The 57,671-nt window shown below is 54.5% G+C and carries 52 protein-coding genes and 1 pseudogene (1 of these 53 running past the window's edge); 20 read left to right on the top strand and 33 right to left on the bottom strand.

From position 1 onward, the window contains the following. The 6 genes from GOW93_RS11980 to GOW93_RS11955 all read left to right on the top strand — a co-directional run. A protein-coding gene (locus GOW93_RS11980; RefSeq protein WP_170384395.1) for a peptide ABC transporter substrate-binding protein crosses the window boundary here: on the top strand, nt 1-423 show its final stretch. Its footprint begins 1,206 nt before the window's first position; 423 of the gene's 1,629 nt are visible here — the last part of the coding sequence; the start codon falls outside the window, past its left edge; the stop codon is at nt 421-423. A 65-nt stretch (nt 424-488) separates the two neighbouring features. After that, the gene (gene oppB / locus GOW93_RS11975; RefSeq protein WP_170384393.1) at nt 489-1,412 is read left to right on the top strand and encodes an oligopeptide ABC transporter permease OppB; all 924 of its coding nucleotides are present in this window, start codon (nt 489-491) and stop codon (nt 1,410-1,412) included. A 10-nt stretch (nt 1,413-1,422) separates the two neighbouring features. After that, nucleotides 1,423-2,352 (top strand): ABC transporter permease subunit, encoded by a 930-nt coding sequence (locus GOW93_RS11970; protein ID WP_170384391.1) that lies wholly within the window; start codon nt 1,423-1,425, stop codon nt 2,350-2,352. Between the two features lies 1 nt (nt 2,353). Beyond that, nucleotides 2,354-4,159, top strand: a complete 1,806-nt coding sequence (locus GOW93_RS11965) for an ABC transporter ATP-binding protein (protein ID WP_170384388.1) — start codon at nt 2,354-2,356, stop codon at nt 4,157-4,159. A gap of 304 nt (nt 4,160-4,463) precedes the next feature. After that, entirely contained in the window at nt 4,464-5,357 is an 894-nt protein-coding gene (gene galU, locus GOW93_RS11960) for a UTP--glucose-1-phosphate uridylyltransferase GalU (RefSeq protein WP_170384386.1), read from the top strand. A gap of 193 nt (nt 5,358-5,550) precedes the next feature. Beyond that, nucleotides 5,551-6,627 (top strand): DUF2793 domain-containing protein, encoded by a 1,077-nt coding sequence (locus GOW93_RS11955; RefSeq protein WP_170384384.1) that lies wholly within the window; start codon nt 5,551-5,553, stop codon nt 6,625-6,627. A 34-nt stretch (nt 6,628-6,661) separates the two neighbouring features. Here GOW93_RS11955 and fcl read toward each other — a convergent pair whose 3' ends face one another. The 3 genes from fcl to GOW93_RS11940 all read right to left on the bottom strand — a co-directional run bounded on the left by fcl (nt 6,662) and on the right by GOW93_RS11940 (nt 9,777). Further along, complete coding sequence (fcl, locus tag GOW93_RS11950) at nt 6,662-7,639, bottom strand: GDP-L-fucose synthase (RefSeq protein WP_170384382.1); 978 nt, start codon at nt 7,637-7,639, stop codon at nt 6,662-6,664. A gap of 11 nt (nt 7,640-7,650) precedes the next feature. Further along, complete coding sequence (gene gmd, locus GOW93_RS11945; RefSeq protein WP_170384380.1) at nt 7,651-8,775, bottom strand: GDP-mannose 4,6-dehydratase; 1,125 nt, start codon at nt 8,773-8,775, stop codon at nt 7,651-7,653. A gap of 129 nt (nt 8,776-8,904) precedes the next feature. Further along, entirely contained in the window at nt 8,905-9,777 is an 873-nt protein-coding gene (locus GOW93_RS11940) for a phytanoyl-CoA dioxygenase family protein (RefSeq protein WP_170384378.1), read from the bottom strand. A gap of 104 nt (nt 9,778-9,881) precedes the next feature. Here GOW93_RS11940 and GOW93_RS11935 point away from each other — a divergent pair, with 104 nt between their 5' ends. Further along, a complete protein-coding gene (locus tag GOW93_RS11935) occupies nt 9,882-10,772 on the top strand; it encodes a LysR family transcriptional regulator (RefSeq protein ID WP_170384376.1) in 891 nt (296 codons plus the stop codon). Here the strand turns inward: GOW93_RS11935 and GOW93_RS11930 are convergent. Genes GOW93_RS11930 through GOW93_RS11920 form a run of 3 tightly spaced genes read right to left on the bottom strand, consistent with a single transcriptional unit; the run spans nt 10,745 to nt 13,157 of the window. Next, complete coding sequence (locus GOW93_RS11930) at nt 10,745-11,824, bottom strand: helix-turn-helix domain-containing protein (protein ID WP_170384374.1); 1,080 nt, start codon at nt 11,822-11,824, stop codon at nt 10,745-10,747. The genes GOW93_RS11935 and GOW93_RS11930 overlap by 28 nt on opposite strands. A gap of 59 nt (nt 11,825-11,883) precedes the next feature. After that, nucleotides 11,884-12,624 carry a hypothetical protein gene (locus GOW93_RS11925; RefSeq protein WP_170384372.1) on the bottom strand — a complete coding sequence of 247 codons (741 nt, stop codon included), beginning with the start codon at nt 12,622-12,624 and terminating at the stop codon, nt 11,884-11,886. Beyond that, nucleotides 12,621-13,157, bottom strand: coding sequence for an RNA polymerase sigma factor (locus GOW93_RS11920; protein ID WP_170384370.1), 537 nt, complete (start codon nt 13,155-13,157; stop codon nt 12,621-12,623). Before GOW93_RS11920 ends, GOW93_RS11925 begins: the two co-directional genes overlap by 4 nt. Nucleotides 13,158-13,242: 85 nt before the next feature. Between GOW93_RS11920 and GOW93_RS11915 the strand changes: the two genes are divergently transcribed. The 12 genes and pseudogenes from GOW93_RS11915 (at nt 13,243) to GOW93_RS11865 (ending at nt 28,005) form a co-directional block, all read left to right on the top strand. Beyond that, nucleotides 13,243-14,181, top strand: coding sequence for a c-type cytochrome (locus GOW93_RS11915; RefSeq protein WP_170384368.1), 939 nt, complete (start codon nt 13,243-13,245; stop codon nt 14,179-14,181). Next, the gene (locus tag GOW93_RS20780; protein WP_368039671.1) at nt 14,156-14,623 is read left to right on the top strand and encodes an Ldh family oxidoreductase; all 468 of its coding nucleotides are present in this window, start codon (nt 14,156-14,158) and stop codon (nt 14,621-14,623) included. The genes GOW93_RS11915 and GOW93_RS20780 overlap by 26 nt, the downstream gene beginning before the upstream one ends. Then, nucleotides 14,589-15,307, top strand: a pseudogene (locus GOW93_RS20770) (Ldh family oxidoreductase). Before GOW93_RS20780 ends, GOW93_RS20770 begins: the two are co-directional and overlap by 35 nt. Before the next feature lie 64 nt (nt 15,308-15,371). Next, nucleotides 15,372-17,549 carry a Tex family protein gene (locus GOW93_RS11905; protein WP_170384366.1) on the top strand — a complete coding sequence of 726 codons (2,178 nt, stop codon included), beginning with the start codon at nt 15,372-15,374 and terminating at the stop codon, nt 17,547-17,549. A 126-nt stretch (nt 17,550-17,675) separates the two neighbouring features. Beyond that, nucleotides 17,676-18,923 (top strand): glycosyltransferase family 4 protein, encoded by a 1,248-nt coding sequence (locus tag GOW93_RS11900; RefSeq protein WP_170501896.1) that lies wholly within the window; start codon nt 17,676-17,678, stop codon nt 18,921-18,923. 355 nt (nt 18,924-19,278) lie between these two features. Further along, a complete protein-coding gene (locus tag GOW93_RS11895) occupies nt 19,279-20,523 on the top strand; it encodes a hypothetical protein (RefSeq protein WP_170384362.1) in 1,245 nt (414 codons plus the stop codon). Then, nucleotides 20,520-21,539: a CgeB family protein gene (locus GOW93_RS11890; protein WP_170384360.1), complete on the top strand. Its 1,020-nt coding sequence runs from the start codon at nt 20,520-20,522 to the stop codon at nt 21,537-21,539. The genes GOW93_RS11895 and GOW93_RS11890 overlap by 4 nt, the downstream gene beginning before the upstream one ends. After that, a complete protein-coding gene (locus tag GOW93_RS11885) occupies nt 21,536-22,639 on the top strand; it encodes a glycosyltransferase family 4 protein (protein WP_170384358.1) in 1,104 nt (367 codons plus the stop codon). Before GOW93_RS11890 ends, GOW93_RS11885 begins: the two co-directional genes overlap by 4 nt. Then, nucleotides 22,636-23,799: a glycosyltransferase gene (locus tag GOW93_RS11880; protein WP_368039665.1), complete on the top strand. Its 1,164-nt coding sequence runs from the start codon at nt 22,636-22,638 to the stop codon at nt 23,797-23,799. Before GOW93_RS11885 ends, GOW93_RS11880 begins: the two co-directional genes overlap by 4 nt. A gap of 290 nt (nt 23,800-24,089) precedes the next feature. Continuing rightward, on the top strand, nt 24,090-24,383 hold the full coding sequence (locus tag GOW93_RS20705; protein ID WP_217354791.1) for a hypothetical protein: 294 nt from the start codon (nt 24,090-24,092) through the stop codon (nt 24,381-24,383). A gap of 337 nt (nt 24,384-24,720) precedes the next feature. Further along, nucleotides 24,721-26,541 (top strand): SGNH/GDSL hydrolase family protein, encoded by a 1,821-nt coding sequence (locus GOW93_RS11870; RefSeq protein ID WP_170384352.1) that lies wholly within the window; start codon nt 24,721-24,723, stop codon nt 26,539-26,541. Nucleotides 26,542-26,718: 177 nt separating this feature from the next. After that, a complete protein-coding gene (locus GOW93_RS11865; RefSeq protein WP_170384351.1) occupies nt 26,719-28,005 on the top strand; it encodes a lipopolysaccharide biosynthesis protein in 1,287 nt (428 codons plus the stop codon). Nucleotides 28,006-28,158: 153 nt separating this feature from the next. Here GOW93_RS11865 and GOW93_RS11860 read toward each other — a convergent pair whose 3' ends face one another. The 12 genes from GOW93_RS11860 to GOW93_RS11805 form a co-directional block, all read right to left on the bottom strand. Further along, nucleotides 28,159-29,013 (bottom strand): MurR/RpiR family transcriptional regulator, encoded by an 855-nt coding sequence (locus tag GOW93_RS11860; protein WP_170384349.1) that lies wholly within the window; start codon nt 29,011-29,013, stop codon nt 28,159-28,161. Next, nucleotides 29,010-30,458: an amidase gene (locus GOW93_RS11855; protein ID WP_170384347.1), complete on the bottom strand. Its 1,449-nt coding sequence runs from the start codon at nt 30,456-30,458 to the stop codon at nt 29,010-29,012. Before GOW93_RS11855 ends, GOW93_RS11860 begins: the two co-directional genes overlap by 4 nt. Beyond that, complete coding sequence (locus tag GOW93_RS11850; protein WP_170384346.1) at nt 30,455-32,092, bottom strand: dipeptide ABC transporter ATP-binding protein; 1,638 nt, start codon at nt 32,090-32,092, stop codon at nt 30,455-30,457. The genes GOW93_RS11855 and GOW93_RS11850 overlap by 4 nt, the downstream gene beginning before the upstream one ends. Before the next feature lies 1 nt (nt 32,093). Beyond that, on the bottom strand, nt 32,094-32,930 hold the full coding sequence (locus GOW93_RS11845; protein ID WP_170384344.1) for an ABC transporter permease: 837 nt from the start codon (nt 32,928-32,930) through the stop codon (nt 32,094-32,096). A gap of 3 nt (nt 32,931-32,933) precedes the next feature. Next, nucleotides 32,934-33,869, bottom strand: coding sequence for an ABC transporter permease (locus GOW93_RS11840; RefSeq protein WP_170384342.1), 936 nt, complete (start codon nt 33,867-33,869; stop codon nt 32,934-32,936). Nucleotides 33,870-33,966: 97 nt separating this feature from the next. Beyond that, on the bottom strand, nt 33,967-35,487 hold the full coding sequence (locus GOW93_RS11835) for an ABC transporter substrate-binding protein (protein WP_170384340.1): 1,521 nt from the start codon (nt 35,485-35,487) through the stop codon (nt 33,967-33,969). A gap of 455 nt (nt 35,488-35,942) precedes the next feature. Further along, nucleotides 35,943-36,620 carry an aspartate/glutamate racemase family protein gene (locus GOW93_RS11830; protein ID WP_170384338.1) on the bottom strand — a complete coding sequence of 226 codons (678 nt, stop codon included), beginning with the start codon at nt 36,618-36,620 and terminating at the stop codon, nt 35,943-35,945. 7 nt (nt 36,621-36,627) lie between these two features. Continuing rightward, on the bottom strand, nt 36,628-37,350 hold the full coding sequence (locus GOW93_RS11825; protein ID WP_170384336.1) for an ABC transporter ATP-binding protein: 723 nt from the start codon (nt 37,348-37,350) through the stop codon (nt 36,628-36,630). A gap of 3 nt (nt 37,351-37,353) precedes the next feature. Next, nucleotides 37,354-38,136, bottom strand: coding sequence for an ABC transporter ATP-binding protein (locus GOW93_RS11820; RefSeq protein ID WP_170384334.1), 783 nt, complete (start codon nt 38,134-38,136; stop codon nt 37,354-37,356). Next, nucleotides 38,133-39,104, bottom strand: coding sequence for a branched-chain amino acid ABC transporter permease (locus GOW93_RS11815; RefSeq protein ID WP_170384701.1), 972 nt, complete (start codon nt 39,102-39,104; stop codon nt 38,133-38,135). The genes GOW93_RS11820 and GOW93_RS11815 overlap by 4 nt, the downstream gene beginning before the upstream one ends. A gap of 19 nt (nt 39,105-39,123) precedes the next feature. Further along, nucleotides 39,124-39,993, bottom strand: coding sequence for a branched-chain amino acid ABC transporter permease (locus tag GOW93_RS11810; protein ID WP_170384332.1), 870 nt, complete (start codon nt 39,991-39,993; stop codon nt 39,124-39,126). A 95-nt stretch (nt 39,994-40,088) separates the two neighbouring features. Further along, entirely contained in the window at nt 40,089-41,276 is a 1,188-nt protein-coding gene (locus GOW93_RS11805) for an ABC transporter substrate-binding protein (protein ID WP_170384330.1), read from the bottom strand. 228 nt (nt 41,277-41,504) lie between these two features. Here GOW93_RS11805 and GOW93_RS11800 point away from each other — a divergent pair, with 228 nt between their 5' ends. Further along, on the top strand, nt 41,505-42,218 hold the full coding sequence (locus GOW93_RS11800; RefSeq protein WP_170384329.1) for a GntR family transcriptional regulator: 714 nt from the start codon (nt 41,505-41,507) through the stop codon (nt 42,216-42,218). A 75-nt stretch (nt 42,219-42,293) separates the two neighbouring features. On the opposite strand, the gene GOW93_RS11795 is transcribed toward GOW93_RS11800, so the two are convergent. The 15 genes from GOW93_RS11795 to GOW93_RS11725 all read right to left on the bottom strand — a co-directional run bounded on the left by GOW93_RS11795 (nt 42,294) and on the right by GOW93_RS11725 (nt 57,382). Beyond that, complete coding sequence (locus GOW93_RS11795; RefSeq protein ID WP_170384327.1) at nt 42,294-43,451, bottom strand: pyridoxal phosphate-dependent aminotransferase; 1,158 nt, start codon at nt 43,449-43,451, stop codon at nt 42,294-42,296. A 12-nt stretch (nt 43,452-43,463) separates the two neighbouring features. Next, entirely contained in the window at nt 43,464-44,237 is a 774-nt protein-coding gene (locus GOW93_RS11790; RefSeq protein WP_170384325.1) for an SDR family oxidoreductase, read from the bottom strand. Between the two features lie 6 nt (nt 44,238-44,243). Then, a complete protein-coding gene (locus tag GOW93_RS11785; protein ID WP_170384323.1) occupies nt 44,244-45,005 on the bottom strand; it encodes a 2-keto-4-pentenoate hydratase in 762 nt (253 codons plus the stop codon). Nucleotides 45,006-45,035: 30 nt separating this feature from the next. Further along, nucleotides 45,036-45,782 carry an amino acid ABC transporter ATP-binding protein gene (locus GOW93_RS11780; RefSeq protein ID WP_174819092.1) on the bottom strand — a complete coding sequence of 249 codons (747 nt, stop codon included), beginning with the start codon at nt 45,780-45,782 and terminating at the stop codon, nt 45,036-45,038. Nucleotides 45,783-45,799: 17 nt separating this feature from the next. After that, nucleotides 45,800-46,486: an ABC transporter permease gene (locus tag GOW93_RS11775; protein ID WP_170384321.1), complete on the bottom strand. Its 687-nt coding sequence runs from the start codon at nt 46,484-46,486 to the stop codon at nt 45,800-45,802. After that, nucleotides 46,483-47,178: an ABC transporter permease gene (locus tag GOW93_RS11770; protein WP_170384319.1), complete on the bottom strand. Its 696-nt coding sequence runs from the start codon at nt 47,176-47,178 to the stop codon at nt 46,483-46,485. The genes GOW93_RS11775 and GOW93_RS11770 overlap by 4 nt, the downstream gene beginning before the upstream one ends. Nucleotides 47,179-47,292: 114 nt before the next feature. Then, nucleotides 47,293-48,093: a transporter substrate-binding domain-containing protein gene (locus tag GOW93_RS11765; protein WP_170384317.1), complete on the bottom strand. Its 801-nt coding sequence runs from the start codon at nt 48,091-48,093 to the stop codon at nt 47,293-47,295. A gap of 59 nt (nt 48,094-48,152) precedes the next feature. Further along, nucleotides 48,153-48,956: an inositol monophosphatase family protein gene (locus tag GOW93_RS11760; protein WP_170384315.1), complete on the bottom strand. Its 804-nt coding sequence runs from the start codon at nt 48,954-48,956 to the stop codon at nt 48,153-48,155. A gap of 113 nt (nt 48,957-49,069) precedes the next feature. Further along, on the bottom strand, nt 49,070-50,008 hold the full coding sequence (locus GOW93_RS11755; RefSeq protein WP_170501899.1) for a LysR substrate-binding domain-containing protein: 939 nt from the start codon (nt 50,006-50,008) through the stop codon (nt 49,070-49,072). 243 nt (nt 50,009-50,251) lie between these two features. After that, on the bottom strand, nt 50,252-51,250 hold the full coding sequence (locus tag GOW93_RS11750) for an ABC transporter ATP-binding protein (protein WP_170384311.1): 999 nt from the start codon (nt 51,248-51,250) through the stop codon (nt 50,252-50,254). Continuing rightward, complete coding sequence (locus GOW93_RS11745) at nt 51,247-52,242, bottom strand: ABC transporter ATP-binding protein (RefSeq protein ID WP_170384309.1); 996 nt, start codon at nt 52,240-52,242, stop codon at nt 51,247-51,249. Before GOW93_RS11745 ends, GOW93_RS11750 begins: the two co-directional genes overlap by 4 nt. Then, entirely contained in the window at nt 52,239-53,381 is a 1,143-nt protein-coding gene (locus GOW93_RS11740) for an ABC transporter permease (RefSeq protein WP_170384308.1), read from the bottom strand. The genes GOW93_RS11745 and GOW93_RS11740 overlap by 4 nt, the downstream gene beginning before the upstream one ends. A gap of 5 nt (nt 53,382-53,386) precedes the next feature. After that, complete coding sequence (locus GOW93_RS11735; RefSeq protein WP_170384306.1) at nt 53,387-54,391, bottom strand: ABC transporter permease; 1,005 nt, start codon at nt 54,389-54,391, stop codon at nt 53,387-53,389. A 72-nt stretch (nt 54,392-54,463) separates the two neighbouring features. Further along, nucleotides 54,464-56,503, bottom strand: a complete 2,040-nt coding sequence (locus GOW93_RS11730) for an ABC transporter substrate-binding protein (protein WP_170384304.1) — start codon at nt 56,501-56,503, stop codon at nt 54,464-54,466. A gap of 51 nt (nt 56,504-56,554) precedes the next feature. After that, a complete protein-coding gene (locus GOW93_RS11725) occupies nt 56,555-57,382 on the bottom strand; it encodes a DeoR/GlpR family DNA-binding transcription regulator (protein WP_170384302.1) in 828 nt (275 codons plus the stop codon). Between the last annotated feature and the right edge of the window lie 289 nt (nt 57,383-57,671).

Raw genomic sequence — 57,671 nt, 5'->3', positions numbered from 1 at the left:
GCCGTGGCACTCAGCCAGATGTGGAAACAAAAGCTCGGCGTTGACGCCCAGTTGGCAAACATGGAATGGAAGATCTTCCTGGAAGAGCGCGGCAATCAGAACTTTGATCTGGCACGTGGCGCGTGGTGTGGCGACTATAACGAAGCCTCAACCTTCCTGGACCTGCTGCAGTCGGATTCCGGCTATAACGACGGCAAGTACAACAACGCTCGGGTTGATGAGCTGCTTGCGGAAGCCAAAACTGCAGATGACGCAGCGCCACTATATACCGAGGTGGAACGGATTATCGCGCAAGAGACCCCCGTTATTCCGATCTATCACTATGCTGGCGTCTACATGATGGACAGCGACGTCGGGAACTGGCCGGTCAATAACGTAGAGCAGAACTGGTATTCCAAAAACCTCTACAAACGTGCCGAATAATCATCTTTAGACCACGTTCTGCCCCGGAGTTCTCTTCGGGGCAGAACCAATAACGGGGGCATGAAATGCTTGCCTATATCATCCGGCGCCTGCTGGCGGCCGTTCCGACGATCCTGTTACTGATCGTCGCCAGTTTCTTTCTGATGCACTTTGCACCCGGCGGGCCGTTCACGTCCGAACGCCCTCTGCCGCCTGCGGTTCTGGCCAATATCGAGGCCCGCTATGGGCTGGATCAGCCGTTGTGGAAGCAATTGTGGGATTATCTCTACAATATCGTGGTGCATTTCGATTTCGGCCCGTCCTTCAAGTTCAAGGATCGAGATGTAAATGACATCATCGCGCAGGGCTTCCCGATTTCGCTGACATATGGCTCGCTGTCATTCCTGCTTGCGACTACTGTCGGTGTTGGCCTGGGTATCGCCGCCGCGATCAAGCACAACAGCTGGATCGATTATTTCGCCGTAGGTTTGGGGATCGCGGCGCAGGCACTGCCCAACTTCATCATGGGCCCGATCCTGATCCTGACCTTCACACTTTGGCTTGGCTGGCTGCCCGGCGGCGGTTGGAATGGAGGGCAATGGCCCTATCTGATCATGCCCGTGATCGCGCTGGCGACTTCGTATATGGGGTCGATTGCGCGGATCACACGGTCATCGATGCTTGAGGTTCTGAACTCGAACTTCATCCGCACCGCCCGCGCAAAGGGTCTGCCAACCAGAACCGTGATTTGGCGTCATGCGCTGAAGCCAACCCTTCTGCCCGTAGTGTCCTATCTGGGGCCTGTTTTTGTCTACGTTCTAACCGGTTCGGTTTTTGTCGACATCTATTTCTCGACCGGGGGATTGGGGCAGGCCTATGTGGGTTCAGCTCTGTCTCGGGACTATGCCGTGCTGTTGGGAGTCACGATCCTATATGGCGCGCTGACCGTCGTTGTGAACTTGCTGACTGACCTGGCCTATGCCTGGTTCGATCCAAAAATCCGCTACTAAGGGGCTGGCAATGCTTGGAAAATCACAAAAAGCCGCCCAACTGGCTGAAGATGTCACCGATTACACGGTCATTCAGGGGCGCTCACTCTGGCAAGACGCACGGATGCGGTTCGTCCGCAACAAAGCCGCGATGGCCAGTGTCTTCATACTTGGTCTGATCGTTCTGTTTACCATCATCGGTCCATATTTCGCCGAGTGGAGCAACGAAGAGATCGATTGGAACGTCATGGGCGACGTGCGCGGCATGGGGATGCCCTCGGTCGAAACCGGGCACTTTTTCGGTGTCGATGATCTGGGCCGTGATCTCTATAGCCGGGTCATTCAGGCGACAACAACATCGTTATTGGTCGGCCTAATCGGGGCGGCAACCGCCCTTATAGTCGGAACCTGCTATGGCATCGCCGCTGGCTATATCGGCGGTCGCACCGATAGCGTGATGATGCGCTTTGTCGATATCCTGCTGGCAATCCCAGCAACGCTGGTCATTATCCTGTTGCTTGTTGTGGCCGGGCGGTCATTCTTCATGCTTTTCATAGCCCTTGGTGCTGTGGGTTGGCTTACAATGGCGCGGATTGTCCGGGGCCAGACCCTGACCCTGAAAAACCGAGAGTTTATCGAAGCCGCGCGCGCCGCCGGTGTCAGCGAGTTCACCATTATGTATCGCCACATCTTGCCCAATCTTCTGGGCGTGGTGATCGTGTATGCCTCGCTCCTGGTGCCCGAAATGATCCTGACTGAAAGCTTCATCTCATTCCTAGGGTTGGGGATTTCGGAACCTTATACCTCGCTGGGGCGTCTGATCGCTGAAGGAGCGGGTACGATGGGCTACGGGACGCTGTGGCAGTTGCTGTTCCCTCTGACTTTCTATGTCGCCATCATCATCACGATGTTCTTCATCGGAGATGGTCTGCGTGACGCTCTGGACCCGAAGGATCGCTGATATGAGCTTGTTTTCCGTAAAAGACCTGAGCGTCCAGTTCGACACTCCCGATGGCGTGGTCGAAGCCGTCAAAGGCATCAGTTTCGACATCAACCCAGGCGAGTGCCTTGGCATCGTCGGCGAAAGCGGGTCGGGCAAAAGCCAGACCTTCATGGCCGCGATGGGGCTGTTGCCGCCCGCTGGCCGGGCATTGGGATCAGCCACGTTGAACGGCAAGGAAATCCTGAACCTGCCTGTGGGCAAACTAAACAAAATCCGCGGATCGGATGTAGGCATGATCTTTCAGGATCCGCTGACTGCTCTGACGCCCCATTTGCGGATCGGTCAGCAAATGCGCGAGGTCCTGCAGGTGCATGAAGGCTTGCAAGGTTCCGCCGCGCGTGCCCGCTGCCTGGAATGGTTGGAGCGTGTGCGTATCCCAGAAGCAAAGCGTCGTCTGGATCAGTATCCGCATGAGCTGTCCGGCGGAATGCGCCAGCGGGTCATGATCGCAATGTCGATGTTGTGTAATCCCAAGCTGCTGATTGCGGACGAACCCACCACTGCGCTGGACGTGACCGTTCAGGCCGACATTCTGGACCTGATGGTGCGCCTGCAGAAGGATGAGGGCACAGCTATTGCCCTGATCACCCATGATATGGGCGTCGTTGCCCGAATGTGCGACCGCATTCAGGTCATGCGCTTGGGACAATTTGTCGAAGCCGGTGAAACTCGCGAAATCTTCCGCGCGCCACAACACGAATATACGCGAACTCTGCTTGAGGCGATGCCACGCATTGATGCCGGCGACGCGCCTAAAGCTTTGGACAAGGTTGATGAGCCCCTACTTAAAGTCGATGACGTGAAAGTGCACTTCCCGATCCATGTTTCGGGTGGTCTGTTCGGACGCAAGGTGCCATTGAAGGCGGTCGACGGCGTCAGCTTTGACATCCGCAAGGGTGAGACATTGGGCGTCGTGGGTGAATCTGGATGCGGCAAGTCCACTCTGGCCCGAGCCGTTCTGCAACTGATAGAACCCAGCGGTGGCAATGTCAGTTGGCTGGGTCACCCGATTGTCGGGCTCAGACGCGCCGAACTCAATAAATACCGCAAAGACCTTCAGATCGTGTTCCAGGACCCATTGGCCAGCCTTGATCCAAGAATGACGATCTCGGCCTCTATCGCCGAGCCGCTGAAGACCTATCGCCCTGATCTGACCGAGCGCGAACGAAAAGGTCTGGTTGCTGAAATGATGGAAAGGGTTGGTCTGAATGCCAACATGATCAACCGCTATCCGCATGAACTATCCGGCGGGCAGAACCAGCGAGTCGGAATTGCGCGAGCAATGATCAATAAGCCCAAACTTATTATCTGTGATGAGGCCGTTTCGGCCCTAGACGTGTCTATTCAGGCTCAAATCGTCGAATTGTTGCGAGAATTGCAACAAGAGTTCGGGCTATCCATGATCTTCATCAGCCATGACCTTTCGGTGGTGCGCGCTGTGTCGAACCGGATCATGGTGCTGTATCTGGGTCGCATCGTCGAGCTGGGGGATGGGCAGGTTATCTGCTCGGATCCGGTCCACCCCTACACCAAATCCCTGATCTCGGCCGTGCCAATCCCAGACCCGGATATTGAGCGCAGCCGACAGCGATTGAAACTGCCCGGAGAATTGCCATCGCCTATGGACCCCAAAGCCGCACTTCGGTTTCTTCCCAGTCGGTTAGCCGCTGGCGAAAACGAGTATGTTCCAAAATTGAATGAGGTAAAACCCGATCATTTTGTGGCCGAACATGACCCGTTGGATGCAATTATGGCCAGCACCTGATGTATGTGCCCCGGAGCCATAATCAGGCTCCGGGGCTATCGCTGAAGAAAAAAGTATATTCGAAACAGAACAGAAAAATAACGATATCCGCAGCGGTGCTTGATTGTGCGGCATAGCAAGGCAAAAACCCGCGATGTGTCGGCAGAAATCTCCCGATCATTTTGACTTCTTCCATCACGGATGTCACGATCTTCAAATATATGTTGTAGGGCTGTGTTCGCGTTGATTGTTCGGGCTGCTGAGCCTAAGAGGTCCGCGTCCTACACAGACTGTCGAAAATTGTTTTAGATACTTGAGAGGTCAAATGGTACGTAAGGTCACAAAGGCGATCTTCCCCGTTGCGGGGCTCGGCACCCGTTTTTTGCCAGCAACGAAATCGGTCCCGAAAGAGATAATGACCCTGGTTGACCGTCCATTGGTGCAATACGCCATCGACGAAGCGCGCGCTGCGGGTATCACTGAATTCATTTTTGTCACATCGCGCGGCAAATCGGCACTTGAAGATTACTTCGACCACAATCTTGTTCTGGAACAGGAGCTTAAGGCCAAAGGCAAAGACAAGCTTCTGGAAACGCTGAACTCGACCAACATGGAAAGCGGCGCAATCGCCTATATCCGCCAGCACAAAGCGCTGGGTCTGGGTCACGCTGTCTGGTGCGCTCGTCGCCTGATCGGCGATGAACCATTTGCAGTTATGCTGCCCGATGACGTAATTGCAGCCGACAAACCCTGCCTTCAGCAAATGATAGAAGCTTATGAAGAAACCGGCGGTAACATGGTTGCAGCCATGGAGGTTCCTGCCGACAAAACCAGCTCGTATGGTGTGCTGGACGTGGGTGACAACATTGGGACGGTGGTACGCGCACGCGGCATGGTTGAGAAGCCAAAACCCGATGAGGCGCCTTCAAATCTGGCCGTGATCGGACGCTACGTGCTGGGTCCGTCGGTACTTTATAATCTGAATCAAAAGAAAAAGGGCAGCGGTGGCGAGATTCAGCTAACCGATGCAATCGCCGAAGATATTGGCAACGGCGTGCCGGTGTTTGGCTACAAGTTTGACGGCCAACGTTTCGATTGTGGCTCAAAAGCTGGATTTTTGCAGGCCACGGTCGCCTTCGCGCTGGCCCGCGACGACCTGCGTGAGGATCTGAGCCAGTACCTACACGACATCGTGGCAACTGGTCAGGCGGCGCAATAACGAACCGCCCAAAGTATTTGACGTTTTTTGTTCGGCCGAAGCGAATTTCGCCTCGGCCGAAATTCGTTGTGAACGTCTGAAGCGTTAGCAAGGGCTTTATGGGGCGTTCGGCCCGGTTAGCAGCGGTTCATCCTCTGGACGGCAATGTGGCGCGCAAATCAATTGTCAGACCGACAGCCACAGGAGGACGCCCGTGCCACAAAATTCTCCCCGTTTGAACCTGCCCTATTTGCAACCGTCACAGGCCCAAAAGCACGTCACCCACAATGAAGCCCTACGGCAGCTTGATATTATTACTCAACTCTGTGTCGCTAAGATCAATGCTACGATCCCACCTGTCGCACCGGATCAAGGAGAGGTTCACGCCTTGGGCAACACCCCAACAGGGGATTGGGCCGGCCACGCCGGTTCGCTGGCCGTCTGGCTGGATAATGCCTGGCATTTTGTACCCCCTCGAATTGGTTGGCGCGCATGGGATGAAAGTGAGGAGAAATTACTGGTCTGGGACGGCAATAGCTGGATGCCCCCCCCTGTCGCGACAGAAAACCTGGATGGCGTGGGAATCGCCACGGGGTATGACAGCACCAACCGGCTATCGGTACGATCTCCCGCCACATTACTCAGCCATGATGGTGGCGGGCATCAGGTAAAAATCAACAAAGCCGACGCAAGCGACACCGCATCCTTGCTGTTCCAATCCAATTGGACGGGACATGCCGAAATGGGTCTGACTGGCAATACCGGATTCACCATCAAAGTGTCGCCGGACGGCGGCACATGGACCAACGCGCTGAGCATTGACCCTGCGAGCGGCACCGCGAGCGGTGCGGCGGTCCAAACCAGCGCCGACGACACCACACCCGGCCGCCTGATGCGGGCAGACTACGGCTATGGTCCGGGCAATCTGCTTGGAACTGTCTCGGAAAATATTGGGATACCGACTGGGGCTGTGTTGGAGCGCGGTGCAACACCCAATGGCGATTACATTCGTTTCGCGGATGGTACGCAGATCTGTACCGTCACACTGCCCGCGATAGGCTGCACCACAAGTGAAGGCGCGTTATTTGCGAGCGACGCGGCAGTCTGGGATTTCCCGATGGCGTTTGCCACCGGCTCAACTGTTGCCGTCAGTGGCGGCGGTGGTGCCAGCGCGCGGTTCATCGGCTTTGAAGCACCGACCGAAACTCAAGTGGCATTCAAGGTACTGTCGACGACAAGCGATGCGACACCACTGCCCCCAACAGCAGTGGCGATTGGCCGCTGGTTCTGAACCGAAAAACTGCCCGGGCTTAACCCCCGGGCGGTTACTTGGCGCGAATATCCGAAGCCGCCTGATCCAGAAACCAAGCATAGGTTTCACGGATACCGTCTTCCAGTCGGACGCGCGCGCGCCACCCCATAGAGGAAAGCCGCGATACATCCATTAGCTTCTGCATAGTACCATCGGGCTTGCTGTCATCCTGAGTAATTTTCCCGGTGAAGCCGATTGTTTTGGCAACCAATATTGCCAAGTCCGCAATTGATATATCCTCGCCGCAACCCACATTGATGTGGCTCAGCATCGGCTGGGTATTTGCCTCATACACATCGCGCGGCAGGTCGAGCACATAAAGAGACGCCTCGGCCATGTCGTCCACATGCAGAAACTCACGACGAGGTTTGCCGGTGCCCCAAACTTTCACCTCGTCCAGCCCGTCGCGCTTTGCCTCATGAAACCGGCGGATCAGCGCAGGCAACACATGACTGTTTTCCGGGTGAAAATTGTCGCCCGGCCCATACAGATTAGTAGGCATGACCGAACGGTAATCAACACCATGCTGCCGGTTATAGCTTTCGCACAGCTTGATCCCTGCGATTTTGGCCACGGCGTAGGGCTCATTTGTCGGTTCTAACACGCCCGTCAATAAAGCATCTTCTCGCATCGGCTGTGGGGCTGCACGCGGGTAGATGCAAGAGCTACCCAGTTGTAGCAGGCGCTTTACCCCAGCAGCGAAAGCCTGATGGATCACGTTACATTCAATCATCAGGTTGTCGTAAATAAAATCTGCTGGGTAGGTGTTATTGGCGTGGATACCACCCACTTTGGCCGCGGCCAGAATGACGACATCCGGACGCTCGGCCTGCATAAAATCTCGGACAGCAACCTGATTGGTCAGATCCAGTTCGGAGCGGGGGCGTGTGATCAGTTCAAGCGTTTCGCCCGCTGCCTGGCGGCTTTGTATATGGCGCAGAATGGCAGCGCCAACCATACCGCGGTGGCCTGCTACATAGACTTTACGCATGGCGCTGCTCCTCAGCCATTTTCCATGCTCACAGGCAATTCATAACCATGCTCTTTCAACAGCGCATGCTGTTTGGCGGTATTCAGGTCTTCTTGAACCATCTCGGCGCACATGTCCTGCACGGTCAGCTTAGGTTCCCACCCCAGTTTGGTCTTAGCTTTCGAGGGATCACCCAACAGCGATTCGACCTCAGCCGGGCGGAAGTACTTCGGGTCAATGCGCAATACCACGTCACCAGGTTTGAGAGCAGGCGCCTTGTCACCTTCAATTGACGCGACAGTCGCAATTTCTTCAATGCCTTCGCCAGTGAACTCTAGCGAAATACCCAGCTCAGCTGCAGACCATTCTATGAATTGCCGCACCGAATACTGTTTGCCTGTGGCAATCACGAAATCTTCTGGGTTGTCCTGCTGCAGCATCAGCCATTGCATCCGCACGTAATCCTTCGCATGCCCCCAATCCCGTAAGCTATCTATATTGCCCATATAAAGACACTGCTCTAGCCCTTGCGCGATATTCGCCAGCCCTCGCGTAATCTTGCGGGTCACAAAGGTTTCGCCGCGGCGCGGGCTTTCGTGATTAAACAATATGCCGTTGCAGGCATACATGCCGTAGGCTTCGCGATAGTTTACTGTGATCCAATAGGAATACAGCTTAGCCACCGCATAGGGCGAGCGTGGATGAAACGGAGTCGCCTCACGTTGTGGGGTTTCCTGAACCAGTCCGTACAACTCGGACGTGGACGCCTGATAGAAACGTGTTTTCTTTTCCAGCCCCAGAAAGCGGATTGCTTCCAACAACCGCAAGGTGCCAATGGCGTCTACATCAGCCGTATATTCAGGAGCCTCAAAGCTGACCGCTACGTGAGATTGGGCACCGAGGTTATAAACCTCGTCTGGCTGCACTTCCTGAATGACGCGCGTTAGGTTCGACGTATCGCTCAAATCACCATAGTGCAGGTACAAATTGGGACTGGGATCATGCGGGTCCTGGTAGATATGATCGATACGCTGTGTGTTGAACGACGACGCCCTGCGCTTGATCCCATGAACCTCATAGCCCTTTTCCAACAAGAACTCCGCCAGATAGGAGCCGTCCTGCCCTGTAATGCCGGTAATCAATGCTTTTTTCGTCATTATTTCTTCCCAGGGAATACTGTGCGCATCGTGGTCACCTCAAAACCTTAAGGCGATGCGGAATGCAACCCAAGGCAAAAGACCGCGGTGAGATTGGCAGCTAATTCATTTCCTGGTTAGGCGATGCGATCAAGTCGATCCATACAGCGGTACCGCAACCTGGGCTCCTTCTGCCAAAGCTTTGCTCTGATCGCGGCGCACTTGTTCATAGAGAGCCAGCGCTTGATCAGAAAAAAGCTGGCTTGGAGGTTCTACGTGCACGAAATTTGAATGCCCGTCCTGCCCACGAGCCATCAGCGCATAATCTCGATCCGCGACCAGTTGTCTTGCATTGGGGTTGAGATAGCGGATTGCCAGGCCGATCCTGCGGTCATCCGATCGATTTGGACCGGACCCATGAATTGTCAGACCGTGATGTAATGACATTTGCCCTGGTGCCAACTCAATATGGGTTTTGTCTTCGTCCGCGACCTCGACCGCAATCTCTTGACCCCGCGACAGCAGGTTGGTGTCGGAATAGGTGTCCTTATGTGGCAGGATCGGGTTCTTGTGGCTGGCGCGCACAAAATCCATACATCCGCTTTTTTCCGTAGCCGGAGATAGCGCTATCCACGCGGTAACCTGATCGGGCGTTTCGCCCATGCCCCAATAGGTCAGGTCCTGATGCATCCCCACCGTATGTTTGGTGTGGGCTTCTTTGATGAAAAACTCGGCTGACCAGATCATGATGTCCGGGCCAAGCACACCTTCGACCAAATCCAGCACCCGCGGATCCAGTGCAATTTTTGCGGCCAGCGGGATTACCAAATGGGCGTTCACACGCTTGTAGGTATTGAGCGGCAGAGGCAGGTCCGCTGTAAGCCAATCCCGTTCAAGCTGTTCTAGTTCCGAACGAATATCTGCAGCTTCGTCTTGAGAAAAAACCGTCAGCGGGAAAAGGAATCCGTCTTTCCAGTATTGTTCCGCTTGCGCGTCGGTCAGAGTGGTTGAAGCTTGTGGCATGGCGTTTCTCACTGGCTGGTTGCAACCTCATGATAAGCCGGTTTCAAGGCTGCTCAGCGTGTAACCTCTTGCCCGTAAGGGTAAGTTAAGCTTAGCCTGCCTTCATGTCATCCCGCATCCCTTCACTCAATTGGCTGCGTGTTTTCGAAGCTGCCGCCCGAACCGAAAGTTTCGCGCGCGCAGCCGTGCAACTGAACATGTCGGCAGCAGCCGTTAGTCAACAGGTAAAGGCGCTGGAAGCCCGGCTGGGAACCCCTTTGTTTCACCGCCATGCCCATGCGGTGACATTGACCGAGGCCGGCCGCGCCTATCTGCCGTCGGTCCAGCAATCCCTACTGATGTTGGAGACCGCAACAACCGGCCTGTTCGGCGAAACTCGTGAACAACGCCTATTTGTGCAATCTGTTCTACTTTACGCTCATGGGGTTCTAGCCAGCGGGTTGCCAGGTTTTCAGGTAGCAAACCCTCAGATCAGCCTTTCTCTGATGACCGGTAATCTTGTTTCGGACTTTGCCAATCAGTTCACCGATCTGCAGATCGTGTTCGGCAACCCCGCCCTCTTCAATGCCGAGGGCGATCTATTGATGCGTGAACACCTCTATCCCGTAGCCCCACCAGAAATTGCTGAGCAAATCAACCATCCTCCGGATCTGTTTCAATTCCCATTGATCGAGGTCTCAACCCATCGCGCGAGTTGGCCGCTTCTGTTTGAAACCTTGCGACTACCCACCGGCCAAGCGCGGTATTTCTTTGCCGACAACTCTTTGATGGCGGCCGAGTTATCGGCTAGCGGAGGCGGCATCGCGCTAGCCCGTGCGCCTGCGTCAAACCGGATTATGGAACTTTCGGGTCTTGTCCCATGCCTGCCGGGTTTTCAGATTGACGGTCAAGAAGCCTATCATCTTGCCTACCCTTCCCGAAAAGCCTTGCGCCCACCGGCGCGTGCCTTTCGCGACTGGTTGTTGGATCACAATGCGGCCGTCCAGACCCGATAACGCCCCTGCCCTGTTACTTCGCGAATTAGACCGCGCCGGGTAAACCGATCGATATTGCGCTGCACGGCTGCGCGTGAGGCCTTCGTCAGTTCTTCGGCCAACGGTGCCGAGACCATCGGCCAAGCGGTCAGGACATCGATCAACAAAGGTGGCGTTCGTCCGCTTAGCCCGCTAGTTGCCTCACGCGCGCGCTGTTCCCAGGCACTGACCCGATCCAGATGCATCAGCGCCGCCAAGGCAGCCTGCCCTGCCCCGCGAACCCATGCAGAGAGTTTTTCGTCCACCTCCCCAGCTCCGCGCAATGCCCCTGGTCCGGACAGAGCGAGAGGCATGAACATCGCGCCGCCCCGCCCCATCGTAGCCGCATGGCGAGCTGCGATGATCGCAGCCTCGGTATCCTGCCCGATCCCCGGAGAGAACGCACGCCAGGCATGAAATCCAATTGCGGCCTGCGTCACCGGGTGCAGACCTTCAGAGTTTCTCATGACTTCTGCCAGATCGGCCACTGCCTCGGGAATCTCTTCAATCCCCTGCGCCATACGATCCAAGAATGCAGTCAGGCCGGTCTCCCAGCCGCCGTCGGACGGGCCCGGCCCCGAGGTCAGCCGTCGCACCGCCCAACCCGCCCGGAACAGGGCTTGCACGTCATCTCCCGTCGCCCCAATTCGCAGACCAGTCCACAGGGCGAGCCTGTCAACACTGATCCGATCCCCGGTCCACCACCCCAGATCCGACACATCCATCAGTGCCAGACGATGACTCCATCCATCCGGCCCCGCCCGCAAACGTTCGTCCAAAGCGCCAAAGATAGCTGCCAGATCTGCCAATTCATAAGAAAGTTCGGCCTGAGCCGCGCGCCAATCCCGTGGATCGAACAGTAACCGCTGATCAGTTTTCGGGCCGGGGATCAGGAAATCATCGACCGGCTCTTCATCTTCCGGGGGCAAAAACCACAGATCGTCATCTTCGGGCGGGTCCACGTCATAGATACTTTGAGGGCCTACCGCGTCGGCGTCCTCGTCCGGATCAGGAATGACGGGCTTTGGTGTCATGCCCCGTATATTTCTGGGAATTATGTCAGTTCACAAGGCGTTTTTTGCGCATTACGTGCTTAACTTGCGAAACTCGCAGTTAGAAATTCAAGTTGCCTGCTCAGATCAATCTGGTCGCTGCTGCCAATCAGCATGTATCCAAAACCGTCCTGGGACCATGTGGCCGTAGCCAAACCGCTCAGAATCTCCTGCTCGACATCCATATTCGGCGCATCGCCCCCCTGTCGGATGATACAGAAGGCAAAAGGCCGACCCTGCGCATCAGCAAACACGACCTGTATGAGAGGCTTACCTTCGAACGACAAAACCTGCGCGCGTTTCAATTCCATCCCGGGCAGCGCCGCAAGCGCATCACGGTTGAGCGCGTGGCCCAATTGTTCCTCGGCCAACGAGAATTGCGCATCTAATAATTCGGGTGAATTGTCCAACGACGCAATTGTCTTGGGGACATAAAGCGACTGGTAAATCGCCGCCTGTTCAGCCCAACCCAGTGGCTCTGGACGTGTGGTCCAAAACGTTGCGGAAACGGCGATTATCGCAACTGAGGCCGCCACGGCCAGCAACCGCAATCCGCCAAAGACAGGCTGTGCCGGGGCCACCGACTCAGGCAAATCAATCTGTGGCGTTTCTGCAGACAAACGATCAAATACCGCCTGAACCGCTGGTGCATACGGGTCCAGCGCCATCAGGCGCAATTCTAAATCAGGGTCCGTTTCAACCGCACTTTCAATTGCGTTGGCCCCGGATTCATCCAGCTTGCCTTCCAGATATTCCAGTAGCGTCTCATCGGAGAACTTCATTTGCCACTCCGTTGAACAGCATCTGCCGCCTCATGCTGCATCACCGTTTTCAGTTTCCGCCGTGCGTTCGACAGCCGGCTCATAATAGTTCCAATCGGAACCTCCAGCAACGCAGCAGCCTCGCGGTAGCTGTAGCCTTCGACAAATACGAGCATAACTGTTTCCCGCTGCGCTTCTGGCAGTTGCATCACCTGTATAAACACTTCAGCGGCGAAAATATTCGTTTCAGAATCCGGTTGGTGCGAAATTAGTTCCGCCTCAGGAGTAGAGGTCAGGGCCTGCGCCTTGCGAACCGAGCGCGCGCGCACTTCATTCAGCCAGATTGAACGGCAGATCGTCATCAGCCAGCTGTCCAACCGATCGTGCGAGGTGACATGGTGGTGCCGTTCCAGCGCGCGCAAACACGTGGATTGCAGCAGATCGTCGGCTACATCGGATGCTCCGGACAACGCCAACCCGAACCGCCAAACGCGTTTCGAATGCGCCTGGATCGCGCCCCGCACAGCTTGTTCTGAACTAATTTCACCACCCATCGAATAAATCGCGACCTGTTTGTGTTTGCCTTCTACGGGCTAGGCCCGCGAGGTCAGGACTGACACAATACCGTGGAGGAATGAAATGAAACTTCTGTTGAAGGCAGTCACGATTGCGTCGGCAATTGTTGCAACCCAGGCGCTGGCCGAGACGTGGACCCTGGCACCCGAAAGCTCTCATCTTGCCTATGGCACCATCAAGAAAGACACTGTGGGTGAGGTGAATTCCTTCACCGGTCTCAGCGGTCATGTAACCCCAGATGGTCAGGTCGAAATCCAAATTGACCTGTCCTCAGTCGAGACCAATATCGACATACGCAATGAACGGATGATCGAACATGTGTTTCGCAAAGCGGGCACGGCTTCACTTAAGGCCAAGTTTGATATGGCCGAGGTCTCAAGCTTAAGCGTCGGCGAAACAGCCCTCGTCGATGCCGATGCCATGTTATCTTTGGCCGGGGCGGAAGTGGCTTTTGACGCCGAAATGTTTGTGGCACGCCTTTCAGATACTTCGGTGACGGTGTCGACCAACGACATGGTGTTCATCAGCACCGAGGATGCTGCCGTGAACACCGGAGTGGACAAGCTGATGGAGCTTGCCAACCTCCCCAGCATAACCCGGACCGTACCTGTTACCGCGCGTCTGATTTTCAACATGGACGGCGAACAGGCCGCAGTGACCAGTGCAGCCCCGATTGCCGTTGCCGCAGTCGCGGGTGATACCAAAGCCGGCAAGAAAGTCTTCCGCAAATGCAGCGCCTGCCACAAACTGGCTGAAAATCGTCACTCGGTCGGCCCGTCGCTGCACGGCATTTTCGGCGCCACGGCTGGACAGGCCGCCGGGTTCCGCTATTCCTCACCTTTGAAAGAGTCGGGTATCGTTTGGAATGCCGAGACCCTGACCACATTCCTGTCCGATCCCCGAGGCACCATCCCCGGCAATAGAATGCAGTTTCCGGGCCTAAGGAATGAAAAAGACGTCTCCAACCTGATCGCATATCTACAAGCAGAAACACCGGGTTAAGACCGAGCCCGACGGAAACCGGGTTCCCTTTGCCAGTCTTGTCCCGCTTCCCCTTGTCTCATCGCAGAAGAGGGAGACGCGGGGCATTAGCGAAACAGTCAGACTGACACTGGATGAGATCCGAAACCTAAGCCTGTCCATTCTGACCGCATCCGGCTTCGGGGCGGAGCATGCCGCAGCAATCACCAACATGTTGGCCACCTGTCAGATAGACGACTGCCAGTCGCACGAGCTATTCCGCCTGTTCAACTGCACCGATACGATGAAAGCCGGAAAAATCGACGGACATGCAGAGCCCGTCGTTGCGCCCTCGGACAACGCAATCGTTAGGGTCGGTGCGCAGGGCGGCATGTCTCGGCTGGCTTTTGAAAAAGCGCTGCCAGTACTGATCGAAAAGACCCGCACCCATGGTATGGCCGCGTATGGCCGCGATGGCGATTAACCGATGCTTCCACTTTTCGGCCCTCTGGCCCGAAGTGGAACGGCTGTCCGCCGAAGGTCTGGCCGCAATAGCGATGGCACCCAGCCATTCCTGGATGACCCCGGCAGGCGGCACACGCGGTAGCCTCGGCACCAATCCCCTGGCCTTCAGCTGGCCGAGGCATGGCAAGGACCCCACACTTTCGATTTTGCCACCAGCGCTTTTGCCTACGGTGAGATCGAGCTGTATCGCCGTGCGGGCAAACCTCTGCCCGAAGGGGTCGCCATTGACAAAGACGGCAACCCAACCGCCGATCCGCAGGCTGCAATGGACGGCGCGATGTTGACCTTCGGCAGTTACAAAGGCTCGGCCCTTTCTATTGTGATCGAGCTTCTGGCCGGTCCGTTGATCGACGACTTGACCAGCCTGGAAAGCATGGAGTTTGCCGAAGGTGCAGGTGGCGCTCCCTACCATGGCGAGATCATACTGGCTTTTGACCCCGCCCAGTTCAGTGGCCGCCGTGTGACCGAAAACGACGCCCGCGCCGAGCGCCTGTTTGCCGATATCCTGTATCAGGGCGCACGTCTGCCCTCGCAACGGCGCTTTGCCGCCCGGGCGCGCAACACCGAGCGCGGATATGTCGAAATCGCCAAAACACTACACGAGGACCTTCTGTCTTTGGCCGGACAGGTACAAGCGACGTAAAGCCCCTTCCCCTTAGGGATGTGGCTGGCTAAGAAGTCCCTCCAGACTTTTTCAGGAGGCCTCCTTGGACCGCATCGCCCGCACCATTGCCACCGAAATTAACGCTCGCCCCGAACAGGTCGGCGCTGCAGTGAAACTGCTGGACGAAGGGGCCACCGTCCCCTTCGTCGCGCGTTACCGTAAGGAAGTAACCGGTGGACTGGATGATGGTCAACTGCGCACACTGTCCGACCGCCTGACCTATCTGCGTGAGTTGGAGGCACGACGCGAAACCATTCTTGGGTCGATCAAGGATCAGGGGAAGCTGACTGACGAACTGGCCAAATCCATCACACAAGCCGACACCAAGGCCCAGCTAGAAGATATCTACCTGCCCTACAAACCCAAGCGTCGCACCAAGGCGATGATCGCGCGGGAAAACGGGTTGGAACCGCTGGCCAACGCCATTTTGATAGACCGTTCTGCCGATCCCGAGGCTCTGGCACAGGATTACGTCACTGAAGCGGTGCCAACTCTCAAGGACGCGCTGAACGGTGCACGGGACATCATCACGGAACGGTTAACTGAAAACGCCGCTCTGTTGGGCGAATTACGCAATTTCATGCAGCGCGAGGCCGTGCTGACCTCAAAGGTGATTGACGGCAAGGAACAAGAAGGCGTGAAGTTCAGCGATTATTTCAACCACTCCGAGCTGTGGGCCAAGACCCCATCGCATCGTGCATTGGCGATGCTACGCGCCTCGAAAGAGGGGATCGTGACGCTGGACATCGCGCCCGAGCCCGAAACAGGTGCCGCGCGGGCCGAAGCGATAGTCGCCGCCCATCTACGCACACGCGGCGATGGGCCTGCCGATAAATGGCTACGCAAGGTGGCCGGGTGGACTTGGCGGGTGAAGCTGTCCCTGTCAATGATGGTCGAGCTGATGGCCGACCTGCGTGGACGTGCGCAAGAAGAGGCCATTCAGGTCTTTTCCCGAAACCTCAAAGACTTGTTGTTCGCTGCCCCCGCTGGTGCACGAGCAACGCTGGGTCTGGACCCGGGCATCCGCACCGGCGTCAAAGCAGCCGTAGTTGATGCCACGGGCAAGGTGGTTGCAACGGATACACTCTATCCCTTTCAGCCCAAAAACGATCTGCGCGGAGCGCAAACGACTCTTTTGAATCTGATCGCCTCACACAAAATCGAACTGATCGCCATCGGCAACGGCACAGCCAGCCGTGAAACCGAGAAATTGGTGGGCGACGCACTGAAACTGCTGCCCAAGACCGTAGCTGCGCCTACTAAAGTTATTGTGTCTGAAGCCGGAGCCTCGGTCTATTCCGCCTCGGAACTGGCCGCGCGTGAGTTTCCCGATCTTGACGTTTCTCTACGCGGAGCAGTGTCGATCGCACGCCGGTTGCAGGACCCGCTGGCCGAGCTGGTGAAAATCGAGCCAAAGTCCATTGGAGTCGGTCAATATCAACATGACGTGGACCAGCACCGCCTGTCGCAATCCCTGGCTTCGGTAATCGAGGATGTCGTTAATGCAGTGGGTGTCGACCTTAACACGGCTTCAGCTCCCCTGCTCTCTCATGTGTCAGGTTTGGGGCCTGTCCTTGCCGAAGCAATTGTGATGCACCGCGATCTGAATGGCGCATTTCAATCGCGCAAAGAGCTTCTTAAGGTCGCCCGCCTTGGCCCACGCGCATATGAACAATGCGCTGGCTTTCTGCGCATACGCGACGGCGCAGAACCGCTGGATGCGTCTTCGGTTCACCCCGAAGCTTATGACGTTGCCCGTCGGGTTGTTTCGGCATGTGGCCGGGATATTCGACAGATCATGGGCCATGACGGCGCGTTGAAAGGGTTAAGGGCCGAGCAATTCGTAGACGAAACTTTTGGTCTGCCAACCGTTCAGGATATTTTCGCCGAGTTGGAAAAACCGGGTCGTGATCCGCGTCCCAGTTTTGTCACCGCCTCATTTACGGATGGCGTCGAAAATATCACCGACCTGAAACCAGGAATGGTTCTTGAAGGCACCGTTACCAATGTTGCTGCCTTCGGTGCATTTGTGGATATCGGCGTGCATCAGGATGGGCTGGTCCATATCAGTCAACTGGCTGATCGGTTCGTCAAGGATCCGCATGAGGTGGTCAAAACCGGACAGGTCGTGAAGGTTGCAGTCGTTGAGGTGGATGTGTCGCGTAAACGCATTGGCCTGACAATGCGCAAGAACGGTGGGGGCAGATCTGTCGCAAAATAGCAATCGGCCAAAGAGGTCGTGCACTGGCTTTGGCCTTCGCAAATAATCCCACTATAGGTGGAAAGTTGACATCGCGGATTACTAAAACATACAAGCGCGGCCAAAAATTTTGAAAGCAACTGCAATATGGCATCGTCCAAAACTTCGGTCCTTTATTTGTCCCCCTACTTTTGGCCAGAAGAGATTGGATCTGCTCCATACAGTCGTGAATTGGCACAACATTTGTCCAACAAGGGTTATGTTGTTTCAACACTCGCCTTCCGGCCGCATTACCCCAGTGTCGAACCGTTTGCTGACTGGATGCATGGTACGCGTGACCGGGAAACTTTTGACACCATCGCAATTGAACGCGTGCCTGTAAGTCCACGTGGCTCGGGCGGCTTCAAAGAGCGCATTTTTAACGACCTGCGTTATCTCGGTCGAGCAATCTCTCACGCTGTTCGCGGCACATATCGCGACGCCGAGATCATCATCACATATGTACCCAGCGTTCTTACTTTGTTTGGCGCTGCTGCCCTAAAACTGAGGAATGGCGCGCCGATTGTTGCTGTGGTCCATGATATCGAAAGCGGTCTCGCTGGATCGCTGGGCATTACATCCAACCCAATGCTGCTTAAGCTTATGCGTTTGGTAGAGCGCTTCGGTCTAAACTTTGCTGATCAGGTCATTGTCCTGACCGAAGGAATGAAGCGCGAACTTGAGGATATCGGCTGCAGACAACCAATTGAAGTTTTACCGATCTGGTCCCAGGTCGCGGCAGATATTCCGATCGATCCTGCCGGTCCGATACGGGTAATGTATTCTGGAAACTTCGGAAAAAAACAGAACCTCGACCAACTTCTTCCCTTGCTGTCTTACTTGTCGGAAAAAGCCCCTGACGTGGAGATTGTAATGCGGGGTGCTGGGTCAGAACGCGCACGAATTGAAGAAGAGGTTGTAAAGCGCGAAATCGGAAATGCCCGCTTTCTAGATCTGGCTCCTGCCGACGAGTTTATGACCTCTCTGCAAAGCGCCAACATTCATCTGGTCCCTCAAGCGCTGAATGTGGCGAATTATGCTATGCCCTCCAAGCTTATTTCAATCATGTCGGCGGGTCGGCCTTATGTTTGCATCGCCGAGCCGGGCAGTCCTCTGGAGACACTGACGCAGGAGTCCGAGGCAGGTATCTGTGTGCAACCTGGAGATGAAGCACGCCTTTGCCGAGAGGTTCTGGATCTTCTTTCAAACCCTGCTCAACAACAGCGAATGGGGCAAGCTGGCCGGACCTTTGTGCAGCAGAACATGGATCGCGAGACAATTCTGGACAGTTACATAAGTATTTTGCACCGCCTTTCTGGAAATGAACCGCTGACATCTGCTGTGAACGAGGGTTGATGGCGCAATGGCGAGTTATTTTTGAGGGGCAGGACTAGCCCGATCTAAAAAAATGTGTTTCAAAGCAAGCATCTGAATTTTTCAACCTTTGGTAGAAAAGCGAATGGGCACTGCTGCTGAAATGATCGCTATGGATTTCGAGGCATCGGCACGCTTTGACCATAGAATGCATATTGCGCTTAGGATTGGCTTGTTTCTTAGTCTACCACTGTGCTTGTTTCAGTTCGCAATCGCGCCGGAAATCAGCCTTTTAGTCCATACAGCATGCATGCTTCTTGCGACCGCGATGGTTGTATTACACAAAGATGGCTGGCGTGCTTTTTTCTATTCTTCGCCCTATTGGACATTCAGTTTCATGCTGTTTGTGAACGCGTCCGCGCGCGGAGTGTCGATTGACTACAACATTCTTGATCCGGATCGGGCAGCTTCAATCGTGTTGGTTTCCCAGTTCGGAATCTCGGTGGTCGGATTAATCGACGCGCTTGTGCCAGACCGCCCGCGACAGGCATCCTTTGCTGCGGTCGAGCGGACAAACAGCTTGATGTTCGCCTTTCTGGCAAGTTCCATCTGTGTGCTTGTATTGCGATTTACCGGAGGCATATCTCCGATCGTTGCCAAAAGTTTCTTCTACCTTCTTCCGATCTTGATCGCGACAAACTTCCTGCGTCGGGGCGCGCGGGCAATGGACCCCTATTTCCTGGGCTTGTTCGGGGGGTACAGTGCATTGGCCGTGATCGACAATAGCCGGACAGACCTCTTGTCTTTTGTGCTGATGGGTTTGGTACTACTAATGATCTTCGGAAAACGTTTTGTGACCTGGCAGCGAGTGGTGTTGGGCTATTTTCTCGTGCGGTTTCTGGCAGTGTTCTCTGCTGTTTCAATTGCGGTACGTCCACTTCGGGACACACCGGATCTGATGGTCAAAGAAGCACTCAGCAGGTTGTTTTCGTTCGAAACCCTATATGCCCTGTTCAATCCGCTTCACACGCACAGCGCGTCTTATGTTTATGCGCAGCGCCAAACAGGATACAGCTTGTTTAGGTCTTATTTTTATGGCGGCGGTGACACCTCAATCTTTGACCGTCTCACATTATTACCGCAAATGGATATTGTGACCGGTCGCTTGCTGCTGACAACCCATATTGATTTTGCCAAACTCTGGCAGACCACAATCCCAAGCGCCCTGCCCAATTTCGGTCAGCAGAAAATTACGATGCTCGGAGATGAGCTGGTCTGGGAACTGGCGCTGCGTTCCCGAGAAACCGTCGGGCGGCCAATGATCACGTCCCAAGCCGAGGCATGGGCGCTTGGCGGCTATTGGGGTGTGCTGGTTATATCCATCTTTGTCTTTGCATGTTGGGCGCTCAACTATCGTCTTATGCTGCGATATTTCGGCTTGCGGACCGTGGTTCAGGCCTTCAACGCCTTGCTGATTGTCTACGGCATTCTGACCACAACCATTCTGGGTCAAACCCTTGCAATGTTGCGATCACCGCTGCAGGTTTTGCTGCTTTGTGTGCTGATCAGCCTCGTGCTCCAAGTCCTTAAAACACGCCATTCCATGAATATGCCGAAACCTGTTGCAAGGCATTTGGAATGAAAATTCTCTACATCGGAGCAAAATCCGGAACGTCCCTGCAACGTGCCGAAGCTACCAGGCGCCTGGGGCATGACGTTCTACATATCTCACCCGAAGAATTCCTTCCAAATCGCTGGCCCCTTTGGCTCAACCGTCAGGGCGGGTTTGGCATTGATCATCTCGTATCACGCGTTTTGAAACGCGAAATCGGAAACAGGGAATTTGATCTTGCACATGTCAACAGTGGCGAAGTGATTGGGCGTAAAAGCGTGGCAGTACTGGGCAGAACCGCGCCAGTATTAAGTCACTACACTTCGGACAACCCATACGCCTTGCCAACAACAGAAAGAAAACGATGGAATTTGTTTCTTCAGGTGCTTGATCAATATGATCTGACCGCATCAACCCATCGCGACGGTTCAGATCAGAACATGCGTAATAAGGGCGCACGCAATCCCTTCTCAGTGGCACCATGCGCTGATGAAGTTGTTCACCGCCCTTTTGATACAATTCTCGAACAGCACTGGCTCTCAGAAGTTGCCTTTGTCGGAACATGGATGCCGGGCCGAGAATTCTTCCTGGAAACTCTGATTGATGCAGGGATAGAACTTTCGATCTACGGTCCGCGCTGGACCAAGGCCGTGAACCACGCCAAGCTGAAACCGTATTTACGAGGCAACTATCTTGAAGGGCGCGACTACACTGCCGCCATCGCTGGTGCGAAGATAGCGCTGGTTTTATTGAACGAGAAAAATTTTGACACTTACACAAAACGCAGCATCGAAATTCCTGCGATTGGCACAGCAATGTGCGCAGCTCGGACGCGCACTCATGAAGCATTGTATACAGAAGACCAAGAAGCCGTTTTCTTTGACACCGCAGAGGACTGCGTTGATCGCTGCAAAGCCTTGCTTGCGGACCCGCGGAGCCTGGCAGCCCTCGCGCAGGCCGGACAGGCGCGCGCGCAGGCAAATGGATTTTTTAACGAAAATTTAATGGCTGAAATCATAGACCGGGCCATGGATGCGCGCATATGAGCAAACCGGAGAAAATTGTATTCATCGGCCTTGAAACATATGGCCTGATGGGTGGGCTGCAGCAATTCAACCGTCGCTTCATCAAGGCACTGGCCAGCCGTGCTGCCAAGAGCAATGGTATAAGACCGCAGATCGTTTTACGGCGCGACCAGACATCAGACATGCCAACTGATGTGGATGCCGATTTCCGCCCTTGTGGCACATCCGTCCTACGGATGTTTCACGAGGCAATGGGCGCAGCACGAGGGGCAGACATTCTGGTTGCTGGCCATGTCAACCTGCTACCGGTCCTGACCGCATGTTCGGTTATAGCGCCTCGAGCCCCCAGGATACTGGTTGTGCATGGTGATGAAGTTTGGGGCGACCCAGTCTATCGCGAGCGCAAGCCGTTTGACGCGCCAATGATGCGGCGCCTCGACCGCGTCGTATCAGTGTCCCAATTCACAGCCAACCGGATGGCAAAAGCGTTCGGACTATCGCCCGAAATGTTCAGCATCTTTCGCAATGCAGTGGATGAGATTCCGTCGCCCGATCAAACCCAGCCAAAACAGCCGAATATCCTATGCGTGACGCGGTTGGCCGAGCATGATCATGGCAAGAATGTCGACAAGCTGCTGCGGGCATTCGCAGTGTTAAAAACACAGAATTTGGAAGCAACACTGACAATCGTTGGTGATGGCGTCTTAAGACACGGATTGGAAAAACTATCGCTGGAACTTGGCATTTCAGAACACGTGCGATTTACCGGCCGTGTGTCAGATAAGTCGCTTGCAGCGGCATATGCCAGCGCAAGCGTGTTCTGTCTGCCTTCGGAAAAAGAAGGTTTCGGCATCGTTTACCTTGAAGCCTGGCTGCGGGGACTACCGGTCATCTGCGGAGATCGAGATGCCGCCCAGGAAATCGTTTCGGACGGTGTTGATGGGTATATTGTCGACCCGTCGAATATCGAAGAATTCGCCAGCCAGCTTGGAAAACTTTTGGCACAAACAGAAACAGCCCGTGAGATAGGTGCAAGAGGCCGGAGCAAAGTTGAGGCGCAATATCTTATGCCTCACTTCGAAAACCAACTTAAGAGCATTCTAGATAGCGTAAAAGCATGAGAGTTTTACGTATAATTCCAACAGTCGATCCGGCATACGGTGGGCCCCTTCACAGCATGAACGCCATTTCCGAGGAAATGGCCCGCAGCGGATGGGAGAATGAGGTCGTAACGCTGGACCCTCCGAATTCACAGTGGTTGGCACAGAACCCGGTTCCCGCAACAGGCGTCGGCCCCGGCCGCGGTTCGGTCGGGTACACCTCAAGACTGGGTCAGTGGATATCGGACAACGCGCATCGGTTCGACGCTGCCGTAGTTCATGGCGTCTGGCACTGGGCTTCGGTTGGCGGGGGGCGAGGCTGCCGCCGGTCGGGATTGCCGTACGTCCTTTACACGCATGGGATGCTTGACCCGTATTTTCGGCAAATCAAACCTTTCAAGCACTGGATCAAACAAGCATTCTGGGGCACACAAGGCCCCGTGCTGCAACATGCTCATCGCGTGCTTTTCACCGCGCAGCAAGAGGCAGAGGCTGCGCGTGGCGGGTTCATCGGGCCGAAATATCGCGAAGCGGTCGTGGCCTATGGTGCAAGCACCCCTCCTAAATCTGATCCTTCGGCACGAATTGCTTCATTTCAGGCAAAACTGAAACTAACGGCAGATCAGCGCTACTTTCTGTTTCTAAGCAGAATACACCCAAAGAAAGGCGTGGACGTGTTGATCGAGGCATTCCGTCGCTCGGCTGCAGCGGACTTCGGTTTGCACTTGGTCATCGCCGGACCGGACCCTGACGACATGATCCCCGAACTACGCAGATTGGCACAGACAGCTGGCCTTACAGGACGCGTACACTTCGTAGGACCCTTGGCCGGAGAAGAAAAATGGGCCGCCTTCGAAGGGGCCGAAGCATTCACCCTGATCACACATCAAGAGAATTTCGGCGTGGTTCTGGCAGAAGCTCTGGCCGCTGGCACACCGGTCATTGCAACCAGACGCACGAATATTCACATTGAGCTTTCGAAAACCGGGGCAGCCATAATCTGCGACGATACGAGTGCAAGCGCGGGTCAGGCTATTGCGACATTTCTCGCACTGACTGAAGATAAATTGGCCGAGATGCGCCGCGCCGCCCGTGCAGGGTATGAGAAGCGCTTTACCATCCGCGCAGCAGCCCAGGATTTGATGGCGGTATTGCAGGAGGCCAAAGACACTTTGCGATGACCGAACCGCTGAACGCCCAACACTCATCACCCGTAACAGGTGGGGCCAGTTTCAAAACCTCTCACCGCGTGCTGAGGTTGTTCTGGGGGATTTGGTGGCTATTGCTATGCCGCTGGACGCCGCCGCCATTGCATTTCTGGAGGGTTTGGTCTTTGCGGCTATTTGGGGCCAAGATCCATTCAAGCGCTCGTGTTTATGGGTCCGCCAATGTTTGGTACCCGCCAAACCTGACGATGGAAAGATACGCAGTCTTGGGGCCACGGTCGAACTGCTACTGCTTGGACAAGATCGTGATCGAAGAATTTGCGACCATCTCTCAGGATGCGGAACTTTGCGGCGGAAGCCATGACATCGATGATGTGCACGATCAGCTTTGCACACAACCAATCCATATTGGCAGACAGGCTTGGGTCGCGGCGGGTGCTTTTGTAGGGCCCGGTGTTGAAATAGGCGAAGGTGCCGTTATCGGCGCCCGCGGAGTCACAATGAAGTCCCTGGACCCGTGGAAAGTATATGCGGGCAACCCGGCGCGTTATATTCGTGCTCGGAGCAGATTTGATCGGTCTGTTTTGGCAGACAAGTAAACCAATCGCAGCGTGATCGGCATTGTGCACATATCACCGAACTGATGGCTAAACGAAAATAAACAACTCCACGGAATGTTTGTGGCCGACGAAATCAAAGCCTTCAGGACGGGAAGGATACGTCTTGGGGCAGCACGGTACGGTTGTTTCAGGGAACCCCTAAACGTCTAGGCTTGCTTCGAAAAGGCTCGGGGGTGACCTGTAACTTCCCCTTAGTTTTCAACAATTTGGAGTTCCATGGAGATGCCCCAACCCATTCCTTTTGTCCGGGCCGAAATGTCCGAAATTGTAACGCTAGAGCCAAGCCCGCACGGGCGTGATGGGTCGGTGATCTGATATGATTGGTTCTGACATTTCCATCACATCGCTGGCAATTCGCAAAGAAAAATTGAGCCTCAATGCGTTTAAACCGCTGGTCCTTTTCGACCTGACAGATACCTCGGCGCTTTCGCAGGATTTGGCTGGATTTGTCCCCGTAACAACCTCTGGACAGAACGTGGGCTTGGTGAAGGATAAATCCGCAAACGGCAATCATTTGTCAGCAGTCAGCGAAACTAGCCGCGGACGCTTTCTGACCGGCTACCCCAATGCGATTTCTGTTGGGACATCATCTGCGCCATCCGCTCCATTCGATGGGATCACACAAAGCCATCTGATACAGGACGGGTTTGAGGACGCCGATTTACGGGGCGGCTGGCACCATGACTCAGATTACTTCGGTCTTTTGGGCCGGCAGTTTCCTTCGGCAACACAGAGCAGCGGAAACATCCCGGCCTCGGGCGGGCATGGGGTTTCCTGGCAAGCCTCATTCGTAGTTGATCGAGACTTTGCAATCCGCATCGACGGAAGTGACAGCCTGCTTGGCCGCTACCGCGTCACAATCAACGGCGTCAGACATCACCCTCTCAACCAATCGAATATAGGTCCGGGGCGGCGCTGGTGGTCTTTCAAACTGCCTCTGAAAGCCAATCGAGTGGTCGTTGAAGGCTATGGCGATGTGCGTTGGTTCGGCTTCAAAACGTTGCCAGGAGCCGTTGTGACTGCAAGCCCTGCCCGTTGGAAAACCATTGTTTTCGGAGACAGTTTTACAACCGCGTCTGGTGTCGCCGCACAATGGGACGGGTGGGTCAACCAGCTTCGCCCGCTGGAAGAGTTTTCCACAGTGGCAAGCGGAAGCGGTGGCACTGGCTATGTCGACGATCAATCCGGCGAACAGGCACCGCTCGTGGGCAGGATAATGGATGACTATAACCGCATTTCTGGAATTTCTGGCGCACCCGACGAAGTCGTCATTGCGTTGGGGTTAAACGATGTCGGTCAAAGCGGGGTGCAAGCTGCGGTGAATGCGACATTCGACGCTCTGCGTACCGTATACACTGGGCCGGTGTGGGTCGTCGGGCCATGGGATCATTATGCACCCAACCCGCCCCCGGCAACATGGCTGAGCACCCGCGACGATATCAGATCTGCCGCGCAGTCGCGCCCTGGCTTTGCATTTGTCGACATGGAAGGCGTCGCATATACGAAGACGGATTCTATTCATCCTGACGATGCCGGACACAGGGCTCTTGCCGAGTACCTTGCGCCTCGTCTTGCAGACACACACGCTGTACCTGTCGCGGCGCCCGTTTCCCGTACCAAAGGGCGTGTCGCAAACAAGGGAAACACGCTTTTGCAAATTGCAACCCGATTTGGCCTGGCCGAAAATCCAGGTCTTACTGTCGTTGCGGCCATCAATACTGGCGTCGCCAGCGCCGAAGTTGAGCGGGTTTGGCATATCGGTGACGGAACAGCCGGAACCCTGTCCGGAACCACCGGGACAGGTGGGATAGCCTGGGCCCACAACGACGGCGATGGCCGCTTTGCCATCCTAGGCGACGACAAAAACGCAGTGGTCGCCTGGCGCAGACCCGCGAACGGCACCTATGATGATGGCGAAGTGTTTGTGAATGGGGTCAAACAGGCACGCATATCAGTGGACAATCCATCTATAACCCCGTCGAACACAACCGAGATGTTTTGCTTGTTTGGCAGTTCTACGGGAACAGACCCCTTTCCCGGCGAAATTTCAGCCTTTGCCGTTTTCGATGAGTTATCGAACGCCGAGCTGAAATCAGTCATGTCCATTTTTGCGGCGAAGTTCAAAAGCCTGACGTAACCTCTGACGTCAGATGGAATATCCCTTGAAGATCGCCAAAAGGTTGAGCCATCTCTATATCCGGCAAAGAAAAGCCCGGCCCTCTTGGCCGGGTACACTATTTTTGGACTGGTTCTCTTACCTGCAAAATGTAATTCCACAGGTATTCGGAATAAAACAAAAAAATTATACGCACTCATGCAAAAAATCCTAAGGGAATTCATTACCAACAGTGGCGCACAAACCTACGCCCGCGGGGTCACAATAGGCACACAGTTGCTGCTTATACCAATAATGATTTCAACTTGGGGTTTAGAGGTTTACGGCGGCTGGCTGGCGATTGACTCACTGCGCACCATCTTCTCGCTCGCTGATTTGGGGCTAGCGCAGATCGCTGCAAATGAAATGACGCTACAAACCGCCGCAAAGAATACTGAACGCGCCCAAATCATCAATGCCTCTACTTGGGCGATGCTGATCGCCGTGGGGTTCGCATTGCTCGCCATCGGCGCATTTGCCAGCTTTCTGCCGATTGCCGATATTCTCAATATTTCTCGGTTTTCTGATCAAGTGCCCTTGGCTTTTTTCCTTCTTTCGATGGTGGCTGCCGGTTCAATCCTGTTCGGAGCTGTTGGCGCCGGACTAAGAGCAAACGGACTTTACTGGCTGATGGTCGTCACCAATGCGAGTTACCAACTTGGGGTGGCGCTTTCGCTTGGCATTTGGGGCCTGAACGGAGGCGGTTATCTGGCCGTGGCAACTACGATTGTCGCCATTCAGCTTGCCTTGTTTTCTACTGCCGCAATCATTCTCTGGGTCCGGCATCCCTGGACCCGCCCAAATTTCAGCTTGGTTTCGGTGACCCAAATCCGCAGCATGTTGGCGCCATCCTTCTCGTACATGCTCTACACTTTTACTAATCTTGTTACGATACAAGGGGTCAACATACTGGTGTCGAGTCAGCTCGGACCCGACAAGGTAACGGTAATTTCAGCAATCAGGACTCTGACGCGGATTGGCCGGATGTTCGCGGCAATCTTCATCTATGCCCTCGAACCGATCTTCGCGCGCCTTAGCGGCGAACGAGATTTGGATACAGGAGCAAGAATTTATCGGTTGATGGTGTGGTCGGGAGTTGTAGGATCAGTCCTTTACTGGGTCTGCATGGTCACACTTGGCCCAGATTTTCTGGCTTGGTGGACACATGAAGCCGTAACCGGCTGGAACACTCTTCATTATCTGATGACAACCGCAATTGCCGTCGAAATTGTGTGGTTTACGCTGCAAACACCATATGTATCCACAAACCGTCATTCCCTCCTTGCGGCTTGGGTCGCTGTCTCGGGGATAGCGAGTACGGTCGCCACTGGTCTTTTGTTGGGTACGTTTGGATTACTAGCTGCAGGAACAACATTGGTCGCAATGCACATCTGCATCCTGGCGGCAACAGTATGGGTAATGCGCCGCCACCCACCGTTCTTTTGAACTGGCCAAAAAAAGGTTTTCGGCCTTGCAAAACTGTGAACGGTCAAAGTCTGCAATCCCGTCTTCCACCGTAATACAGATACAAGGCAAACATAGAACCAATCGTTCTTATCAATTCTGGCACGAAGCTTCTGGTTTGAAGCACTGTCAGGTTCAATCGGAGAACGTCCCAAAGTCGGCACTCAATTCAGCGGACAATGAAACCCTACTTTCTGGCAATGTGCCAAGTTCATTGGCCACATAATGCTGCAGCAAATTTGTGATTGCTGAAATCGCCACCCGAGAATCCCAATACGTACTGGCATCGCTAGAAGCGCGCAGAATGTAACGAGTGTGTTCCAATCCCCAAGACTCATACTTGTCAGAGATAAACACGACCGGAAACCCAGCTAACGACGCGCGCTTGATCAGTTTTCGTCCGAGGGTCGAGTATCGGGCTGTGTCAACGACGACCAGGCAGCTCTGCCGCGGGTCCTGCTCGAACAGGTCAAAGAATACCCCGCTACAATCATCCAGATACCGTGTGCCAGGCCGGATGTATTTTAGCGCTGTCGAAAAATCGAGTGCGACACCAGCTGCCGCTTGAAACCCGACGATCAACACGTTTGTTCTATGAGACAGAAGCGTGACGATCTCGGGCCAGATATCCAGTTCACACAGCGCATATACATCGCAAAGGCTATTCAGCTCTTTTTCCAAACTGGTCCGCAACCCACTTTCATCTTTAAAATACGCGACCCTACGTTTGCTGATATCGTCCAGTTCGTCTTTGGCAGTGGTTGCGCTGGCTCTTAGATCAGCCTTCAACTCATTGATGTTTTTAAACCCAAGAGAGCGAATGAAACGCGAAACCGTCATGTCGCTGACATCGCATCTGGCTGCTATGCTGCCCAAATTTTCAAAGGGCAGACTGCGCAGGTTCTCCAAAAAGTATGCGGCAACTATTTTTTCCGACTTGGTAAAGCCGGAATAACCGTTCTTTATCTTCTGCGTCAGTTCATCTGTCATACAGGTTGTTTACTAGAAAGATTACAGCAATGTACACTTGGTCTTTGCCTTAGCCACAACGCGCTTTCTTCGAAAATTCGGGACAGTTTCAACAGCAATGCCTCTTGCCCAAATGCAGCCGCGAACTGAACTCCGATAGGTGTCCCATCTGGGCTTAACCCAAGCGGCAGCGATATTGCAGGATGCCCGCTAATGTTAAACGGAGCCGTGAATGTTTCCTTGGGTTCAAGCTGTTGATACACATCTTCCAAAGACGCATTGGGCAAATCGAAATCAACGGTCCCAATCGGCTCTGGTGGGTGAAGCGCGGTGGGCGTCAATATCAGATCGTATTTGGAAAACGCTGAGGCGATCTTACGCGCAGTTGCACCGAGAGTTATTAGCGCAATCGCATAACTTTCCCCATCAATGGCTGCACCGGCTTGATACAGCGCCCAACTTGTGGATTGCAAATTTTCCAGCGAAGGTATCCTACCCATGCCGCGTGCCACATCATTGATATGAGTACGCACATTGACCGCCCAAAGAACCTTTTGCGCCTCGTAAAAAGCAGAGTAGTCAAAGAATGGCTCTATGGGCTCAACGCAGTGACCCAATTCTTCGCAATAACGGCCGACCTGTCGCACAACTTTTTCAACTGAACTGGACAAAGGTGTAGGAGACCAACTTTCACAGGCTATCCCAATAGTCAGAGATTTCGGCGATGGCTCATTTATTGCACATGCAAATGAATTTTCTGGCGCGGCTACCTCAATAAAGTCACCTGGGTTAGACCCGCTAAGGACGTCCAACAAAGACGCGCAGTCTCGTACGGATTTGGTCATGACAAAGTTGTAAGCGACACCACCTAGTCCCGAAACCAAACCTGGCGCATTCGACACGCGCCCTCGCGATGGCTTTAGGCCGACAACTCCACAAAAAGCCGACGGGTTACGGATCGACCCACCCCCATCCGATGCGTGCGCGATCGGCACCATGCCCGATGCCACTGCTGCAGCGGCACCACCTGATGAACCTGCGACGGACCTGGAAACATCCCAAGGGTTGCGTGTGACACCAACCAACCTACTTTCGGTAATTGCGTTAATGCCCCATTCCGAAGTTGTTGTTCGGCCCAGATTCACGAAACCTGCATCAGCCATGCGCTGCCAGAATTTACTGTCTGCCTTGGCGATATATCCTTGAGCAAGTCGACTGCCGATTTCAGCCCGAACACCTTTGATCATGGGGAAGTCTTTAATCAGCATCGGAACGCCATAAAAAGGCGCACTGCTGTTGCTGCCCGAACGCGTCAAACCGGTTTCGATAACGCAATTAAGCTCGGGGTTTAGGCGCTCGATAGCCTCAAGGGCAGCCTCAATGGACTCATCTGTGCTGATGTGTTTCTTGCGGATCAATTCCGCCAGTCCCGTCGCGTCCTGCGATCCGTAGTCTTGGAAGTTCATGCTGTCTCGCTCTGGCTGAGTCCTTGGGGTAAATGAGGGATCGCCGCCACTAGGCGGCGGGTATAATCATGTGATGAAGTCTCGAAAATCTGCTGCGGTGTACCAGTCTCGATCAGTTTCCCGATCTGCATGACTACGACGCGATTGCAGAAGGTACGCACCACATCCAGATCATGGGTCACGAATACTATCGTAAGCCCCATCTGTTCCTTCAGCCGCGTTAGCAATCGCAAGATCTGCGCCTGAATGGTTACATCCAGCGCCGAGGTGATTTCGTCGGCAATAATTACTTCGGGTTCCATCGCCAGAGCACGTGCGATGCAAACGCGCTGTGCTTGGCCACCGGAAATATCTCTAGGGCGGCGTGTCAACAGGTCGGGCGATAGCTCAACCATCTCCATCAGTTCGCGCACCCGTGACGCGATCCGATCCTTTGGAACAATCTTGTGTAACTTCAACGGCTCCATGATGCATTGTTCGATACTAAATCGCGGGTCCAGAGACTCTTGCGGGTGCTGAAAGATCATTTGCACCTTTCGCAGGAAATTCACTCTTTCCGCGCCTTTGAAATTGCGAACATCGCGACCGTCGTAAAGAATTTCCCCGGACGACAAAGTGTTCAGATTAATCATGGCCCGCACAATCGTGCTTTTGCCGGATCCGCTTTCACCGACGACACCAACGATATCCCCGCGCATAACATCAAAACTGACGTCCTCTACCGCTTTGACCACCGCATTCCGCCCCTGACCGCCAAAGTAGATTGAGGCACGGTTAACCGCGAGAACAGGGTTCCCAGATTCGGTAGGCTCACCTTTCCAGGCGGAATTGTGCAGTCTAATTGCCTCAGGACGCGATGCGATCAGGGTTCGGGTGTAATCCTCTTTCGGTGAAAGGATCACCTCTTCCGTCCGGCCTTGCTCGATCAGTTCACCATCCTTCATCACGGCAATCCGGTCGCATAGTTGCGAAATCACACCAAGATCATGAGAGATGATGATGATGGTCAGTCCTCGTTCCTGGCGGAGCTTGATTAGCAAATCCAGAATCTCGGCTTGCACTGTTACATCCAGCGCCGTTGTCGGTTCATCCGCGATGATGATCTTGCTGTCACAAGCCAGCGCCGCCCCAATCATGGCGCGTTGCTTCATCCCACCCGAAAGTTGATGAGGATAGGCATTTACCTGTCCTTCAGGGTTGGAAAACCGAACGTCTTTCAGGGTTGAAACCGCGAGTTCATTCAGTTCTTCCCTGTTGCGTTTATAGTGAAACCGTGCGGTCTCGGATATCTGATCGCCAATCGTCATCAATGGGTTCAAATGTGACGAAGGGTTCTGGAAGATCATCGAGATGCCGTTTCCGCGGATGTCACGCAGCCGGTCCAGATCCATCTCAAGCATCTTTTGCGCATGCACCGTGATTTCACCGGTCACTTCGGCCCTGTCGGGCAGCAGGCGTGTGATAGCACGGCAAACCGTGGATTTGCCCGAACCGCTTTCGCCGACGATCCCGAAAAACTCGTTTTCGCGGATGTCAAAGCTTACATTCTTGACCGCGGTGACGGGGCCATCCTCTGTCGGGAAGGTGATCGAGACGTCGCGGACTCGGATGGCGATTTTGTGTTCATCTGACATGTTATCTCTCTACCCGCATCAGTTTCGCAGTACCGTCTCCCAGCAAAGCTGCACCAACACCTAGGGTAAGCAGCGCCAAACCAGGGAAGAAGGAGATCCACCAAGCAGTGGACAGATAGGTCTGACCGTCGGCGATCATTACGCCCCATTCCGCCGTAGGTGGCTGTGCGCCCATACCCAGAAATCCCAGAGAAGAGCCATAAAGGATGATCAGCACAAAATCCGTCACCGCGAATACCAGTGCTGGAACGATACAGTTTGGCAGCACATGTCGGATCAGCGTGTAGGTTGATCCGAACCCAAGCGAGGTTGTGGCCGCAATAAAATCAGTCTGCTTGATCAATTTTACTTGCCCTCGCACCAACCGCGCGTAAGGCACCCACGCCACAAGAGCCAGAGCCACAAAATAACTGCTTAATCCCGGACCAAGAACTGCGACGATCGCCAGGACCAGTACGAGAAAGGGAAAAGCGATGGTAATATCCAGCGCACGCATGATGATTGTATCTGTCCAGCCAACGAAGTACCCCGAGAGCAGGCCCAAGAACACGCCGATCACCAGCGGTACAATTAAGCCGACCACGCCCATGAACAGGTCGACCCGCGCGCCGTAAAGTACCCGCGAAAAGATATCTCGCCCCAGCTGATCAGTGCCCATCAGATGATCCGGGCTAGGGGCGGTCAGAAGAGCGTCGAACGCGATCGCGTCTGGGTCATAAGGGGCCAACACTGGAGCTAGAATGGCGACTGCAATCCAGGCAAAAGTGATCACAAACCCGACGATGAAAAGACCTGGCAACTGGCGGACAGCGCGCATTGGAATAGCTAATGCATTCATGACTTAGCTCCTCAGCCTTGGATCGATCAGCATTGAGACAAGATCTACGATCAGCATGACCAGCATTGTGAAGACAGCGAAAAAGAAGGTGAGCCCCAGCACGACGTAGTAGTCGCGCCCGAGGATGGATGAGATCAGCAACTGACCTATTCCGGGGATGGCAAATACCTTCTCAACAACGATGGTGCCGCCGAACAGAAAGGCAACGATGACACCGAACAATTGCAGATTGGGGATCAGCGCATTCATGAAAACGTGACGCTTGAAGATATAGCTCTCGGGCACTCCTTTCGAGCGCGCGGCAGTGACGAAATCCGCCTCCATCATCTCCAGCAGCGAAGCCCGAAGATTGCGCGCCAGAACGGGGACGATGCCAATGGCCAGAGTTATTGATGGCAGGACTAGATGATAGACGTTGTCCCAAAGGCCCTCGCCAAATCCCGCGACCGGGAACCAGCCCAATTGAACCGAAAATATGCGCGCCAACACGATTCCAATCCAGAATACTGGTATTGCAATGCCTGCTACGGAAAACGCGCGAATTGCGTGGTCCAAAGGTCGATCCTGATGGCTGGCGGCAAGAGCTGCGAGAATAATGGCACAGGGAATAGTGATGAGAATTGTCATGATCATCAGTAAAGCCGTCGGCCACAAATGCTGCAGGATCAGTTCGGTGACAGGAATACGAAACCGCAGTGACTGCCCGAGATCCCCCATCGCGATGTTTTTGAGGTAGTAGAAAAGTTGGACAACGATCGGTTGATCCAGACCGTATCGAGTTTTGACAGCGGCTATAGTTTCTGGAGAAGCGCGATCGCCTGCGAGCAACGCGACCGGATCACCGGGTATCAAGTGAACCAAAAGGAAGGTCACCAAAGCCACACCCAGAAGTGCCGGGATCAGTTGTTTCAGTCGATCGACAATAAGCTGGATAATCATAAGAATTGCTTCCACAGCAGACAGAGTGGTCGGGCCGCACGGCTGAACGCGGGCGTGGGTTTTGGGGCCGGGCGCTTAATTCCCGGCCCGCAGGCAGTTACTTGCGTTTTGCCTCTTCGAGCGTCCACTGGAACGCCGGGGTCATAAACAAACCTTCAACATCAGAGGCATAAGCGTTCGTAAAGGGCGGATAATACAGCGGAATATGCACAACTTCGTTGGTCGAGATCTGCTGGATTTCCGCATAAAGCTCTGCCCGCTTTGCCACATCTGTCTCGGAAAGCGCCTCTTCCGTCAGCGTGTCGACTGTTTCGTTGCGATAACCCGTGTGAAAAGCGTTCGAGCCACACGTTCCGCAAACTGCCCAACGAACCGCCAAATCTGGATCAAGTGTTTCGTTGTAATACCAAGCGGGTGCGGCGTGCCAATCATCGCGCTCCGTCTTGCGGCGCGTACGAAATGCGGCTGAGTCAAGCTGCTCGATTTTGGCATTGAGGCCAACCTGGCTCCAAAGAGCCTGGGTAAGCAATGCAATTTGCTGGGATACCTGACTGCCCGAGACCTGGATAATTGTCACTTCGGCACCGACTGCACCAGCATCTTCCAACAGGGCCTTGGCCTGTGCAGGATCATACGGCAACGCGGCGTCATCCTGTGAATGAAAATTCAAAGCACCAGGAAGCGACGAGTTGGCAACCTCTGTTACAAGACCCTGCGTCACGGCTTTTGCAATGGCGACCCGGTCCAAAGCCATCACGGCTGCCTGTCGGACGCGAACATCGTCAAACGGCGGGTTATCGTGGTTCATCAGAATGATTTGGGTTTTGGTCGACGCCTCAAGAGGCACCTCAAAACCTGCATCCCGCAGCTCGGCAATGTTGGCATAAGGCACACCCTCAACGGCATTTACTTCGCCAGCTTTCAGCAGAGAAACCCGTGTATTGGCATCTTCAACGATGCGATATTCAATCGAGTCCAAGTTTGGAGCGCCGTCTCGATAGTATTTGGGATTTTTTACCAGTTGGATGCTGCTATTGCGATCCCAGCTGTCCACCATGAACGCCCCAGACGAGAGCGGTTTTGCAAATGCTTCTTCTTCGCCACGAGCCTCGACATCGGTTTTTGAAACGATTGACGCATTGAATACTTCCAAATTTCCCAGGAACGGCGCATTGGGGGACTTCAGAGCGATTGAAACGGTTTTTGCATCCTTCGCTTCCAACGATTCAATCGCTGACAACGGGGCCGGATAGGCGGATTCGGGATGGTTCAGCGTGCGATCAAGACTAAAGACAACGTCCTCTGCCGTAATGGGCGACCCATCCGCAAACACTGCGTCGCGCAGAGTGAAAACATAGGTTTTGCCATCCTCAGAAATGGTCCAGGATTCCGCCAAGCCCGGGGAAAGCGCGCCGGTTGAGTCTCGGTGCAGCAAACGCGCATATAACTGACCATGTAAGAGAATATCAGGCGCATTTGCCGAACGCATCGGATCGAGTTGCTGCGGGTTTTCGGCAACCGCAATTGAAATGGAAACACCGTCCGCACTAGCGATATTTGGGGCGCTTGAGATCGCCACTGTGGCTGCGAACAACATTTTTCGAAACGCGTAATTCATGTCACCTCCCATATTTGTTGATTATTTAACAGTTCACTATTTTTTGTTGGTTCGTCAACATTTTTATTCCCGCAAGCCAATTGTTCCGGAAGTTTGCATCGCAAACATTGGCTCTTGAATGACGGAGGTAAGAGTCCAGGACGCTGGTTTTATTATTATTTTTCGGCATGCCCGAATTGAAAATGCCGCCGTTCCAACGGAAGCGTATTCCGTGCCGCATTCTTCTATCTACGGTACTTATTGTTCACTCGAGACCTCGAAAACCGTGACCGAGCGTGGCGTGCAGAAGATTGCCCCGAGACCGGCGGCAATAGAAAAGGGTATTTGCTATAGGAGGCGAAAATCCGAGGCCGATAAAGGAAGGTGATATACCGAAATCGCATATATTACGGCCGCCGCTGCGACTGCGATCGGTGTCATGGGGTCATCAGCCATTGACCATCTAAGTAGTTTGATCACGCATAGGAACAAAGCTTGGACGTCGTTAGCCTGGCTTTGACCAAAGCTTCTGCAAAGGTTACCGCACAGGCGACGCCATCAACGACTGGCAAACCGAATTCTTCCGACAGATGCGACATCAGGTCTGTCATCCCTGCACACCCCAGAACAATGGCCTCAGCCCTGTCTTCATCTATCGCCGCCCGAATTTCCGACCGGATTTTATCGACGGTCTTGGGATCGTTTTCCTCAAGCTTCAGAACCGGTACATCGGATGCCCGCACCCGAACACAACGGCGATCCAGACCATAGCGCAACAGGTTCGCCTCCAACCCGGCAAGAGAGCGCGACAATGTCGTGATGACGCTGAACTTTGGACTGATCATGGAAGCCGCATGGTATGCCGCCTCTCCTACACCAATGACCGGCGCCGTCGTGATGCAACGTACAGCATCGACGCCCGTGTCATCGAAACAGGCCACCACAATGGCATCCACGTCCGGAAATTGCGAAACAACGTCCAGCAAGCCTGGCACGCAGGTTGAAACGTCCAGATATCCTTGAATACTCGCAGGGCCGTCTTGTGAATTGACCGCAACAATCTCGGTATCTGGATGTGCAACCGCACGGGCCGCCGCCGCGATCTTTCGCGTCATGGAACTGGTGGTATTGGGGTTGACGACAAGCAATTTCACAACGTCCTCACACTTCCCCGCCCAGATAGGCGGCTTTGATACGGGGGTCGGTCAAAAGCTCTTTTGAATTGCCCGAGATCACCACATTTCCCGTGGTCAGCGCATAAGCACGATGCGAGATCGACAGCGCCATGCGCGAGTTCTGTTCGACTAACAGTACCGAAACACCCTCGTCGCGATTGATCGCCACAATCGAGCGGGCTATGTCCTGAACCAACTTGGGCGCAATGCCCAGCGAAGGCTCATCCAACAACAGCAAACGTGGTTTGGCCATCAGGGCTCGACCGATCACCATCATCTGTTGTTCACCGCCGGACAGCGTGCCAGCGGATTGCGAATAGCGCTCCTTCAAACGTGGGAACCGTTCCAGAACCGAATCCAGAGTGCGCTGTACATCCGCTTTGTCTGAACGGGTAAAGGCCCCCATCAGCAAGTTGTCTTTGACCGACATATAAGGAAAGACGCGCCGTCCCTCGGGCACCATGGCGATACCTTTCGAGACAATCTCGGCCGGATTTGCCCCGGCGATTTGTTCTCCTTCAAACGCGACAGAGCCGGATTTGATTTTGGCCAGCCCGGTGATGGCCCGCAGGATCGAGCTTTTGCCCGCACCATTGGCACCGATCAGAGCGACAGTTTCGCCCTGCTCAAGATCAATCGAGACACCCTTCAGGGCGTAGACGTGGTCGTAATAGAGTTCGACATCCTTAAAATCCAACATCTTTGTCATGGCTCAGATCCCGATCTCGTCATCAGCGCTGCCCAGATAGGCTTCGATGACCTTTTCGTTGTTTTGGATTTCCTCGGGCGAGCCCTCGGCAATCATCTCGCCGAAATTCAGCACGACAATCCGGTCAGAGATATTCATAACCGCCGGCATGTCATGTTCCACCAGCAACACGGTGACACCCCGATCATCGCGAACCTTGCGCACCAGATTGACCATTTTCATGGTTTCGTCGTGGTTCATGCCTGCAAAGGGCTCATCCAACAGCAGGACTTTGGGATCGGTGGCCAGACCTATCGCGATCCCAAGCGCCCTGAGGTTGCCCTGCGGCAGGTTCGAGGCCTGTTCATTGGCGATCTCGCTCATACCAAGGAAATCGATCAAGTCGTCAGCATATTGCCCAAAGCTGTCGACGTCCTCATGCGCAGTTTTCGTGCCCCAGAAATACCCCGCCAACGAGGCGCGCGCGCGCAGGTGCTGAGCGACAATAATGCTTTCACGCACGGTCATGGATTTGAAGATCGTCGTTTCCTGAAACGTACGGACAACACCCTTGCGGGCCACCACATGCGGTTTCAGGTTCGAAATCCTTTCACCCTTGAACAGTACCTCGCCCGCCGTGGTCGGCAGGAAAGATGAGATCATCTTGAACAGCGTGCTCTTGCCAGCCCCGTTTGGCCCGATCACCGACAGGATTTCGTTCTCATTCACATTGAACGAGATATCGCTGTTCGCGGTCAGGCCACCAAATTTCTTGGTAACATGGCGAACCTCCAGAAGATGGCTCATTTGTCACCTCCCTTCTTACCCGGCAGTCGCAGGCTAAGCAGCCCATTGGGCAGGAACAGCATCAGGATAATGAGCAGGCTGGAATAGGCGAGCAGCTGGAAGCGGCCAAGTTCGAACAGCAGGTCCCATCCGAAATACAGTACCAGCGTGCCCAGCATCGGGCCAAACACGTAGCCCAGACCGCCCAGGAAGCAGTTCAGCATAAAGTTGACACTGTCGGCGACCTGAAAACTTGACGGATAAACCGATTGCGCAATCGACCCGAACATCGCCCCGCCAATGCCGCCCAGAAAGGACGAGATGGCAAAGATGATGACGCGGATATACGAGATGTTCACACCAATTGAGCTGGCCAGTTCTTCGTTCTGCTGCATCGAGCGGCACAGGTGACCCAGTCGAGAATTCACCAGCCGGTACATGGCGGCAAAGGTCAGCACCATCAGCACGCAGGCCGAGTAGTAGAAGGCCAATCGCGGGTTCTCCAGCGTTGCGAAATCCGGAATGAGCGGAATACCCAGGATAGACACTCCGCCCGGTAGCGGGATCGAGGTGATCCCCTTGGCCCCGTTGGTGATAGGCAGGGCCAATGCGGTTAGGGTGACGACCTGTGTCAGCACCAGCGAAATCATCGCAAAATACACACCCCGCAGCCGCAGGATCGGCAGGCCAATCAACACGGCAACCCCTGCTGCAAAGAGTCCCGCCAACGGCAGGGACAGCCAGAACGAGATGCCCGCTTTGGTCACCAGAATGGCCGAAACATAAGCTCCGATCAGGGCAAAGGCGCCCTGACCGATATTGATGCGGCCAATATAAAAGGTCAGCCAGACACCGGCACTGGCAATGGACAGCAGTGCCACTGACGTTAGCGTATAATAAAGGTCAGACCGGCCGGTGGCAGCGATAAAACCAGGAACCGCGATAAAGGTGGCCAGCAGAAAGACCGCTACACCCGACCATTGGATCATAGAAAGTTTCGGCACTGCATTATCCCCACGGTTTGCCCATCAGGCCCTGCGGGCGGATGGCCAGGAAAATCATCAGTGAAACGAAGATCAGCAGATAGGTGATATCGCCGTATTGCGACAGGACAGCCAGACCGATGGCTTCCATAAAGCCCAGAATGATGCCGCCAGCAATCGCACCGGAAATCACACCTGCGCCGCCAATCATCACCATCATGAAGGCTTTGATCGAGGTCGGTCCGCCCATGCCAAGGTTGACCCCGGTGATGGTCACCAGCAATCCGCCGACCAGTCCGGCAAGCATCGCGCCCAGGGCAAATCCGATCATGGAATACCGGGCAACATTCACGCCCATCAACTGCGCTGCCGTCCTGTCCTGAGCCAAGGCTCGCAAGGCACGTCCCGTTTTGGAATACTGCATGAACAGGATGAAGGTGACGATGGACAGAATGGCCAGCACACAGATCAGGATCCGGTCATAGGGCATGATCAGCCTGAAGTCCCAATTGAAGACGCCATCGACAATCTTGGGAACACCGCGTTGTTTTTCGCCGAAAACCAGCAGGATGACCGCATCGAACAGAAACGCCAACCCGGCGGCCAACAGCATTGTGCTTTCCTCGCGGGATGATCGTCGAATTACCGGTGCAAATAAAAACCGTTCGATTAACGCACCAAGCACGGCCAGCGTGATGCAGGACGCCAACAGCGCAATTACGAAAGGCCAGCCAAGTTGTCCGTAGAAGGTATAGGTGACAAAGCCGCCAAGAACATACATCTGCCCATGAGCAAAATTCAGTACGTTCATCAGGGCAAAGATCAGCGTCAATCCCAGGGCGATCATCGCATATTGCGCCCCCAGATAGATGCCATTTGCTAATATCTGTTCCATGAGAGTCCCGCGTAAGGTTCGGGTGTCCCGGGCTGATCATCAGCCCGGGTGGGTTTGAGGCCTGTCAGGCTTCCGCCTAGTTTGGGAGGTTGGCCTCAGTCAACTTCAGCGACAAAGAGCGTTTCAAACGCTCCGTCCTGGTATACGTTCACCACAAGCGGAACCGCGATCTGGCGCTTTTGCCCGAACGACGTTGTTCCAACATACCTCATCTTGGCGTCGCCTTTCATGAAGGGGTTGGGTGCTTCGAACGTATCCATCGTGGTCTGGAATTCATTCACATCGTCGATGCCTGCCGGATTGGCGTTCAAGGTCGCAAGGATATACTCCAGCGCGTACACCTTGGTATTGGACTCGTCGTTATATTCACCAAACATATCAGTGTAGCGTTTGACGAATTCTTTCATGTCATCCGAGGCAATCTCGGGCGTCGAAGCACCGCCGACGGAGATAAACCCGTTGGCCAGATCGCCCGCACCTTCGCGCAGAACCGTCGCATCCTGTGCGGTTTCGGTTGAGATAATACCCTGGAATCCAAGCTCACGCGCGGACCGGATCAACTGAGGAGCATTGGCCGGTGAGACACCCGACAGAACCAGCAGATCAGGTTGCGTGCGCATAACTGGTGTCAGGACCGGCGTGAAATCGGTGGTGTCCACCTGATAGGTTACGTTGTCCGACACAACGTCAAGCCCCAGAGATTTGGCCGCTTCAACACCACCGTCCCGCTGACTCAGTGGGTCGGATTCGTTTGCAGCAACAAATGCTACGGTCTTAACGCCCTTTTCATCCCGCAGATGTTTATAAATGGCAGGCCCGGACTGATAATTTGCGACCATGCCCAGAACGGCATTGGAAGCCGGAGCGGTATAAAGCTCTTTCGGGAAGGCATAAGGGAAATACATGATACCCTGCGCTTCAGCGACAGGCCGAACCGCCGCGGCGCCATCATCCACGTTGGGTCCCACCACATAATGAATGCCTTCCTGCGCCATCTTTTCCATACCGGCGATTGCGCGCTTGGGGTCTTTCTGATCGTCGAATGACACGATTTCGATGTCATAGGTCGTATCACCAATTTTGTAGCCGCCGGCCTCGTTGATCCAATCGGCCCGCGCTTCCATCGAGCGTTGGTTGGAGATCCCCCAGGCCGCTGCCGGACCAGAGGTCACACCGACAAAGCCAATCTTAAGCACCGGATTTTCCGCCCAGGCGGTCGATCCCAACACGGACACGGCCAAAGCCAAAGCAGCCGATGATTTCATCAGATTTCTGCGTTTCATTATTTCCTCCCTATTGAGGTTTCGACGCCTCTTCCGGGCGTTTGAACAACTAAAAAGTCACAGGTCGAATCCCGGTGATGTCGTAAAGTTCTGCATTGTTAACAATCTTTGTCAACATTTTTTGACATATCTGTTATTGATATTGTTAACATTCAGCCGATATATTGTCAGAGTACGACCTTGCGGCTATTAAAAATCTTCAAGGCATTTCCACCGATGCGGAACGAGATGACGAACGCGACTGACCAGACACTCGATACTCTGCGCACTGATCCTGACGAACAGATGATCGTGGATCGGATTTACTCCGCCGTCATGGAACAGAAGCTCGCGCCCAGAACCAAGCTGAGCGAACAAACCTTATGCGAGACATTTGGTGTCGGCCGAATGCGCGTCCGCCGTGCTTTGTTGTTATTAAGCAGTCAAGGTATCGTCGAGCTGCGCTCCAATCGCGGCGCCTTTATCGCCTGCCCCAGCCCTGACGAAGCCCGCGAGGTATTTGAGGCCCGTCTAATGATCGAAACCGGCATCGTGCGTGAACTGACCCACGAGATCAGCAGCACGGGCGTCAATGCGCTGCGAACTCACATCAAAAAAGAAGATGAAGCACGGGCAAGGAATGACCGAACTGAAATCATCAGGCTCTCTGGTGAATTTCATGTCGAATTGGCCAAATGCCATAGCAATTCGGTACTCACACGCGTCGTTAGGGAACTGGTTATCCGATCATCTTTGATCGTAGCGCTATTCGGGACCAACAAGGATTCCTCCTGCCCCGATGACGAACACGCGTCGATCATTGATGCAATCGTGAGTGGTGATCCGCAAGCTGCCGAAGACAACATCCAACACCACCTTCTTCACATTAAAAACAGCCTCGATCTTGAGCAATCTCAAAAGGTTGAACCCGATCTGGCCAAGATTCTCACAGGGCGAAAGTAGTTGAGTGACTCTAGGGAATATCAACCCAGACCACCCAAAAAAGGCAAGCCATTCAGGTTGATAGAATAAGTAGATTCACAACGCCGTCGCCAATCTCTGGATCGCGACATCCAGGGTATCAAGGTCACGGGCATAGCAAAGCCTGATCAACCCTTCCCCACCCGCACCAAAGGCTGCACCCGGCGCGCAACCAACGCCGGCAATGCGCGCGGCATTCTTGCAAAATGAAACGCTATCCGTGGTTTTGGGGCTTTTGAACATGGTGTAGAACCCGCCCATACTGGGGATGACAGACACCCCAGGAAGTTCAGCAAGGCGCTGTTCGACATGGGTTTTCGCCTCTATGCAGTGGCGGCGCAATTTTCCCACCAGATCGTCGCCCTGATCCAAGGCCTGCACCCCTCCCATCTGAACAAATCCGGGCGAGCCGGAGATGCTGAATTGGGAGAGTTTCTCGAATGAATCGTGAAAGACCTGCGGATAGACCATCCACCCCAATCTCCAGCCCGTCATCGACCAGGCCTTGGAGAACGAGTTGACGACAAACAGCGCGTCATCAGGTTCGGCACAGGACAGCATGGTCGATCCCATCTCATTGTTGAAACTGAGCCGTTGATAAACCTCATCGGACAGAACGGAGATTCCGGTTTTGCGCGACAGTTCAAGAAGCTGCCTCGATTGTTGCTCGTCAATGGTCCAGCCCGTCGGGTTTGACGGGGACGCCAGATAGATGAGTTTGGTTCGACCGTCGATCTGCGCTTCGACCTTGGACATATCCAGTTCAAAGCGATCCTCGCGCAGATCCAAGGGAACTTCTCGTATTTCTCCTCCGAGCAACCGGATCGCCCGATCGACATTCGGCCAGCAAGGGGTAATCAAGATCGCATTGTCGCCGGCCTCAAGCACGGCGCGCGAGATCATCGTGACTGCATGCATTCCTGAATTGGCAACGCTGATCCGGTTATCCGACAGAGATACGTCATATATGCGCTGGTAATAGCGTGCGATGCTTTCGCGCAGCTCTGGGATGCCGCGGTTGGGTGTATAGAATGTCCTGCCATTCCTCAGGGCTGTGACAGCGGCCTCAGTGATTAACGTGTCGGTTGGAAAACAGCTCTCACCAAGCCAGAGGGGAATGATACCCTCAACTTCCTGACCAATCCGCAAAACGTCGATGATCGGAGAATCCTCCAGCGTGTCGACAATGGACGACGGAAGGCAACGCTGCAGCATAGTCGGCTCCTTTCAGAAAACACCGGGATACGCGCCGCCATCCAGCAGCACATTTTGCCCGTTGATGTGGTTTGACGCGCACAGAAACGCGCAGGTCCGGCCAAATTCCTCAGGCTGGCCAAAGGCACGTGTCGGGATCGCGTCCAGCCATTCCTGACGTACCTCCTCAAGCGCGCGGCCTTGCATCTGCGCCTGCGCTTTCAGGACCGAGGTCAAACGATCCGTTTCGAACGGGCCGGGCAGCAGGTTATTGATGGTGACGTTGTGTTTGGCCACATCACGAGCGAGCCCCGCAACAAAGCCGGTAAGACCGGCACGAGCACCGTTACTCAGGCCCAGTACGAGGATCGGTGCTTTGACCGCCGACGAGGTGATGTTGACGATACGACCGAACCCCTGATCAATCATCCCGGGCAACGCCCGCTTGATCAGTGAAATCGGGCTGACCATGTTGGCGTGCAGGGCCTTTTGCCAGTCCGCCTCGTCCCAGTCGGTGTACTGGCCCGGAGGCGGGCCGTCGCAGTTGGTGACAAGAATATCCGGTGCGGGCATCGCGGCAAAAATTTCAGCCTGACCAGCCTCGGATGTAACATCTGCCGAGAGCCACCGGGTTTCGACGCCGTTTTTTCGTGATAAATCCTCGGCAACGGTGCGCAAACGATCCGGGTTGCGCGCGACGATCAGAACCTGCACCCCTTCGCCAGCCAACGCTTGCGCGCAGGCCAGCCCCAAACCGCGGCTACCGCCACAGATAATTGCTTGTTTTCCTGTCAGTCCCAGATCCATTGTGTTCTACCCGAATTCAATTTCCACGCGCCCAAACTGCGAAAACTCGGCGCACACCCGATCACCCTTGGCGACGGGATATTGCTTGGTGAATGATCCAGACATGATCAGGTCGCCGGGTTTCAGATTACGGCCATATCTGGCCAGCATCTCCGCCAGCCAGACGACCGAGTTCACCGGCGAGCCCAGAACCTCAGCCCCCATGGCACGCTCCTGCGACACGCCATTTACCGATACCTCAACCTCAATCTCAGCCAGATCTGTCCCGGTGCTCATCGGGTGAAAGTCACCTGTCACAAAGGCGCGTTGTTGGGAATTTCCGGCAAAGGCCAGCGGCAAATCCGCAGCAAACACGCCACGTTTTTCGATAACTTCAATAGCCGGTGCCACGGCTTCGATAGCATTCAGGGCTTCGTCAAAGCTGACTTCCCCAACAAGCGGTTGCCCCAGGCGCAGACACAACTCATTCTCAAATCCCGGTGCCATCAGCGTGTCGAATTCAAGCCTGCATGGGCTGGTCAGATGCCCTTCGACCATCAAATGGCCCATGCATGGTTCCGGAACACCTTGCTGTTGCTGCATCGCCTTTGAAGTCAGCCCCACTTTCCATCCGGCATGGGTTTCGGCGACCGCCTCGCGCTGTTTCAGCAGTTCAAATTGAACATCATAGGCCTGCTCCAAGGTAAACTGCCGCGACAGGCTGTCTGGAAACGTGGTGTTCTGCATCAGAGCGTTGTGAACCAAGCGGGCTGCCTGTTCGGTTTGCATGATGTTCGCCCTCCGTTAAGGTCAACCGTTTCAGTGCGAAATGATCTGATCGAGAAATGCCCGTGTCCGCGCATGCGCTGGATTGGCAAAGAAGGTCTCGGGCTCACCGGTTTCGACAATTTCACCCTGATCCATGAAGACGATGCGGTCAGCGACCGAGCGGGCAAACCCCATTTCATGGGTGACGCAGATCATCGTCATGCCGTCCCGGGCAAGCTCGGTCATCACGTCAAGCACTTCGCTGATCATTTCGGGATCCAGCGCCGATGTTGGCTCGTCAAACAGCATGACCTTGGGGTTCATGCACAGCGCACGCGCGATCGCGACACGCTGTTGCTGCCCACCCGACAATTGGCTGGGAAACTTGTCAGCCTGTGCCGCGATGCCAACCCGTTCAAGCAGCTTCATCCCGGTGTCCCGCGCCTCGGCCTTCGTTTTCTGGCGCACCATACGTTGCGCCATCGTCAGATTGTCGAGCACTTTCATATGCGGAAACAGATTGAAGGACTGGAAAACCATGCCGACCTCCTGACGGATCAGGTTGCCGATCTTTTCATCCGAGCTCATCGTGTGCCCGTTGACCATGATGGTCCCTTCGTCGTGCTGCTCAAGCCCGTTGACGCAGCGGATCATGGTGGACTTGCCAGACCCCGACGGACCGCAGACGACAATTTTCTGACCTTCTTCCACGTCGAGATTGATGTTTCTCAACGCGTGAAAGTCGCCAAAGTACTTGTGAACATTCTTAAGCGAGATGATGGGTGGATTGTTTTGCATGGCTACACTTTCAATGTTCAGTTGGCATAGCGGCTGATCCGCCGCTCAAGCAGGCGCACGCCGTTCTGGATGATCCAGGCCAAGATCAGATAAATGATGGCCGCTGACAGGAAGATTTCGTAAGGCGCAAAAGTTTCCGCCACGATCTTACGAGCTACCCCGGTCACATCGAAAATCGTAACCGTGCTGGCCAGGGCTGTGGCCTTCAGAACGCTGATCATCTCATTGCTATAGGCAGGAAGACAAAGTTTGAATGCAATCGGTGCCGTCACTTTACGGAACGTTTGCGCATAGGTCATGCCCAAAGCCTTGGACGCCTCTAACAAGCCTTTGTTCACTCCCAGAATGCCGCCCCGGAATATCTCGGTTGTATAGGCGCCGATATTCAGGGTCAGCGCGAACCAGGCGCAAAAGAAGGGTTCGCGAAAGAAAGGCCACAACGGCCCGGTGCGGATGAATTCCAATTGCGGGAGCCCGTAATAAATGACAAAGAGCTGCACCAGAATGGGCGTGCCGCGAAACACGTAGATATAGGCCATCACCGGCCATGACAGGTACTTGCGTGACGAGATTCGCAGCAAAACCATTCCGACGGCCAAAACGGTGCCGCATGTCAGCGCCAAAACAAACAGTCGCAGCGTCACCCACAACCCATCCATAAGGCGCGGCAGGCTTTCGAGGATTAGAGAGCTTTCGAAGGTCATCGTGCGGCCTCCAGATGGCGATAGGCGTATTTTTCAACGCATTTCATCGTCACGACGATGACCGTCGACAGCGCCAGAAAGATGAACGCGACCGTCAGATACATGGTGAACGGCTTGTGATTGACCGACGAGGCTTGCTGCGCGGTAAAGAGTATCCCTTCGACCCCGATCACCGACACCAGCGCGGTGTCCTTCAGAAGCGACAGCAGATGGTTACCGAACCCGGGCAGCGCCAGACGCCACATCATCGGAACACGCAGCTTCCAGAACACCTGAAACCGAGTCATGCCCAGGGCCTTGGCCGCTTCGATATACCCTTTGTCGATGCCCAGAAACGCGCCGCGAAAGGTTTCGGTGGCATAAGCCCCGATCACCAGGCTGATCGCAAACGCGCCTGCCCAAAACGGAGGAATATCGAGAAAGCGGATTTCGGGGTTTATGGCGCGCGCGATGGATGTCAGTGTCACGGCCGATCCGAAATAGACGATCAAGAGCAGCAAAAATTCAGGGGTTCCCCGGCACAGTACCGTGAACCCGTTTGCGATACCCCGCGCAATACGACTGTTCGACAGTTTCGCCGTCGCGCCCAACAGGCCCCACGTAATCACCATCACCAAAGAGATGAAAAAGAGTTTGATGATCACAAACGTGCCGGCAAGGAACTCATCCGACCAGTTCATTACTTCTTGCATGACAATCGTATCCCAATTGCGGAAGGGCAGCGCGGCAGGGCTCGTTTATTGAACCCTGCTTATGTGATGGCTCGGCGCAGCAACCCTGCGCCGTGCCAAAGCGTCACAATACCCTCAGGATTCTGGGTAGATCGCAAAGGGGAAGTAACGCAGGCTGAACTCGTCCAGTGTACCGTCTTCGCGCATTTCGGTCAGTGCTGCGTCCAGACGTGCCTGCAAATCTTCATTGCCCTTACGCAATGCGATGCCTGCGCCTGTTCCGAAATATTCCGGGTCGTTAATGGCGGGGCTTACAAACTCAAACCCTTCGATACCATCGGCAGACAAGAAGCTCAGATGCGCTTTCATCGGGTTGGTAAAGATCAGATCAACGCGGCCATTTTGAAGATCAAGATACATTGAATCCGGGCTGTCATAGCCCAGAATCTCGGCTTCGGGCAGGAAGGCATCAGTCCAGCGATCATAGACCGAAGACCGCGGCAGGCCCAGACGCAGCCCGTCAAACGCTTCGACAATCGGGGTGCCGTCTTCGTTAAACAGCTTGTGTTCAGCATCGACACGACCGATCAGACGTCCTTCCGAAATCCGGTAGGGGACGCTAAAATCGAGTTTCTTCATTCGATCGGGCGTTATCGACATCGAGGCAACGATCAGATCGAACTTCTCGGAAAGGATGGCCGGGATCAACCCATCCCACGCCTGACAGACAAACTCGACTTCCGCGCCGATGCGCTTGACCACTTCCTTCGCCACATCAACGTCATAGCCCGACAGATTACCGTCAGAATCCTTGAAGTTGAAAGGAAAGTAGGTGCAGGTTGTGCCAACGCGGATGGTTTCTGCCTGCGCTGCCGGTGCCACCAGTGCAGCCAGGCCCATGCCCGCTGCCAGTGCCATTCCAAAAATCCTGTTCATAGGTTTCTCCTCGTTGGACGTTAAATTTCAGTAGGGTGCCCCGGCTATCCAGCGAACCGTCAGGCGTTTAGTATGCGAAGTACTTCGTCGTGTAGTTTGACATCCCCCGTGGCGACGACGCCTTCGGCACGGTGGTTCATGTCAGCAACCAACGAAAATGGCTGCCCGCGCCAATCGGTGATCCGTCCTCCGGCACCTTCAACGACCGGCGCAAGCGCGCAGAAATCGAACGTGGCCAGATTTGCCCCTTCCAAACAAATGTCGATCAGGCCACGTGACAGCGATCCAAAGGCGGAACATCCCGCCCCATAAACAGTCCAGTCACATTGCTGCCGCAGCGCTTCGAACCCAGAGCGAGGCGCAGGCCCGCGAAAAAACTCGCCACCGCTGGCTGAAAGAACACAATCCGCCAGTGTCAGATCCTTACGGGTGGTTACAGGGGTATCGTTGAAGGTTGTCGGTTCACCTTCGACTCCGACATAACGCCAGCCGGAAACCGGCAGTTCGATTACGCCCACAACAGGTCTATGTTGATAGCAAAGCGCGATCAGGCTTCCGAAGGTCGATGTCCCGGTGGCAAAGGATTTGGTCCCGTCAATCGGGTCCACGACCCAGACAAAATCGCGGTCGAGATTGCTACTGCCGCTTTCTTCACCCAGAATGCCATGATCGGGATATTTTGCGCGAATGGCACGCAGTAATTCGGCCTCAACAGCCTCATCTGCAGCGGTAACCGGCGATCCGTCCTGCTTGTTTTGGAACGCGGGTATGTTCTGAAACTCCCGCTGCGCTACCGACCGGCTGAGGTCGGCAAGATGCCCCGCGAATATCGCGAATTCCTTTAGATCGGGTGCCTTGGTCATATGACCGACTCCAATTTCGCCGCCGTTGACAAAATTGTGAGGAAAAGGGCGTCTCCCGGCAAATTATTAAGCTATCAAAAAATTGATTAATCCAGTTTAGGAGTAATTAGCTCCTAATCATACCATATTTTCAATGTCTTAGCTTGTTCATGAATTTTTTGTAACTCGTCCATTAGCCACGCTCTGAAGCGTAGAAACTTGGGCCAATCGTGGAGTGACTTGCGGCTGACCAGATAATATCCCCACTTCAGCCGGGACGTCACACCAAATGGGGCAACAAGGGCACCACTTTCGATTTCATCCAGGCAAAGAAAGGTCCGACCGATGGCCAGACCCTGACCAGAGACAGCCGCCTGAAGTGCAAGATCAGAGCGATCAAACACCAAACGCTGACCGCCAGAGACCTCTGTTGGAACAGCTACACTGGGAAATTGTTCCTGCCAGTTGCACCCGCTACCATCTTCCAGCGCCATACGATCATCCAGTAGAGGAACGCGCTTAGCAGCTTCGGACAGTGACATCCCCTGAAACTCACGCGCAAGTTCTGGAGAACACACAGGAAACACTGCTTCATAGGTCAGAAACTCTGAATGAATTCCGGGCGGTGCAGAGCTCGCAATTCGTAAGGATAAATCAGAATCTGCGCTCAGCGGTTCAGTCTGATCATCCTGAACTTTCACATTAATGGTTACGTCCGAGTTTTGGCTGTGGAAGCTGCCTAAGCGCGGTATCAACCATTTCGAGGCAAGGGAACTGAGCACCTCTACGACCAGCACTCCTTCTTTTTGCAGGTTCTGGACGTCAACTAACGCGTTCTCGAGTTCACCGATGGCACTTCTGGACGCTTCAACCAACATTTTGCCTTCTTGTGACAGAACAACTGAACGGGTCGTGCGCTCGACAAGACGGACTTTCAGATCGCGTTCCAACCTTACGATCTTCATGCTTACCGAGGATTGAGACACGCCCAACTCTTGCGCTGCGGCAGTGAAACTGCCGTTCCGGTCAATGGCTTCCAGGGCCAAAAGCGTCGCGATGTGCCTTTCTATCATGCCGTCACCGTTTAGGCATTTTCGTTAAGTTCAAAGCCTAGCAGAGTTTTCAGGGCGATACGCAAGCGCAAAACCAATACAGCACTGAATAAATCTAATTAATACAGCTAGGGCTTGGATAAGTCGCACAGGCAGGTTTTATCTACGAGCACCCGATTGAATCAAAGTTTGAAAATCAGGGTCGCTGGCCGCCACCTTTTCAAACAGAACCCGGATGCCGACGACATGACAAACTCACCGTGACTAATCGGCCAATTGCAGTTCGCGCCAACGGTGGCAGGTCACTGCATGTCCGGCCTCACAGGTTTCCAGGTGTGGCTCTTCCCGCCTGCACAAGTCGGTGGCAAAGGGGCAGCGTGTATGAAACTGACAGCCGCTGGGGCGGTTAGTCGGGGACGGGATCTCTCCCTCCAGCTTTTGCGCCTTGCCGCGATCATCGGGGTCCAGCGAAGGAATCGCTGAAAACAACGCCTTGGTGTAGGGGTGCCGAGGCGAATTGAATAATTGGCGTGTAGGGGCGCTTTCCATGATTTGCCCCAGATACATCACGGCGACATGATCACAGGTATGCGCCACAACCGACAGATCGTGGCTGATGAACAGATAGGTCAATCCCATCTCGTCCTGAAGGGATTTCAACAGGTTCAGGATGTCGGCCTGTATCGACACATCCAATGCTGCCACGCTTTCATCAGCCACCACGAAACGGGGTTTGGAAACCAGCGCACGGGCAATAGAGATGCGCTGCCTTTGACCGCCGGAGAAGGCATGAGGAAATCGGCGCAAATGTTCCAGGTTCAACCGACACAATCCGGCGATTTCGCGAACACGCTCATCGACCTCTTCACGCGTGTCACACAACCCCATGACTTCAAGCGGCTCAGCGATGATGTCACGCACGGTCATGCGCGGAGACAAAGCAGCATAGGGATCCTGAAAGATCAACTGTGCGCGGCGTCGGTACTCCTTAAGGTCGGCGCCCGCTAACTCACCCAGGTCATAATTGACCTCTCCGTCATCATAATGTGCAGTGCCGCCAGTAATCGGAGCAGCGTTCAGAAGAGCGCGTCCAAATGTCGTTTTACCCGAGCCACTCTCACCAACCACCCCGAAGAATGAGCCGCGCGGAATAGACAGCGAAACTTCGTTTACTGCCTTCAGAACTCGCTTGTTGAAGAGTTTCCCACCTACTGGAAACCCAACCGACAGGTTCTTGGTTTCGATCAGAGTGTCGCTATTCATGCGTGTCGTCCCTCATGGCAGAGATGGCAGGCGGTGCGGTGGTTTTCACCCGTATCGGCCCAGCTTGGGACGGCCGTGCGACAGATATCACCAATAATTTTACCGCAACGGGTGTGAAAAACGCAGCCTTCGGGCCGTTCCAGCGGCGATGGGATATCGCCCGGCACCGGCATCAGCGGCTTGTCCAGGTCGTCAAGCTGCGGCAGTGCATCAATCAGCCCCTGAGTATACGGGTGATAGGGATTACGGATCACCTCGCGCACCGGGCCTTGTTCGATCATTTTACCCAGATACATTACCGCTACTTTGTCCGCAGTCTGGGCAACCACGCCCAAATCGTGGGTGATAAAGATGATGCCCATGCCGAACTCATCCACCAAATCCTTCATCAGGTCGATGACCTGCGCCTGGATCGTCACATCAAGCGCGGTGGTGGGTTCGTCTGCGATCAGTAGCTTCGGTTTGGTCGACAAGGCCATGGCAATCATGGCCCGCTGGCGCATACCTCCGGACATTTCGAATGCGTATTGCCCAAACCGGGTCGACGCATCGGATATTCCGACGCGGTCCAGCATTTCGATTGACAGCTCTCGGGCCTGACTTTTTGACATATCCGTATGGATCAAAAGCTGCTCGACCATCTGACTGCCAATCGTCATCGCTGGTGCGAAACTGGCCATTGGTTCCTGAAAGATCATCGAAATTGCCCCGCCGCGCGCAACTTCCATGTCGCGAGGGCGATTGAGGCTCATTACATCCACCGGGCCATCATCGAGGTGCAGAGTTATTTTGCTTTCCCGCGAATAGACAGCGTTGCCCGGATTGAGTTTCATCAGCGATTTCGCCGTCACGGACTTGCCCGAACCACTTTCGCCCACAAGGCCCATGACCTCGCCCGGAGCCAACGAGAATGAAACGTTGTCAACTGCCGTAATCAAGCCTTCGTCAGTCTTGAATTGAAGTGTCAGGTTTTCAACGTCAATCAGACTCATTTACGGGTCTCCGAATAAGGGTCGGCAGCATCACGCAACCCGTCGCCGACAAAGACAAAGGCCATGACCAGCGCAATGAAAAAGATGACTGGTATGAAGTACCAGTGGTAATTCAGCAGGACGTCGGCTTTGGTCACATTCTGAAGCAACACACCTAATGAGTTCACCGGATCCTTCAGCCCCAAGCCAATAAAGCTAAGCGCGGTTTCCGACAGCACCACATAGGGAAAAGTGATAACCAGATCGACGATAATGTAGCTGGTGAAACTTGGAAGAAGGTGCCGCCTGATCACATGACCTGCAGGCGCGCCACACAATTGCGCGGCCAGAACATATTCCTGATTGCGCTCGGTCAGTAGATGGGTGCGCACCCGACGGGCAAGCGTAGGCCAACCCACCAAACCAAGGATCATGGTGATTACAAAAAACCGTGTTTCGGCAGACCATTCCGGCGGAATGAATGCGGCGATTGCCATGAACAGAGGAATGGATGGAATGGTGCGCACTGCATCGGTGATCATTTGGATCACACTGTCGATCATTCCACCGTAGTAACCGGCGATGCCACCGATCGCGAGAGCCAACACGAACGAGATCACCACCCCCATTGTCCCCACTTGCAGCGACGTCCACACAGCATGAAGCGTGCGCGAGAAGATGTCCTTACCCGCACTGTCGGTCCCGAAGAGATGGACGTAGCCTTGGTCCATGCCGAACAGATGGACGTTACCTGGAATAAATCCGAACAACTTGTAGCTGTCACCCTTCACGAAAAACTCCATGTAGCGGCGTTCATCTTCGTTGATCTTTTCGACCCAGCGGAAATTGGTCGCCAGCGACCGTTCGCGGGTAACCGTGTGCAGGAACGGGCGGATCGAACAGCCGTTCTTGTCGCAGAATTTCGGTATCTGCGGCGCGCCGTTCAGGTAATCCTTGTCCCGGCCCGCAACAGTCGGATCATAGGGCGACAGGAATGGCGCAAACAGACCAGACAGGATCAACACCACCAACACGGTTGCCGCGATCATCGCCGCGCGTTGTTTCTTGAACCGGGACCAGATCAGTTGCCGCTGCGATGCGGTAAAATAGGCTTCCTTGGCCTTCTGATCATCGACTTTCGTGGACGGTTTTGCGGACATGGATCTTACCTCAGAATGCTCTTGCGCACGCGCGGATCAATCACGGCCAGTAGGATGTCCGTGGCAAAGTTCAGCGTGACGATGGCGGCTGTCAGCAGGAAGATAATCGCACCAGCCAGTTGCTGGTCATTAGACCGTGCCAGCGCCTCCAACAACAGCGATCCTGCTTCGGTGAGGGTCAGGATCAGGGCGACAATGGGCAGTTCATTGAAGATGCGGTTCAGGTCAAACCCCAGAGAGTTGACGATTGGCCCCAGCGCATGGCGGGCGGGGTAACGCCACAACAGGCGGCGACCATAGATGCCACGCGCGGCGGCGGCGGTTACGTAAAGCTTGCCGATCTCGTCGGACATCAAGGCGCGTACAGTCTGCAACGCAAAGGCCGTCGCGGACCAGCCCAGAATAAAAATAGGCAACCAGGCATGTTTCAGCAGGTCAACGAACTTGGCCCAGGACCATGGGGCCTCGCGGTATTCGGGGCTGAACAGGCCGGTTAGGGTTTCACCGAAATAGATGGTGGAAAACAGCATCACCATCAACGCCAGCAAAAAGTTGGGCATCGCCAGACCCAAATAGCTGACCAAACGCAGTGAATTGTTCAGGAATGCATTCCGCGATGCCGCTGAAATAATACCCACTGGGATTGCGATCATATAGGCCAGCGTCAGCGAACCAAGGCAGATCCACAGCGAGATCCAGAACTTGTCCCCCAACAGCTGGGCGATATTCACGCGCAGGATACAGCTTTCGCCAAAGTCACCACGGAAAGCACCGCTCAACCAGCTAGCCCAACGTGTCAGGAACGGGCGATCAAGCCCCAGCCGGGCCCGTTCAGCCTCGATATCAGCAAGCGTGATGGCCGATCCTTGGGTGTTTTTGTAAGCGAGATAGCGTTCGGCACAATCGCCCGGCACAAGTTCCATCAGCGAAAATACGATGAGGGATACCAAAACAAGAGTGACCACAGCCATCACCGCACGCGTGGCGGCAAAGCGAGCGAATTGGAGCATTTCGTTGTTCCCGGCTAACATTTGGAACGGGGCGCTGACGCCCCATTCCATTCTCTCAGATCAAAGATTGGATCACTCTGACAGCCACCACTGTGCGGGGCGGTACGGATAGGTCCGATAGAACTCGTAGGACTGCGTCTTGAACTCGGTAAAGTTCTGCAGGTTGTTCGAGTGATAGATCGGCGCCGGTGAATTAACCGTACCAATGAACAGCAGTTCGCTGGTCATGATCTCAACCATTTTCTGAGCGGCTGCGACAGATGCCTCCGACCCAGGTGCACTGGATTGATATGTGTCCAGAGCGTCTTTCAGATCAGCGACCCATGCGGGCGGCTCTACACCGTTTTCCCCGTTCGAGCTGATGTATTCAGCCCAGAGCATCCCGGTACGAACATCGAAATACCCGTCGAATGGCGGCACCCAGATTTCGCCGTCGCCAAGAACCGAACCGGCAGGTTGGCTCTTGAGCCACATACCCATGTCCAGAGTATTTGCCGACTGCGCTGCACGGAATTCATCCGACGTGACCTCTTTGATCGCGGTGTTGACGCCGACGTCTTTCCAGTTCTGCGCAATAAGCTCTACCAGTTGCGCGGATGCAGACTGCGTCGAGAATTGCCAGTCCAGCACAAACGGATCGCCGTTCGGAAGATCGCGGAACCCATCGCCGTTCTGATCGACGAGGCCAACTTCATCCAACAGCGCATTGGCGCGATCCTGATCAAACCCAGCCTCGTGGTTTGACCATTTTTCGTCGATGAAGTCCGGACGTGGTGAGAAGCCGATATACTGTGTCGGTTCGCCCAGCCCGAACGCAGTAACTTCGTTCAACTGATTGCGGTCCATCGCAACAGACATTGCCGTTCTAAAACGGATGTCGTTGAAGACTGCTCTTTTGCCTTCATCCTCGGCAGTTACGTTGAAGGTTAGCACCGGATAGCCGATCGCCGGCTTCACTTCTAACGTGTAGTTCCCGCTTTCCTGCCCTTCCAGAAGAACCGGAGCGGATGTCAGGTTCACGCCCTGAGATTTGTAATCCACCTCACCGTTAAGCAACTTGAGATTGCGCACCTCTTCATCCGGAACATAGGTTTCATCCATTTCCGAAATATAGGGCAACTGGTTGCCCGCAGTATCAACCTGGAAGAAATAGGGGTTGGCCACGTAATGGCGCCCTTCGGTGCTTTCTTTCACCAGGATGTGACTTTCCAGCGTTGGCATGGCGTCCTTGGGCAGACCCGCCAGCTTGTCACCGGCTGTCAGCATCGGCGACGGCGTATCCATCCAGTCGGAGTTGCCATAATACGCCTTGATCAGTTCATAACCGTTTTCATAGCCAAGAGCCTGCGCATTAGCGTCCGCGTTGGCATCCAGGGCCGGATGGAACTTTTCGAAGAAATGCTTGGGCTGGTACGGCTGCACATAGGTAAACGAGAATGTCTCAGTTAGCCCGGGCTTGGGCGCGGCCAGCGTGAAGCGGACGGTTGTGTCGTCCAGTGCCTCGACCTTCATCGGCTCACCGCCAGCCAACGCGTAATCCTTCGCCTCGGCGATGACATTTGTGTCCATCATCAGGTTTTCGTACCAGAACACGACATCCGCTGCGGTAAAGGGCGCGCCATCCGACCACTTGTGACCTGCGCGCAGGTGTACGGTCAGCTCAGTGAAATCGTCATTCCATTCCCAGGATTTTGCCACATTGGGAACCAGGGTCTGAAGGTCGTCGGAATAGCGGAACAGGTTCACATGGCGCACGGACAGAAAGTCTGACGTTCCGCTTTCAGTTGCATTGGACAGCGCATCCAGAACGCCACCATACTGACCAATCGAGTCATAAGGCACGATGACCAAGGGTTCGGCTGGCAGACGGTCTGCCAATCCCGGCAAGTCGCCATTGCCGCGGATCATGCCATTCAGGTCCCCAATAGCCGGGTTTTCTGCAAAGCTCAGCGTGCAACCCGCTGCCGACTGAAACTCTGCCAGGTCAAATTGCTGTGGGAAAGCGCCGGCGGATACGCCCTGCATATCCGCGACTGTCACAGCAGGACAATTCGCCCAGGCGGTTCCCCCAAGGGTGACAAGGGCCACACCTGACATCAGAAGCTTTTTCATGTTTCCTCCCTAAGGAAAGTCAGTTTCGTTTCTTGGTAAGTGCGAAACCGATTAGTTGACTGCAGCAACGTCGGTTTTCTTTTTCTTTTTGCCACTTCGGCGAGAGGTGACATGGATTTTGACCCCTGCATCCTTCAATGCAGTGGCAAAGGTTTCGGACGGCGCAATGTCGGTCACCAGATCCGTGATCTGATCGAACCGGCAGGCCACATTGGCGGCCTTTTCCCCGAACTTTGTGTGATCCGTTGCGACGATCATGCGTCGGGTATTGTTGTGCAACGCACGTGTCAGTTCAGCCTCCAGCGGGTTCGAAGCCAAGATGCCGCCGGTAAGTGACACGGCATCCGCACCGCAAATCACGGCATCATAGCTGTACTGGCAGGCAAGCTGTTCGGCGGCGCGACCGAAACTGCCACGCTCAGATCGAATGACTTCGCCTCCGGCCAGAATCGCGCGTGTCCCGTTGTGATCAGCCAGCGATGCAACCACCGACAGCGAGTTGCTAACCACGGTCAAATTCTTCAGATCGCGCAATTGCTCGGCGACATGCGTCATTGTCGATCCGACCGTGATGAACAATACCATGCCATCTTCGACAATCTGACTTACTTTTTTGGCGATTAGCGTCTTTTCCTCGGCGTTTTGCTCCAACGCCCCGGAAAACATCGGCGTATCCTGCGCACGCGACAGAAATGTTCCGCCATGCACTCTTTCAACCATGTTTTTCTTCGCCAGCCCCTTGACCAGGCGACGAACGGTTTCCTCCGACACGTCCATGACCTGTGCGATTTGGGTGTTGCGTGCCGAGCCCCCCAGCCTGGCAAGCACATCAAGAAGTTCGCGCCCTCGATGGGGGATGTTATCGCTATCGTCATCCATTTTTGAATCTCAGCACAGTTTCGCTTAAAAATCCACAAAAAATGTAAAAGTAATGTGACAATTACCGATTGTCATAAAACTTTTGGGTATTTTCCAATAAATTCGGTCATCAGATTAAAATCCATTGCGCTATGAAGCGTTAAAAGGACTGTATGCGTTCAAGTCCTCGCACCGAAGAAACTGCAACAAACATGCGAGCCCCCAACCAGTTTAGCCGGGGCTCGCATCGGATTTACAACGCGTTCTTAAAGAGTTCGCTGAGGTTTTCTTTGTTGAGTTCTATTGGGTT

This window comes from Ruegeria atlantica, from assembly GCF_013032455.1.
Classification (GTDB): domain Bacteria; phylum Pseudomonadota; class Alphaproteobacteria; order Rhodobacterales; family Rhodobacteraceae; genus Ruegeria; species Ruegeria atlantica_B.
This window is presented reverse-complemented; position numbering and strand designations above follow the sequence as displayed.

Coding starts and splice junctions, on each gene's coding strand:
- oppB (WP_170384393.1), top strand. CDS start 489: ATGCTTGCCTATATCATCCGGCGCCTGCTGGCGGCCGTTCCGACGATC.
- GOW93_RS11970 (WP_170384391.1), top strand. CDS start 1,423: ATGCTTGGAAAATCACAAAAAGCCGCCCAACTGGCTGAAGATGTCACC.
- GOW93_RS11965 (WP_170384388.1), top strand. CDS start 2,354: ATGAGCTTGTTTTCCGTAAAAGACCTGAGCGTCCAGTTCGACACTCCC.
- galU (WP_170384386.1), top strand. CDS start 4,464: ATGGTACGTAAGGTCACAAAGGCGATCTTCCCCGTTGCGGGGCTCGGC.
- fcl (WP_170384382.1), bottom strand. CDS start 7,639: ATGCGTAAAGTCTATGTAGCAGGCCACCGCGGTATGGTTGGCGCTGCC.
- gmd (WP_170384380.1), bottom strand. CDS start 8,775: ATGACGAAAAAAGCATTGATTACCGGCATTACAGGGCAGGACGGCTCC.
- GOW93_RS11940 (WP_170384378.1), bottom strand. CDS start 9,777: ATGCCACAAGCTTCAACCACTCTGACCGACGCGCAAGCGGAACAATAC.
- GOW93_RS11935 (WP_170384376.1), top strand. CDS start 9,882: ATGTCATCCCGCATCCCTTCACTCAATTGGCTGCGTGTTTTCGAAGCT.
- GOW93_RS11930 (WP_170384374.1), bottom strand. CDS start 11,824: ATGACACCAAAGCCCGTCATTCCTGATCCGGACGAGGACGCCGACGCG.
- GOW93_RS11925 (WP_170384372.1), bottom strand. CDS start 12,624: ATGAAGTTCTCCGATGAGACGCTACTGGAATATCTGGAAGGCAAGCTG.
- GOW93_RS11920 (WP_170384370.1), bottom strand. CDS start 13,157: ATGGGTGGTGAAATTAGTTCAGAACAAGCTGTGCGGGGCGCGATCCAG.
- GOW93_RS11915 (WP_170384368.1), top strand. CDS start 13,243: ATGAAACTTCTGTTGAAGGCAGTCACGATTGCGTCGGCAATTGTTGCA.
- GOW93_RS11900 (WP_170501896.1), top strand. CDS start 17,676: ATGGCATCGTCCAAAACTTCGGTCCTTTATTTGTCCCCCTACTTTTGG.
- GOW93_RS11895 (WP_170384362.1), top strand. CDS start 19,279: ATGCTGTTTGTGAACGCGTCCGCGCGCGGAGTGTCGATTGACTACAAC.
- GOW93_RS11890 (WP_170384360.1), top strand. CDS start 20,520: ATGAAAATTCTCTACATCGGAGCAAAATCCGGAACGTCCCTGCAACGT.
- GOW93_RS11885 (WP_170384358.1), top strand. CDS start 21,536: ATGAGCAAACCGGAGAAAATTGTATTCATCGGCCTTGAAACATATGGC.
- GOW93_RS11880 (WP_368039665.1), top strand. CDS start 22,636: ATGAGAGTTTTACGTATAATTCCAACAGTCGATCCGGCATACGGTGGG.
- GOW93_RS11870 (WP_170384352.1), top strand. CDS start 24,721: ATGATTGGTTCTGACATTTCCATCACATCGCTGGCAATTCGCAAAGAA.
- GOW93_RS11865 (WP_170384351.1), top strand. CDS start 26,719: ATGCAAAAAATCCTAAGGGAATTCATTACCAACAGTGGCGCACAAACC.
- GOW93_RS11860 (WP_170384349.1), bottom strand. CDS start 29,013: ATGACAGATGAACTGACGCAGAAGATAAAGAACGGTTATTCCGGCTTT.
- GOW93_RS11855 (WP_170384347.1), bottom strand. CDS start 30,458: ATGAACTTCCAAGACTACGGATCGCAGGACGCGACGGGACTGGCGGAA.
- GOW93_RS11850 (WP_170384346.1), bottom strand. CDS start 32,092: ATGTCAGATGAACACAAAATCGCCATCCGAGTCCGCGACGTCTCGATC.
- GOW93_RS11845 (WP_170384344.1), bottom strand. CDS start 32,930: ATGAATGCATTAGCTATTCCAATGCGCGCTGTCCGCCAGTTGCCAGGT.
- GOW93_RS11840 (WP_170384342.1), bottom strand. CDS start 33,869: ATGATTATCCAGCTTATTGTCGATCGACTGAAACAACTGATCCCGGCA.
- GOW93_RS11835 (WP_170384340.1), bottom strand. CDS start 35,487: ATGAATTACGCGTTTCGAAAAATGTTGTTCGCAGCCACAGTGGCGATC.
- GOW93_RS11825 (WP_170384336.1), bottom strand. CDS start 37,350: ATGACAAAGATGTTGGATTTTAAGGATGTCGAACTCTATTACGACCAC.
- GOW93_RS11820 (WP_170384334.1), bottom strand. CDS start 38,136: ATGAGCCATCTTCTGGAGGTTCGCCATGTTACCAAGAAATTTGGTGGC.
- GOW93_RS11815 (WP_170384701.1), bottom strand. CDS start 39,104: ATGATCCAATGGTCGGGTGTAGCGGTCTTTCTGCTGGCCACCTTTATC.
- GOW93_RS11810 (WP_170384332.1), bottom strand. CDS start 39,993: ATGGAACAGATATTAGCAAATGGCATCTATCTGGGGGCGCAATATGCG.
- GOW93_RS11805 (WP_170384330.1), bottom strand. CDS start 41,276: ATGAAACGCAGAAATCTGATGAAATCATCGGCTGCTTTGGCTTTGGCC.
- GOW93_RS11800 (WP_170384329.1), top strand. CDS start 41,505: ATGACGAACGCGACTGACCAGACACTCGATACTCTGCGCACTGATCCT.
- GOW93_RS11795 (WP_170384327.1), bottom strand. CDS start 43,451: ATGCTGCAGCGTTGCCTTCCGTCGTCCATTGTCGACACGCTGGAGGAT.
- GOW93_RS11790 (WP_170384325.1), bottom strand. CDS start 44,237: ATGGATCTGGGACTGACAGGAAAACAAGCAATTATCTGTGGCGGTAGC.
- GOW93_RS11785 (WP_170384323.1), bottom strand. CDS start 45,005: ATGCAAACCGAACAGGCAGCCCGCTTGGTTCACAACGCTCTGATGCAG.
- GOW93_RS11780 (WP_174819092.1), bottom strand. CDS start 45,782: ATGCAAAACAATCCACCCATCATCTCGCTTAAGAATGTTCACAAGTAC.
- GOW93_RS11775 (WP_170384321.1), bottom strand. CDS start 46,486: ATGACCTTCGAAAGCTCTCTAATCCTCGAAAGCCTGCCGCGCCTTATG.
- GOW93_RS11770 (WP_170384319.1), bottom strand. CDS start 47,178: ATGCAAGAAGTAATGAACTGGTCGGATGAGTTCCTTGCCGGCACGTTT.
- GOW93_RS11765 (WP_170384317.1), bottom strand. CDS start 48,093: ATGAACAGGATTTTTGGAATGGCACTGGCAGCGGGCATGGGCCTGGCT.
- GOW93_RS11760 (WP_170384315.1), bottom strand. CDS start 48,956: ATGACCAAGGCACCCGATCTAAAGGAATTCGCGATATTCGCGGGGCAT.
- GOW93_RS11755 (WP_170501899.1), bottom strand. CDS start 50,008: ATGATAGAAAGGCACATCGCGACGCTTTTGGCCCTGGAAGCCATTGAC.
- GOW93_RS11750 (WP_170384311.1), bottom strand. CDS start 51,250: ATGAATAGCGACACTCTGATCGAAACCAAGAACCTGTCGGTTGGGTTT.
- GOW93_RS11745 (WP_170384309.1), bottom strand. CDS start 52,242: ATGAGTCTGATTGACGTTGAAAACCTGACACTTCAATTCAAGACTGAC.
- GOW93_RS11740 (WP_170384308.1), bottom strand. CDS start 53,381: ATGTCCGCAAAACCGTCCACGAAAGTCGATGATCAGAAGGCCAAGGAA.
- GOW93_RS11735 (WP_170384306.1), bottom strand. CDS start 54,391: ATGCTCCAATTCGCTCGCTTTGCCGCCACGCGTGCGGTGATGGCTGTG.
- GOW93_RS11730 (WP_170384304.1), bottom strand. CDS start 56,503: ATGAAAAAGCTTCTGATGTCAGGTGTGGCCCTTGTCACCCTTGGGGGA.
- GOW93_RS11725 (WP_170384302.1), bottom strand. CDS start 57,382: ATGGATGACGATAGCGATAACATCCCCCATCGAGGGCGCGAACTTCTT.